Annotated in this window: 56 protein-coding genes and 1 tRNA gene (2 of these 57 cut by a window edge); 20 read left to right on the top strand and 37 right to left on the bottom strand. The window is 55.2% G+C overall.

Translation table 11 applies throughout. The annotated features are described in order from the left end of the window. Positions 1–569, top strand: partial view of a phage tail protein gene (locus LF95_RS13995; protein WP_073955655.1) — the 3' portion only. It extends 148 nt beyond the left edge of the window; the window shows 569 of its 717 coding nt (coding positions 149–717); the start codon falls outside the window, past its left edge; the stop codon is at positions 567–569. Between the two features lie 111 nt (positions 570–680). Here LF95_RS13995 and mntR read toward each other — a convergent pair whose 3' ends face one another. Then, positions 681–1,124: a manganese-binding transcriptional regulator MntR gene (mntR, locus tag LF95_RS13990; protein WP_073955654.1), complete on the bottom strand. Its 444-nt coding sequence runs from the start codon at positions 1,122–1,124 to the stop codon at positions 681–683. 103 nt (positions 1,125–1,227) lie between these two features. Then, a complete protein-coding gene (locus LF95_RS13985) occupies positions 1,228–2,337 on the bottom strand; it encodes a siderophore-interacting protein (RefSeq protein WP_073955653.1) in 1,110 nt (369 codons plus the stop codon). Positions 2,338–2,490: 153 nt separating this feature from the next. On the opposite strand from LF95_RS13985, the gene LF95_RS13980 reads away from it, so the two are divergent. From LF95_RS13980 to LF95_RS13965, 4 genes are all read left to right on the top strand, one after another. Continuing rightward, on the top strand, positions 2,491–3,357 hold the full coding sequence (locus LF95_RS13980) for a GNAT family N-acetyltransferase (protein ID WP_073955652.1): 867 nt from the start codon (positions 2,491–2,493) through the stop codon (positions 3,355–3,357). Between the two features lie 241 nt (positions 3,358–3,598). Then, entirely contained in the window at positions 3,599–4,372 is a 774-nt protein-coding gene (locus LF95_RS13975) for a MotA/TolQ/ExbB proton channel family protein (RefSeq protein ID WP_073955651.1), read from the top strand. Positions 4,373–4,437: 65 nt separating this feature from the next. After that, positions 4,438–5,349: an OmpA family protein gene (locus LF95_RS13970; RefSeq protein ID WP_073955650.1), complete on the top strand. Its 912-nt coding sequence runs from the start codon at positions 4,438–4,440 to the stop codon at positions 5,347–5,349. Between the two features lie 114 nt (positions 5,350–5,463). Further along, complete coding sequence (locus tag LF95_RS13965; RefSeq protein ID WP_083607686.1) at positions 5,464–6,921, top strand: pentapeptide repeat-containing protein; 1,458 nt, start codon at positions 5,464–5,466, stop codon at positions 6,919–6,921. A 10-nt stretch (positions 6,922–6,931) separates the two neighbouring features. On the opposite strand, the gene mutL is transcribed toward LF95_RS13965, so the two are convergent. Next, entirely contained in the window at positions 6,932–8,902 is a 1,971-nt protein-coding gene (mutL, locus tag LF95_RS13960) for a DNA mismatch repair endonuclease MutL (RefSeq protein ID WP_073955648.1), read from the bottom strand. A 153-nt stretch (positions 8,903–9,055) separates the two neighbouring features. After that, entirely contained in the window at positions 9,056–9,958 is a 903-nt protein-coding gene (locus LF95_RS13955; RefSeq protein WP_073955647.1) for a LysR family transcriptional regulator, read from the bottom strand. A gap of 108 nt (positions 9,959–10,066) precedes the next feature. On the opposite strand from LF95_RS13955, the gene LF95_RS13950 reads away from it, so the two are divergent. Beyond that, positions 10,067–10,648: a hypothetical protein gene (locus LF95_RS13950; protein ID WP_073955646.1), complete on the top strand. Its 582-nt coding sequence runs from the start codon at positions 10,067–10,069 to the stop codon at positions 10,646–10,648. Positions 10,649–10,749: 101 nt separating this feature from the next. On the opposite strand, the gene LF95_RS13945 is transcribed toward LF95_RS13950, so the two are convergent. The 7 genes from LF95_RS13945 to LF95_RS13915 all read right to left on the bottom strand — a co-directional run bounded on the left by LF95_RS13945 (position 10,750) and on the right by LF95_RS13915 (position 19,458). After that, positions 10,750–12,099, bottom strand: a complete 1,350-nt coding sequence (locus LF95_RS13945; protein ID WP_073955645.1) for a M16 family metallopeptidase — start codon at positions 12,097–12,099, stop codon at positions 10,750–10,752. Between the two features lies 1 nt (position 12,100). Further along, positions 12,101–13,516 carry a M16 family metallopeptidase gene (locus tag LF95_RS13940; protein ID WP_073955644.1) on the bottom strand — a complete coding sequence of 472 codons (1,416 nt, stop codon included), beginning with the start codon at positions 13,514–13,516 and terminating at the stop codon, positions 12,101–12,103. A gap of 192 nt (positions 13,517–13,708) precedes the next feature. Then, positions 13,709–14,281 carry a DUF3035 domain-containing protein gene (locus LF95_RS13935; protein WP_073955643.1) on the bottom strand — a complete coding sequence of 191 codons (573 nt, stop codon included), beginning with the start codon at positions 14,279–14,281 and terminating at the stop codon, positions 13,709–13,711. Between the two features lie 50 nt (positions 14,282–14,331). After that, on the bottom strand, positions 14,332–14,805 hold the full coding sequence (gene lspA / locus LF95_RS13930) for a signal peptidase II (RefSeq protein ID WP_073955642.1): 474 nt from the start codon (positions 14,803–14,805) through the stop codon (positions 14,332–14,334). 71 nt (positions 14,806–14,876) lie between these two features. Further along, positions 14,877–17,714, bottom strand: a complete 2,838-nt coding sequence (ileS, locus tag LF95_RS13925; RefSeq protein WP_073955641.1) for an isoleucine--tRNA ligase — start codon at positions 17,712–17,714, stop codon at positions 14,877–14,879. 100 nt (positions 17,715–17,814) lie between these two features. Then, positions 17,815–18,792: a bifunctional riboflavin kinase/FAD synthetase gene (locus LF95_RS13920; RefSeq protein ID WP_073955640.1), complete on the bottom strand. Its 978-nt coding sequence runs from the start codon at positions 18,790–18,792 to the stop codon at positions 17,815–17,817. Positions 18,793–19,011: 219 nt separating this feature from the next. Continuing rightward, positions 19,012–19,458 carry a MaoC family dehydratase gene (locus LF95_RS13915; protein WP_073955639.1) on the bottom strand — a complete coding sequence of 149 codons (447 nt, stop codon included), beginning with the start codon at positions 19,456–19,458 and terminating at the stop codon, positions 19,012–19,014. A 348-nt stretch (positions 19,459–19,806) separates the two neighbouring features. Between LF95_RS13915 and LF95_RS13910 the strand changes: the two genes are divergently transcribed. Continuing rightward, complete coding sequence (locus LF95_RS13910) at positions 19,807–20,598, top strand: class I SAM-dependent methyltransferase (RefSeq protein ID WP_073955638.1); 792 nt, start codon at positions 19,807–19,809, stop codon at positions 20,596–20,598. Between the two features lie 16 nt (positions 20,599–20,614). Here the strand turns inward: LF95_RS13910 and LF95_RS13905 are convergent, their stop codons facing one another. Then, complete coding sequence (locus LF95_RS13905; protein WP_073955637.1) at positions 20,615–21,463, bottom strand: sterol desaturase family protein; 849 nt, start codon at positions 21,461–21,463, stop codon at positions 20,615–20,617. 202 nt (positions 21,464–21,665) lie between these two features. On the opposite strand from LF95_RS13905, the gene LF95_RS13900 reads away from it, so the two are divergent. The 4 genes from LF95_RS13900 (at position 21,666) to LF95_RS13890 (ending at position 24,817) form a co-directional block, all read left to right on the top strand. Next, the gene (locus LF95_RS13900) at positions 21,666–22,694 is read left to right on the top strand and encodes a M23 family metallopeptidase (RefSeq protein ID WP_252509767.1); all 1,029 of its coding nucleotides are present in this window, start codon (positions 21,666–21,668) and stop codon (positions 22,692–22,694) included. 420 nt (positions 22,695–23,114) lie between these two features. Next, on the top strand, positions 23,115–23,237 hold the full coding sequence (locus LF95_RS23640; RefSeq protein ID WP_256359957.1) for a hypothetical protein: 123 nt from the start codon (positions 23,115–23,117) through the stop codon (positions 23,235–23,237). 210 nt (positions 23,238–23,447) lie between these two features. Beyond that, the gene (locus tag LF95_RS13895) at positions 23,448–23,774 is read left to right on the top strand and encodes a hypothetical protein (protein ID WP_073955635.1); all 327 of its coding nucleotides are present in this window, start codon (positions 23,448–23,450) and stop codon (positions 23,772–23,774) included. 173 nt (positions 23,775–23,947) lie between these two features. Next, positions 23,948–24,817, top strand: a complete 870-nt coding sequence (locus LF95_RS13890) for an NUDIX hydrolase (RefSeq protein WP_073955634.1) — start codon at positions 23,948–23,950, stop codon at positions 24,815–24,817. A 48-nt stretch (positions 24,818–24,865) separates the two neighbouring features. Here the strand turns inward: LF95_RS13890 and LF95_RS13885 are convergent, their stop codons facing one another. The 3 genes from LF95_RS13885 to LF95_RS13875 form a co-directional block, all read right to left on the bottom strand. Then, positions 24,866–25,447, bottom strand: coding sequence for a hypothetical protein (locus tag LF95_RS13885; protein WP_073955633.1), 582 nt, complete (start codon positions 25,445–25,447; stop codon positions 24,866–24,868). Between the two features lie 157 nt (positions 25,448–25,604). Then, positions 25,605–26,078: a methylmalonyl-CoA mutase gene (locus LF95_RS13880; protein WP_073955632.1), complete on the bottom strand. Its 474-nt coding sequence runs from the start codon at positions 26,076–26,078 to the stop codon at positions 25,605–25,607. A 153-nt stretch (positions 26,079–26,231) separates the two neighbouring features. Further along, positions 26,232–26,885 carry an NnrU family protein gene (locus LF95_RS13875; RefSeq protein WP_073955631.1) on the bottom strand — a complete coding sequence of 218 codons (654 nt, stop codon included), beginning with the start codon at positions 26,883–26,885 and terminating at the stop codon, positions 26,232–26,234. A gap of 192 nt (positions 26,886–27,077) precedes the next feature. On the opposite strand from LF95_RS13875, the gene LF95_RS13870 reads away from it, so the two are divergent. After that, complete coding sequence (locus LF95_RS13870; RefSeq protein ID WP_073955630.1) at positions 27,078–27,500, top strand: GcrA family cell cycle regulator; 423 nt, start codon at positions 27,078–27,080, stop codon at positions 27,498–27,500. A 138-nt stretch (positions 27,501–27,638) separates the two neighbouring features. On the opposite strand, the gene LF95_RS13865 is transcribed toward LF95_RS13870, so the two are convergent. Further along, positions 27,639–29,597 (bottom strand): bifunctional 2',3'-cyclic-nucleotide 2'-phosphodiesterase/3'-nucleotidase, encoded by a 1,959-nt coding sequence (locus tag LF95_RS13865; protein WP_083607685.1) that lies wholly within the window; start codon positions 29,595–29,597, stop codon positions 27,639–27,641. A gap of 187 nt (positions 29,598–29,784) precedes the next feature. Continuing rightward, a complete protein-coding gene (locus LF95_RS13860) occupies positions 29,785–31,128 on the bottom strand; it encodes an MFS transporter (RefSeq protein ID WP_143182044.1) in 1,344 nt (447 codons plus the stop codon). Positions 31,129–31,279: 151 nt separating this feature from the next. On the opposite strand from LF95_RS13860, the gene LF95_RS13855 reads away from it, so the two are divergent. Continuing rightward, positions 31,280–32,071: an AraC family transcriptional regulator gene (locus LF95_RS13855; RefSeq protein ID WP_073955628.1), complete on the top strand. Its 792-nt coding sequence runs from the start codon at positions 31,280–31,282 to the stop codon at positions 32,069–32,071. A 232-nt stretch (positions 32,072–32,303) separates the two neighbouring features. Here the strand turns inward: LF95_RS13855 and LF95_RS13850 are convergent, their stop codons facing one another. The 4 genes from LF95_RS13850 to LF95_RS13830 form a co-directional block, all read right to left on the bottom strand. Then, positions 32,304–32,963, bottom strand: a complete 660-nt coding sequence (locus tag LF95_RS13850; protein WP_073955627.1) for a hypothetical protein — start codon at positions 32,961–32,963, stop codon at positions 32,304–32,306. A gap of 937 nt (positions 32,964–33,900) precedes the next feature. Next, a complete protein-coding gene (locus LF95_RS13840; RefSeq protein WP_073955625.1) occupies positions 33,901–34,527 on the bottom strand; it encodes a DUF4347 domain-containing protein in 627 nt (208 codons plus the stop codon). A gap of 219 nt (positions 34,528–34,746) precedes the next feature. Further along, positions 34,747–35,655 (bottom strand): ketopantoate reductase family protein, encoded by a 909-nt coding sequence (locus tag LF95_RS13835; protein ID WP_073955624.1) that lies wholly within the window; start codon positions 35,653–35,655, stop codon positions 34,747–34,749. A 172-nt stretch (positions 35,656–35,827) separates the two neighbouring features. Then, positions 35,828–36,130 (bottom strand): DUF6506 family protein, encoded by a 303-nt coding sequence (locus LF95_RS13830; RefSeq protein WP_073955623.1) that lies wholly within the window; start codon positions 36,128–36,130, stop codon positions 35,828–35,830. Between the two features lie 201 nt (positions 36,131–36,331). On the opposite strand from LF95_RS13830, the gene LF95_RS13825 reads away from it, so the two are divergent. Both LF95_RS13825 and LF95_RS13820 read left to right on the top strand, forming a co-directional pair. Next, the gene (locus LF95_RS13825) at positions 36,332–36,661 is read left to right on the top strand and encodes a hypothetical protein (protein ID WP_073955622.1); all 330 of its coding nucleotides are present in this window, start codon (positions 36,332–36,334) and stop codon (positions 36,659–36,661) included. 116 nt (positions 36,662–36,777) lie between these two features. Beyond that, complete coding sequence (locus LF95_RS13820; protein ID WP_168173706.1) at positions 36,778–37,683, top strand: DMT family transporter; 906 nt, start codon at positions 36,778–36,780, stop codon at positions 37,681–37,683. Positions 37,684–37,715: 32 nt separating this feature from the next. On the opposite strand, the gene LF95_RS13815 is transcribed toward LF95_RS13820, so the two are convergent. Further along, a complete protein-coding gene (locus tag LF95_RS13815; protein WP_073955621.1) occupies positions 37,716–38,939 on the bottom strand; it encodes a CaiB/BaiF CoA transferase family protein in 1,224 nt (407 codons plus the stop codon). A 112-nt stretch (positions 38,940–39,051) separates the two neighbouring features. Continuing rightward, the gene (locus LF95_RS13810; protein ID WP_073955620.1) at positions 39,052–40,236 is read right to left on the bottom strand and encodes an acyl-CoA dehydrogenase; all 1,185 of its coding nucleotides are present in this window, start codon (positions 40,234–40,236) and stop codon (positions 39,052–39,054) included. A gap of 192 nt (positions 40,237–40,428) precedes the next feature. Here LF95_RS13810 and gcvA point away from each other — a divergent pair, with 192 nt between their 5' ends. Then, positions 40,429–41,334, top strand: a complete 906-nt coding sequence (gcvA, locus tag LF95_RS13805) for a transcriptional regulator GcvA (protein WP_073955619.1) — start codon at positions 40,429–40,431, stop codon at positions 41,332–41,334. Positions 41,335–41,376: 42 nt separating this feature from the next. On the opposite strand, the gene LF95_RS13800 is transcribed toward gcvA, so the two are convergent. From LF95_RS13800 to LF95_RS13780, 5 genes are all read right to left on the bottom strand, one after another. Further along, on the bottom strand, positions 41,377–42,813 hold the full coding sequence (locus LF95_RS13800; protein ID WP_073955618.1) for a hypothetical protein: 1,437 nt from the start codon (positions 42,811–42,813) through the stop codon (positions 41,377–41,379). Further along, on the bottom strand, positions 42,810–43,826 hold the full coding sequence (locus LF95_RS13795) for a hypothetical protein (protein WP_252509766.1): 1,017 nt from the start codon (positions 43,824–43,826) through the stop codon (positions 42,810–42,812). The genes LF95_RS13800 and LF95_RS13795 overlap by 4 nt, the downstream gene beginning before the upstream one ends. 595 nt (positions 43,827–44,421) lie before the next feature. Further along, positions 44,422–44,994, bottom strand: coding sequence for a DUF4865 family protein (locus tag LF95_RS13790; RefSeq protein WP_073955616.1), 573 nt, complete (start codon positions 44,992–44,994; stop codon positions 44,422–44,424). Continuing rightward, positions 44,991–45,455, bottom strand: coding sequence for a cupin domain-containing protein (locus tag LF95_RS13785; RefSeq protein ID WP_073955615.1), 465 nt, complete (start codon positions 45,453–45,455; stop codon positions 44,991–44,993). Before LF95_RS13785 ends, LF95_RS13790 begins: the two co-directional genes overlap by 4 nt. Continuing rightward, entirely contained in the window at positions 45,455–45,850 is a 396-nt protein-coding gene (locus LF95_RS13780) for a tautomerase family protein (RefSeq protein ID WP_073955614.1), read from the bottom strand. The genes LF95_RS13785 and LF95_RS13780 overlap by 1 nt, the downstream gene beginning before the upstream one ends. A gap of 106 nt (positions 45,851–45,956) precedes the next feature. Here LF95_RS13780 and LF95_RS13775 point away from each other — a divergent pair, with 106 nt between their 5' ends. After that, a complete protein-coding gene (locus tag LF95_RS13775) occupies positions 45,957–46,862 on the top strand; it encodes a LysR substrate-binding domain-containing protein (RefSeq protein WP_073955613.1) in 906 nt (301 codons plus the stop codon). Positions 46,863–46,919: 57 nt separating this feature from the next. On the opposite strand, the gene LF95_RS13770 is transcribed toward LF95_RS13775, so the two are convergent. Both LF95_RS13770 and LF95_RS13765 read right to left on the bottom strand, forming a co-directional pair. Next, positions 46,920–47,462: an ATP-binding protein gene (locus tag LF95_RS13770; RefSeq protein WP_073955612.1), complete on the bottom strand. Its 543-nt coding sequence runs from the start codon at positions 47,460–47,462 to the stop codon at positions 46,920–46,922. 189 nt (positions 47,463–47,651) lie between these two features. Continuing rightward, complete coding sequence (locus tag LF95_RS13765; RefSeq protein ID WP_073955611.1) at positions 47,652–49,157, bottom strand: MFS transporter; 1,506 nt, start codon at positions 49,155–49,157, stop codon at positions 47,652–47,654. A 139-nt stretch (positions 49,158–49,296) separates the two neighbouring features. Here LF95_RS13765 and LF95_RS13760 point away from each other — a divergent pair, with 139 nt between their 5' ends. Then, positions 49,297–50,205, top strand: coding sequence for a LysR family transcriptional regulator (locus LF95_RS13760; protein WP_073955610.1), 909 nt, complete (start codon positions 49,297–49,299; stop codon positions 50,203–50,205). 114 nt (positions 50,206–50,319) lie between these two features. On the opposite strand, the gene LF95_RS13755 is transcribed toward LF95_RS13760, so the two are convergent. The 4 genes from LF95_RS13755 to LF95_RS13740 all read right to left on the bottom strand — a co-directional run bounded on the left by LF95_RS13755 (position 50,320) and on the right by LF95_RS13740 (position 53,446). After that, a tRNA-Arg gene (locus LF95_RS13755) sits at positions 50,320–50,396 on the bottom strand. A 178-nt stretch (positions 50,397–50,574) separates the two neighbouring features. Continuing rightward, positions 50,575–51,099 carry an acyloxyacyl hydrolase gene (locus LF95_RS13750; protein WP_073955609.1) on the bottom strand — a complete coding sequence of 175 codons (525 nt, stop codon included), beginning with the start codon at positions 51,097–51,099 and terminating at the stop codon, positions 50,575–50,577. A gap of 87 nt (positions 51,100–51,186) precedes the next feature. After that, on the bottom strand, positions 51,187–52,143 hold the full coding sequence (pip, locus tag LF95_RS13745) for a prolyl aminopeptidase (protein ID WP_073955608.1): 957 nt from the start codon (positions 52,141–52,143) through the stop codon (positions 51,187–51,189). Between the two features lie 73 nt (positions 52,144–52,216). Beyond that, positions 52,217–53,446 carry a hypothetical protein gene (locus tag LF95_RS13740; RefSeq protein ID WP_143182043.1) on the bottom strand — a complete coding sequence of 410 codons (1,230 nt, stop codon included), beginning with the start codon at positions 53,444–53,446 and terminating at the stop codon, positions 52,217–52,219. 243 nt (positions 53,447–53,689) lie between these two features. Here LF95_RS13740 and LF95_RS13735 point away from each other — a divergent pair, with 243 nt between their 5' ends. Continuing rightward, positions 53,690–55,108, top strand: a complete 1,419-nt coding sequence (locus LF95_RS13735) for a M48 family metalloprotease (protein WP_073955606.1) — start codon at positions 53,690–53,692, stop codon at positions 55,106–55,108. Positions 55,109–55,216: 108 nt separating this feature from the next. Here the strand turns inward: LF95_RS13735 and LF95_RS13730 are convergent, their stop codons facing one another. The 3 genes from LF95_RS13730 to fdxA all read right to left on the bottom strand — a co-directional run bounded on the left by LF95_RS13730 (position 55,217) and on the right by fdxA (position 57,236). Further along, positions 55,217–56,026 (bottom strand): hypothetical protein, encoded by an 810-nt coding sequence (locus LF95_RS13730; RefSeq protein ID WP_073955605.1) that lies wholly within the window; start codon positions 56,024–56,026, stop codon positions 55,217–55,219. An 88-nt stretch (positions 56,027–56,114) separates the two neighbouring features. Then, complete coding sequence (locus tag LF95_RS13725; RefSeq protein ID WP_073955604.1) at positions 56,115–56,615, bottom strand: CarD family transcriptional regulator; 501 nt, start codon at positions 56,613–56,615, stop codon at positions 56,115–56,117. A 285-nt stretch (positions 56,616–56,900) separates the two neighbouring features. After that, the gene (gene fdxA / locus LF95_RS13720) at positions 56,901–57,236 is read right to left on the bottom strand and encodes a ferredoxin FdxA (RefSeq protein ID WP_073955603.1); all 336 of its coding nucleotides are present in this window, start codon (positions 57,234–57,236) and stop codon (positions 56,901–56,903) included. 327 nt (positions 57,237–57,563) lie between these two features. Between fdxA and LF95_RS13715 the strand changes: the two genes are divergently transcribed. Further along, positions 57,564–57,671: the beginning of an EAL domain-containing protein gene (locus tag LF95_RS13715; protein ID WP_252509765.1), read on the top strand. It continues 2,388 nt past the right edge of the window; only the first 108 of its 2,496 coding nucleotides appear in the window; its start codon is at positions 57,564–57,566; its stop codon lies beyond the right edge, outside the window.

Here is a 57,671-nt window from a genome sequence, read left to right as displayed (position 1 = left end):
CACTATATTGCCCCCCAGATTATGCCGCTGCAAACGGTCAGCAACTTGAAACTACTGAAAACCCAGCTTTGTACGGTGTATTAGGCTCCCGGTTTGGCGGCGACGGCGCAACAACTTTTGCTCTACCCGATTTGCGGGGACGCACGATTGCCGGCGCGGGGAAAGGGGACGACATACCCCTTGTCACATTGGGCCAATCATACGGCAGAGAAACCGTAACGCTTACGACCGGAAACCTGCCTGCCCATAAGCACGAGTGGAAACTTGGCACAGCAGAAATCACCGGAACATTAAAAGGGACTGCCACAGAGGGCAACTCCACATCGCCGCAAAACGGCTCCCCCGCGACAAGACCATCAAGCGGCCTGATCGGGAAAAAAATGCCGATTTACGGCACTGCGACAGATGCGAGACTTCACAACAATGCGGTCACCCTTTCCACCAATACAGCCACAAATCGAACACTTGCATCCGGTTCATCGACCCCGGCAGCAATACCCTTACGCCCCAGGCAACAACCCCTTCTGGCTTGCATTGTTACAAAAGGGGTGTTTCCGTCCCGTCCCTGATAATCTGTCAGCAAGAAATACCTGCACGAAAAAAACGCATATCCGGCAGGTCCCACTTTTTGGGGGCCTGCCCGGCAGCATCAGGTCATCTGGTTCATACAGAAGCCCGGATCAATCCTTGCGTTTCTGCGCCTCGGTAAACTTTCGAAAAACCTCAAGCGTTTCCGCACTGACATGATGCTCGATCCCCTCGGCATCAAACTCGGCAATTTGGGCATCCAGGCCGAGTGCGATCAGGAAGTCATACACAATCTGATGGCGTTCGCGGCATTTGTCGGCCAGCGCCTGGCCTGCCTCGGTCAGAAAGATGGAGCGGTAAGGACGGCTGGAGACAAAGCCGTCACGTTCCAGCCGTTTAATCGTGTTGTTCACCGTGGCCGGGGTCACGCCAAAACGTTCTGCCAGGGATACGGCGCGGGCCTCGCCTTCCTCGACGATCAGGTCGGCAATCATTTCCACATAATCTTCGGTAACTTCGCGCGCATGGGCATCGCGAAGCCTGGCAAAGGTTTCTGCATGGTTTTCCTTGCTTGGAAGCGCCGCCCCGCCAGCCATTCCCGTCTCCCGCTTTTGAACGACTATTTGTCATATCAAGTTCAAAAGCAAAAATCAATTTAGCACAGGCTAACTTTTTGCAGCATTGCAAAATTATCCGCGATTAAGCACCTTCCGCCCGCCAGAATGTCATGATCAGGCACTGATCGCGGTCAAGCTGGCGGTCTTTGCGGAAATGATGATGCAAATGGCGATAGGCCGCCTGTTCGCTGGCGGTCCAGCAGAATATGCGCCGTCCATCATCCGGCAGCGACACATGGCATACCGCTTCAACAAAGTCGCCTCGCCAGGTTCCGGCGGTCGGGTCAGGCACGGCACAGCCTTCGGCATGACTGCCATCCCGAAAGACCCAACCCGTGTCAAAGCCAGGATGCACCGGAATATCAAACTTTGCCTGGGGGCTGGAAACCTCGAAAATCACCTGGCCGGTTTTGTCCCCTGGCACCTCTTCAAGATAACGGCAAATTGCCGGGATACCGGTTTCATCGGCGGCAAACAAATACCAGTCGGCATCAGGCAGTTCATTGCCAACCGGCCCGCTCACCCCCACAAGCTGTCCAGATGTGGCATTCTCCGCAAAACGTGATGCCGGGCCATTGTCGCCATGCCTGACAAAATCAATATCCATCCAGCCTGCATCCACATTGATTTGGCGGATGGTATAGGTACGCTGCTCCACCCGTTTTTCGCCCGCGGGCCACACCAGCAAGCCATTTTCGCCCAGGCCGGGCCATTGCGGGGCCAAATCACCCTGCGGCGGAACAAGCAGGCGCACATGAATGCCCCCCGCTTGATACGGGGTCAGGTCATCGCCATACAGGCGCAAGCGGCGCATATCCATACTCAGGTCGGTCACACGGCCCACGGTCAATTCACGAAAATTGGGCAGCTTACCATTTTTGGCACGCCCCTGCCCCGCGCCCTGCCAGCGACATGTCACATCAGCCCCCGGCACCAATTGATCAATCATGGTGATAATATTGGTCTGAAGCTGACTGACACCGGTATCCGTTGGGGCCGCAACGACAATGTCGAGTTTTTGATCCCCAAGCCCTAACCGAAACGTCCCTGGCCCGGCCGAAATCACGCAGGTTTCACCGTCCCTTTGCACATCACAATCGTGCTCGCTGTAAAATCCACTTAACAGATTAATCGCCGCTTCAGGGTCGGGCATATTAACGTGTGTTGTTGCATGAAGGACAGAGGAAGCCATAACACGATCCGCTTGTTGGAAACAGAAAGGCTTCTTTTATTACAAATGAAAATCATTCGCAAATTTTTGTGAAAGATAAGATCGATATTCTTTTTTCTGTCCCGCGAAATGCGTTATTCCATGACATCACACACAAGATTTGATGGAAATGTGATGACCAGTCCCGAAAAGATCCGCCGTTTGCGCCCCCATAACCTGACCACCATGCTGCAATGGGCAACAACGGAGGGCTGGAACCCCGGAGATGACGACGGCGCAATCTTTTCTGCCACTGACCCGGAAGGGTTTTGGGGCCTGTTTGACAAAAAGGGCCTTGCCGCGACCCTGTCACTTGTGACCTACAGCGCCGATTTTGCCTTTATCGGTTTTTATATGTGCCGCCCGGACCGGCGTGGTCAGGGCCTGGGGCTGCGCCTGTGGAACAGCGTGCTGGAAGATGCAGTTGCCCAGACGATTGGCCTGGATGGTGTTGTGGACCAGCAGGAAAACTATGCCAAATCCGGCTTTGAGCTGGCACATCGCAATATCCGCATGGCCGGCACCCTGCCCGACCCGGCCAGTTTTACCCCGCCTGCTGATTTATATGAACTGCATATCAACGATATTGCCATTGCGGATGCCTATGAGCAAAGCCTGCGCCTGTTTGGCGAATCGCGGCTGTCTTTTCTGAAAGGCTGGATCGGCACTGAAAAACACACCGCCCTTGCCCTTTATGGCCCAATGGGCATTCGCGGTTATGGCGTGATACGCCCCTGCCAGGACGGGCACAAAATCGGTCCGCTTTTTGCTGAAAACGATGCCGATGCGAATTGCCTGTTTCAGGCCCTGCTGGCCCGGCGCGAAAGTGGCCAGGACCGACCCGTCTACCTGGACATTCCCGAACCCAACACGGCCGCCCTCGGCCTTGCGGCCCGTTACGGGATGAAAGCGGTATTTGAAACGGCACGGATGTATCGCGGGACCGATCCAAAACTGGATCTTGACCGTATTTTTGGCATCACCAGTTTTGAGCTGGGCTAGCACCTGCCCGGGCCCTTAACTTTCAATTGAAAACCGGATCACACAATTTAAAATATGCGCATCCGCGATATCGTATCCTCAAATGAGGATAGCAGGAGATATGCTGACAGGGCACTGTGCATATGGGGAATAAAATTGATTTCACTATGGAAATCGACTGGCACGTCACCAATTACTTGTATATTGGCACCGAACCGCCCCGTTTGATCTGGTAAACCACAACAGATAGCAGTCATATAGAATGGATATTGCAACACTCATTGGAATTATTGCCGGGATGGCCGTCATTGTCGGCGCCATTTTTATGGGTGGCAGCCTTACGGCATTTGTCGATGTCCCGTCCATTATGGTGGTATTTGGGGGTACGGCTGCGGCAACGCTGATCAAGTTCCCGATGCGCGATGTCATGAAATCGATGAAAACCGGCATTGCTATCGCGTTCAAAAACCCCAAGGAAGACCCGCAATCAATTTACGACAAGGCAATGGAGCTTTCGGCCCTGGTGCGTAAAAACGGCCTGTTGGGTCTGGAAAGTGTCGAAATCGAAAACGAGGTGATGAAGCGCGGCATCCGCATGTGTGTGGATGGTCACAATGGTGATGTGGTCAGAAGCTCCGTCTCGGCCGAAGTTGCCAAATCGATCCAGCGCGACGAATTGGGCGAACTGATGTTTCGCGGCATCGGCGATACCGCCCCCGCATTTGGCATGATCGGCACGCTGGTTGGCCTGGTGCAGATGCTGGCAAACCTGTCTGACCCGGCGGCTATTGGCCCGGCAATGGCGATTGCCATGTTAACCACCTTTTACGGTGCCGTGCTGGCAAACCTGATCGCAATTCCCATTGCCGACAAACTGGCGCTGAAGGTTGAACAATTGCGCAATACCAAGGAACTGATTGTCGAGTCAGTTGTACAAATTCAGGCCAGCCAAAGCCCGATGGTAATGAAGGAAATTCTTGGCCCCTATCTTCCGGGGGGCATCCCGGTCGATACCGAAGCAGCCGAAGGCGCGTGATCGCCTGATGGCAATCTGCGCCCAACCATCTTTGATTTTTTCATAACCCCGGATAATTTTGTTTCATGGCCAAAAAACCCGCAGCAGGCGCACCCGCATGGATGGCGACATTTGCCGACCTGATGTCGCTGTTGCTGGTGCTGTTTGTATTGCTGCTGACATTTGCCGAAATGGATGTGGTGAAATACAAGGCCATTGCAGGCTCGGTCAAAGCCGCCTTCGGCTTTGCCAAGGATGACCAGCTTGCCGGGGTGATTGAAATGGATGGGTCCCTGCTGGGCAAGGCGATTAAAAATCCCTCGCCCGATACCCCGCGCGTTATCACCGAATTACCGCCGGTTCAAACACCCAAGGTCGAAATCGAGAAAACCGATACCGGTAAGGAACAGGCGGAAAAGCTTGAAAATACGCTGGGCACTGTTCTCAAGCGCATGGGCATGCACGACCAGATCGGGATTGAGCGCAAGGGCGACGAAGTGGTGATGCGGTTTCCCGACGAGATTGCCTTTCCATCCGGGTCATCACAAATGACCAAAAGCTTCGGCGCCATTCTGGACCGGGTTTTACCGGTCATCGAACAAACCGAAGGCACCGTGATTGTTGCCGGTCATACCGACAATATCCCGCTTTCATCCTCGTCCTATTTCCAGTCCAACTGGGATTTGTCCGCCTCGCGCGCAACATCCGTGCTGCACTGGATAATCGACAAGGAACATATGGATCCCGCACGCCTGATCCTACAGGGATTTGGCGATAGCCGCCCGATTGCCGATAACGACACACCCGAAGGGCGCGCCAAAAACCGCCGTGTTGAATTAACCATCATTCTGGAAGACCCGGCAGCGTCCCAAAAACCGGATAATGCCCCGGCAGAAGACACCCAGTCCGGCGGGCCCACGCAGCCAGGAGACCCTGCAACACTGGACGAACAGAGCAATCGCCCAGGCACCGGTTTTATCCGCCGGGCACGGCCCTGATTTTCCCAGCCTGAAAACCCGGTTGAGGAAATAGATTGTGCTTGCCTCTGCACAAACCGGTATATATCACCATATGCAATGGTATAGATTTCACTCAGGATATGCTGCACCAAAATGTCGTCAATGTCCGATTTGTCCATCCTTTATGCTGATTACAGCCCCAAGGCCGCCAGCCTTGTGCGCGAAGCGTTGCAGCCGCTCAATATCAGTGCCTTTTATACCAGTGAAACCCAGGAAGAGACGCTGGCAATGGCACATCGCTATCGTCCGCGTCTGGTTATGGTCAGCCTGCAGCTTGACGGGTATCAGGGCATTAAAACCATTGGCTATCTGCGCGCCCTGTCGCGCAATAACGACCCCTATTTCAACCAGGTTCCGGTCCTGCTTGGCGCAAAATCGCTGACGCGTGAGGCCATGCGCCATGCTGTTGCCGTGGGTATCGAAGGCGTCTTTCGCCAGCCTGTCAATCCTGACCGGTTAAACCGCATCGTCAATACGGTTGTCTCTACGCCGCGCCGATTCGTGCTGGATGGCGACTATTTTGGCCCCTCGCCACAAAAAACACCCCAAACAACCCAGACCGCTCCTGCCGATGCGGCCAATGCCGGCAAAACAGCTCATGACGAAGCCCGGATCATTGGCAACGAAAACGACGATCCGGCAAACCAGGATTTACCGGTTTTACGCAGCGCCCGGCAGTCCAATGCCGGGGTTATCCTGCGCCCAACCCGCAAAACAGCCCCCGTTTCACGACCGCCGGTGACCAAGGGACGCAGCATAAGTGGCTCTGGCTCTGGCGCTGCCCTGCCGCGGCCTGCTGCCAAGGGGGATAAACAGATATCGCGCCTGGCCCTGTCAGACGAAGATTTGGTTGCACCAGCCCTTGACCAACCCCAGCCCAAAACACTTGATGCCAGCGACCTCGTACGCTCCAATCAGGAAGCGGCCAAATCCGCCCTGCCGGTTGAGACGGCATCCCTCCCCAAAGCAAAAGCCACCCCGGCGGATGAAGCCGGGGAAGAGGACGCTGATGAGGGCGCAATTGTCGATGATCAGAACCTGGTTGAAATTGACATCAAAACCGCCCTTTTGACCCATAAAACCTGGGTTGATACCGGGGGCAAGGAAGGGCAGATGGTGTCGTTTGAACATGCCGATTTGCGCCATGAGGATTTGGAAGGCATTGATTTAACGCGCTGTGTTTTACCAAAGGCATCGCTGCAAAATGCCAATTGCGAAGGCACCGTTTTACGGCGCTGCGATTTAACAATGGCCAATTTCACCGGGGCCAACCTGAAAAACGCCATTCTGGCCGCCAGCCGCCTGAACGGGGCCAATTTCAAGGATGCGCGACTGACTGGCACAGTGTTTTTAGGCGCGGATCTGACCAATGCCAATCTACGCGGGGCCAAGCTGCCGCAATGCGATTTCAGCGGCTGTAACCTGTCAAAAACCGACCTGCGCGATGCAGATCTGTCTTCGGCCAAGGGCCTGTTTTCCGAACAGATCCAGCGCGCACGCATCAATGCCAATACCCGCCTGCCGCGTGACATGAAGCTAAAAACGGTCTAGAAAATTCCGCCTAACGACGGCCAAACATCTTTTCAATGTCGTTCAGCTTCAGCTCAACATAGGTCGGGCGGCCATGATTGCACTGCCCGGAATGCGGGGTCGCTTCCATCTGGCGCAGCAGGGCATTCATTTCATCGGCATTAAGCTTGCGCCCCGAACGGACCGAGCCATGACAGGCCATTGTTGCACAAACATGCATCAAACGGTCCTTAAGCGCCATGCCCTGCCCCAGTTCAGCCAGTTCATCGGCCAAATCACGCACCAGGGCGGCCACATCAACCTTGCCCAGCATGGCAGGCACTTCGCGCACCACTAGCGCGCCTGGGCCAAAGGGCTCAATCACCAAACCCAATTCGGCAAATTCCTCTGCCCGGTCGGCAACACGCTCGGCACCGGATTCATCAAGTTCGACGACTTCGGGCAATAAAAGCCCCTGGCGCTTGACCCCGGTTTCGGCAAGGTCCGCCTTCATGCGTTCATAGACAATGCGTTCGTGGGCGGCGTGCTGATCGACAATCACCAACCCGTCGCGGGTTTGTGCAATGATATAATTGGCATGCACCTGACCGCGTGCCGCCCCCAAGGGGTGATCGACAAACCGGGCATCATCGGTGACATCAATGCGCGCCGATGGCGAGGCACTGGCATAGCCCCCGGCAAGGGCCGCTGCCGCCGCGCCTGCAAAACCGCCATTCGCGTCACTTCCCGTGCCATCTGCCCCCGAAGGATGCCCGCCAAAATCACGCGGGCGGTCAAATAGGCCTCCAATCGCAGGGCCACGCGGGTTATCGAGCGGGGCCTGGGCGGCATAATTGCGTTCAATCGCCTGATGGCCGGGATAGGAAGATGCACTGCCATAGCCGCCATAACCACTGATCCCCGGCCGCGCCGCGCCATAGCCTGCCGCACCGCCGGGCAATTCGCCCTCGCGGCGTACCGCGCCCATTGCCATATCGGCCACCGTGGTGGAGGCCCGGTGCCCGGCCCCGGCCAGGGCGTGTTTAAGCGCCCCCACAATCAGTCCGCGCACCAGCCCCGGGTCACGAAAGCGCACTTCGGTTTTACCGGGATGCACGTTGACATCCACATCACGCGGTTCAAGTTCCAAAAACAGGGCCAGCAACGGGTGGCGGTCACGGGCCAGAAAATCCTGATAGGCCCCGCGCACGGCCCCCTGCAACAGCCGGTCCTTGACCGGGCGGCCATTAACAAACAGGAACTGCATTTGCGCATTGCCCCGGTTCAGGGTCGGCACCCCGGCATAGCCGGTCAGGCGGATACCTTCACGTTCCGCATCAATCTGCAGGGCATTATCCTGAAATTCGCGGCCCATGACAGCGCCCAGCCGTTTTAACCGCGCATCAAACAAATCCCCCGCACAGGCCGGGTAATTCAGGATCGATTTGTTATTATCCCCGCTTAAACTAAAGCTCACATCCGGTCGCGCCATTGCCAGGCGTTCCATGATCTCGCGGGCATACATTTGCTCGGTCCGGGCGGTTTTTAAGAATTTTAACCGCGCCGGCGTGGCATAAAACAGATCCCGCACTTCAACCCGTGTGCCAAACGGATGCGCGGCCGGTTCGGGCTCGCCCTTCAGGCCTCCCTCCACACTCAGGCTCCAGGCGTTTTCCGCCCCCTTGGTCCGGCTGGTCAGACGCATGCGCGAGACAGAGCCGATAGAGGGCAATGCCTCGCCACGAAAGCCCATGAAGGCAATGTTAAACAGGTCATCATCAGGCAATTTTGATGTCGCATGACGTTCGACAGCCAGCGCCAATTCCTCGGGCGACATGCCCCGGCCATCATCGGTCACAGAAAGCAGGGTCCGCCCGCCTTCGCGCAGGGCAACATCCACCTTTTTGGCCCCGGCATCCAGGGCATTTTCCACCAGTTCCTTGAGCGCGGCAGCCGGGCGTTCGACGACCTCACCAGCGGCGATCTGATTGATCAGATTCTGGGGTAGAATGCGCAGCGACATAAACAAAAGCCTGTGTTGTTCGTTCCCCTATATAGAAGGGCAGCACCCCCAAAAGCAACAGGGGCGGCGAAATGGATTTGTCGTCACGCTCCGGTTTCTGTGCGATAAAGGCTGATCATGCTGATCTATCGCCTTTTCATGCCTAAAAGTGGCCTATTCCGGCTGCCATTGTTGCGACAAAGCCCTGGCAAACCATAATCCTGCCGGGCCCAGCACCTTGTCTCGACGATAGGCCACAACAATCCTGAGTTCGGGCAACTGATCCAGGCCGTCCCATTCGACAGGCGAGAGTTCCACCAAGCGGCCTGCCCGAATGTCGGCACACACCATATATTCGGGCAAAGCCCCCCACCCGGCCCCGCGCAGGATCATGCTTTTTTTCATATTCAAATCATCGGTTTTCCAAAAGTCAGGGGTCTGCAGGGCATAATTTCGCTTGTCGCGCCCCTCGATCCGCCCGGAAACCATGATTTGCAAATGTTTCTGCATTTCGGTCGGATATAACGCCGTTTGCTGGGCGGCGAGTGGATGGTCCGGGGCCGCAACGGCCACCATCCGTTCAGCACCACAGGAATAACGGATATAACCGCTACCCATTGGCAAAAATTCCGGCATGATGGCGATATCCGCACGGCCATCATCGAGCACCTCTGCCCGCTGGATCGTCTGCGTCATCAATTCGACCCGAACCGTGGGAAACTGCTCCTGAAAGTCGATCAGGGTATCAATCACCGGATCGGGCGAAACAAACTGGCTAACGGCAATCGTCACCGATGCTTCAAGCCCGCGCGAAATACCCGCCACCTTGCGCCAATATTCCGAAACATCCCCCTGCACCTTTTGCGCATAAGGCAGCAACAAATGCCCGGCCCGGGTCAATGTCGGGCGATACATGTCGCGATCAAACAATATCAGCCCGGTTTGAGATTCCAGCTTCTGCACGGCATAGGTAATCGCCGACTGCGTTCTGTTCAAATGACGCGCCGCTGCCGCAAAACTTCCCAGCTCTGCGATACATACAAAAACCTTAAGCTGATCGAGGGTGATTTCTGCCATATCTTCAAATTATTTGAACAAGATCAGCAGAACAATAGAATTTTTTCCAAACAAGACTGTCAGTAGGTTTTGCCAGGAGCGGACAAAACTTTATCAAGGTTGCATGACATGACAATTGCTACCCCCGGCTTTCTTCAGGCACTAATTTATCAGGCAGTGCTGATTGCCCACCTGTTTTCCTTTGCCTTTGCAATTGTGTTGGTCGCAAAGGCGGACCTGGCAATGTTAAGCGGCGCATATCACGCAGGACGACGAAACCTGACAAGCGATGCCAGAAACACCGCCTTTTGGCTTGCCATGTTATGGATTTCGGGCTTGGCCCTGATTGGTATGGGAATTGGCTTTGCACCCGCTGCAATCATGGCGAATGGCAAGGTGTTTGCCAAAGTCACCGTGGTTGCCATCCTGACACTGAATGGCCTGTTCCTGCATTTTTATGCCTTCCCGTTTTTTGCCGGTTCTCGGGGCACAATCACCAACTTTCAAATACTTGTCTGCAGTGTATCAGGTGCCGTTAGCTCTGTTTCATGGCTGTTTGCCTCGCTTTTTGGTGTGGCGCGCAAGGTTGCCCCCTTTATGACCTATCAAAATTTCATGTCGGTTTATCTGATTTGCCTGGCAGGTGGCCTTGCCATTGCCCTGACATTCGCCCGCCCCTTCATTCGGCGGAATTTTACCGCCGCGGCCTAAGCTCCAAAGAACAAATATCGTCACAAAAGACAGGGCCCGCATCCATCCGGTGCGGGCCCTGTCATAACTGCTCGATGCCTGTGAAGGTTCTTTCCAGCGTATTAAAAGCTCAGTTTACCTTCGGGCTTACCGACCACAATGGCCGTCACGTGATCCGGGTCCAAAAGGTCCTTTGCCACCCGGTTAACATCATCCAACGACACCGCATTGACGTAATCATTGCGCTTGTCGAGGAAATCGATGCCAAGGTCTTCAGTCTGCATGCCCACCAGCATGCCCGAAAGGTTGCCAAGGCTGGTAAAGCGCAGCGGAAAGGCTCCGGTCAAATAGGATTTGGCGTTATTCAGTTCGGTTTGGCTAATGCCTTTATCCTTCATTTTCTGCCATTCATCACGAATGACCGACAGGCTTTTACCAATCGCATCATTACGGGTGGCAACACCGCCCATCATGAAATTGGCTTCGTCCAGATTGGCAAGGTAGCTGTATACACCATAGGCAAGGCCACGTTTTTCACGCACTTCCTCGGTTAGGCGCGAAGAAAAACCACCGCCGCCCAGAATGTAATTCATCACATAGGCCGCGTAAAAATCCTTGTCCTTGCGATCAATGCCCTTTTGGCCCCAAATCGCCTGGCTTTGCGGATTATCCTGCGCAATCACCTGCACGTCACCGCCAAATTTGGGCGTTACAGCCGGAATTTCCGGGACTTTGCTGTGTTCCGGCAGGCCGCCAAAGGCCTCGTCCAGAAGCGGGCCGAGTTCCTTGGCGGTAATATCGCCCGCAACCCCAATCACCAGATTGTCGCGCGCCAGCGACTGTTTGACGAAATCGCGCAAGTCGGCAACCTTCAGGTCATTGACCGTTTCAAAGGTGCCTTCTACCGGGCGGGCATAGGGATGGGTGCCAAACACGCTTTTGAAAAAGGCGCGCTGGGCCATCGAACCGGGGTCGGTTTCCTGCTGCTTCAAACCCGCCACGATCTGGGAGCGAATGCGTTCCACCGCCTCGTCATCAAAACGCGGCGATGTCAGCGACAGTTTCAACAGGTTAATCGCGGTCGGGCGTTCGCGAGTCAGTGTCACCACCGATCCGGTAAAGTCATCGCGCCCGGCATCATAGGACAGGCTGATGGATTTGTTTTCCATCAGGCCCCGAAAGGTCTGGCTATCCATATCGCCCGCCCCTTCATCAAGCAGGCCCGAAACCATATTGGCCCGGCCCAGCTTGCCATCGGGATCAGTTGACGCACCAGCGCCCTTGAAGGCGAAATCGATGGTCAAAAGCGGGTTTAAATGATCCTCGATCAGCCAGGCCTTGATCCCGCCCTTGCTGACCACTTCCTGCACTTCGACTGCCTTGGCCGAGGCCATATCAAACCCGGTCAGTGCCACCAGTGCGACCAGACCAAAGGCAAAATGGCGTGATGTGTTTTTCAATGAAAATGCCATATCAATGCGTCTCCATCTCGCCGGTTACGGGGGCCGTCGGCATACCGGGGCCTTTAGCCCCCTTGGGTCGCAACAGCCAGCCCGTGACAGACCGTTTGTCATCCAGCACGTTACGCGCTGCCGCATTAACCTGGTCCAGCGTGACAGCCTTGATACGGTCCGGCCAGCTTTCCACCTGGTCCACCGTCAGGCCAACGGCCAGAGCCTCGCCCAACGTTCTTGCGCCTGCCGAAAGCGAATCCCGGGCAAAAACCGCACTGTCGAGCAGACGCTGGCGAGCTTCATCCAGTTCCTTTTGGGTGATGCCATCTTTCAGGGTTTTGGCAATTTCAGCATCCAAAGCCGCCTCTAGGTCCGCCATTTCAACACCATCACGCGGCACGGCATAAAACCCGAAGGTCGACAGGTCCATTGCCACCGGGTCATAAAAACTGCCTGCCGATGTTGCCAGTTTCTGATCCACCACCAGCGATTTATAAAGGCGGCTGGTGGTGCCAGAGCCCAGAATTTCGCTAAATATTTCCAACGGGGCGGCTTCGTCAGAATGTTCGGTATTATAAGACGGAGCCAAATAATAGCGCGACATGGAAGGCTGGCCAACACGGGCGTCGGTCAATGTCACCTTGCGCGGGGCGTGCTGGGTTGGTTCCGTCACACGCACCCGTTTGGGAACGTCGCGGGCCGGAATGCTGCCGTAATATTTTTCGGCCATCGGCTTAAGCTCGTCCATCGTGATGTCACCGGCCACCACCAGAATGGCATTATTGGGCGCATACCATTTTTTGTACCAGTTCATGGCATCTTCGGTGGTCAGTTGCTTCATTTCATGCAGCCAGCCAATAATCGGCCGTCCATAGGGATGCTGCATGAAAAGGGCATTGCGCATTTGCTCGCCCAACAGCGCACTGGGGTTATTGTCGATCCGCATGCGGCGTTCTTCAATAATCACGTCGCGTTCGGGCAACACCACCTTGTCGCTTAGTTGCAGGTTCTGCATGCGGTCGGCTTCCATTTCCATCACCATGCCCAGGCGGTCCCGCGCGATGTTCTGGAAATAGGCGGTGTAATCCCAGGCGGTAAAGGCATTATCCTGGCCGCCATTGCGCGCCACGATTTTGGAAAATTCACCCGGGGCAATCTTTTGGGTGCCCTTGAACATCAGATGTTCCAGAAAATGGGCAATGCCCGAGGTACCAGGTACTTCGTCGGCAGCACCGACCTTGTACCACACCATTTGGGTGACAACCGGGGCACGGTGGTTTTCCACCAGCACCACCTGCATGCCGTTCGATAAGGTTGTTGTTTTGGGGTTAAAAACCCCGGCCTGCGCCAGTGGGGCAAACGTAACCAATACCAGCAACAAAACCGGAAGCACGACCGGAAAGCGATGCCAAACACGTTGGGACGAAAATTTCATGCTGTCTTCCTTGGGAATCTGTCCGGGAATTTAGCGGATTATTTTTATGACCTGCCAGTTATCACGGAATGTGGCAGGATACCCTGATTAAGAAGCGATTATGACGGAACAAGGGCGCGGAAGATCCGCGCCCCTGCTTTTTCATCACAATTTTGCGAGCAGCCCTTATGGGCGACGCCGGTATTGATATTCCTAGAAAATATCTTCGAGGATACCTTTTTTACGACGCTCGATAGTCGGCGTTTCGCCTTCCGTCACCGAATTACCCAATGCCTGCTGGTCACGAATGCGCTTGGCTTCTTTTGCCGGGTCCACTTCGCTGCCAAATGCCGGCTTTTCCTGCCAGAAAACCAACCGGTCGATGACGCTGTCGTTTTCCTTGATCAGGATCGAGGTTTCACGATCAACTTCCGAACGGATATTGGGATCAGCATATTGTGCCCCACCCTTTTCCAGCAAAGCCACTTCGCCACTGCTGCGATCTTTGGCATTCAGGTCGCGCGCCACCGGGGTCGGCGACTCACCGATCAACAGGCTACGGGCCTGCTGGGTGACGGTGCCTGTTTGCGGGCGCGGTGCGCCCGGGTCCGGGGCACGCAGGTTAAATTCGGGCGGCATGCTCAGGGGGGCGCGCGAAACAACCTGAAACTCGTCGGGCGACTGTTTGTTCAGCCCGAAGGTTTCCTTGGTTGATTCACAACCGGTCACGGCAAGCGCCAACCCGGTTAGCGCCACAATCCTGATCAGATGAGATTTCCGGGTCATTCACGCCTCTTGCAAGTCTGTCATCGGGACCACATTTGGCCCGACCAAAATTATCGCGAAGTTTTTTTACCGCCAAATAGGGAATCGATCAACAGTAACGCGGCACCAATCGTGATTCCCGTATCGGCGATATTAAATACCGGCCAGTGATAGCCTGCAACATGCAAATCAATAAAGTCTGTCACAGCACCGTGGCGCAGCCGGTCCACCAGGTTGCCCACGGCCCCGCCAACCACCATTGCCAGGGCGATTCCCAGCATGCGGTCGCGGGTCCGCCACATCCAGATTAAAAAGCCAATCGTGATGACAGCCGTACCAATAATCATCACCCACGGTGCCTGCCCCTGAAACAGACCAAAGGAAACACCGGGATTCCACGCCAGAACAAAATTCATAAACGACGTGACCTTGATGTAACGCGCCGGATCCGACAGCGCATCAATCGCGATCTGTTTGGTCCACTGGTCCAGGATAAAGACCAACGCCAACACCGGAAGGCCCAAGGCAAAGGCGCGATGTTTCATCAATTTTCTTTCCGTCTGCCCATATGTCAGGGCCGGACATTCCTGCCCGGCCCGATTTTCGTATTTACCGCTTATTGTGCGTCAACGCCCATTTCATCCACAGCATCGGCACAACGGTTACAAACGGTTTTGTGTTCCGGGTGCGAACCGACTTCGGGCAGGATCTGCCAGCAACGCTCGCATTTTTCGCCTTCGGCCAGGGCTGGCACCACCGCCACACCGGCAACATCCTCCAGACGATAGGCCGTATCCGGCCCTTCGCCTGCAATCAGTTCGATATCCGACGTAATGGCAATTTCCGCCAGGTTCAGGCCGTCAAGCGCGGTGATATAGGCTTCATCGGCATAAACCTTCGGTGCCGCGTCAAGGCTGCCACCAATGCGTTTTTCCGCCCGTTCGACTTCCAGCGCACCGGTAACAACACGGCGAAGTTTACGGATTTTTTCCCACTTCGTCGCCAGTTCGTCGTTTTTCCAGCCATCGGAAACGCTGTTATAGGTTTGCGCATGGACCGAGCTTTCATTGCCGTAGCGTGCCCGCCAGGCTTCATCGGCGGTAAAGCACAGAACCGGGGCCAGCCAGCGCACCAGGCAATCAAATACACGATCCATCACCGTGCGGGCCGCACGACGACGCAGGCTTGAAGGCGCATCGCAATAAAGCGCATCCTTGCGAATATCAAGGAAGAAGGCCGACAGGTCCTGGGCACAGAAATTGTGCAGTTCGATAAACAGCTGGTGGAAGTCAAACGCCGCAGTGGTTTCCTTCACCGTGTCATCAAGCATGCTCAGACGGTGCAGCACCCAGCGTTCGAGTTCCGGCAATTCGCTATCGGCGACTTTTTCTTCGTCGCTAAAGCCCGCGAGGTTGCCCAAAAGGAAGCGCAGTGTATTGCGCAGGCGACGATAAATGTCGGAATGGCGCTGGATGATTTCATCGGAAATACGCAGGTCATCATGGTAATCCGAGCTGACAACCCACAAACGCAGAATATCGGCACCGAATTTCTTGATCACATCCTGCGGCGCGACCACGTTATTGAGCGACTTGGACATTTTATAGCCCTTGCCATCCAGAACGAAGCCGTGTGTCAAAACCGCATCATAGGGTGCACGGCCGCGCGTCCCGCATGATTCCAGCAAGGATGAATGGAACCAGCCACGATGCTGGTCCGAGCCTTCCAGATACAGGTCGGCGGGCCATTTCAGATCCGGGCGTTCTTCGAGAACATAGCTGTGCGATGATCCAGAATCGAACCACACATCGAGCACATCCATGACCTGTTCGTAATCATCGGCATTATAATCATTGCCCAGAAAACGCTGCGCATCCCAGGTGAACCAGGCATCGGCCCCTTCTTCACAGAAGGCGGTATAGACGCGGTCCAGAACGGCCTGATCACGCAGGGGTTCGCGGGTTTTCTTGTTGACAAAAACCGTGATCGGAACACCCCAGGCGCGCTGGCGCGATACGCACCAGTCCGGGCGGTTGGCAATCATGGAATGCAGGCGCGCGCGCCCGGCTTCCGGCACGAAACGGGTATCGTCAATCGCCTTAAGTGCTGTTTCACGCAGGCCGGTTTCCGACATGGAAATAAACCATTGCGGCGTGGTGCGATAAATGATCGGTGCCTTGGAACGCCAGGAATGCGGGTAGCTATGCTTCAAACGACCCCGCGAAAGCAGCGCGCCATCTTCCACCAGCTTGGCAATCACGGTTTCGTTGGCATCGCCTTCCTTGCCATTGGCATCATAGATACAGCGACCGGCAAATAACGGCACATGGTCGTAATATTTGCCTTCGGCATCGATCATTTCGGGCACTTCCAGCCCGTATTTCAGGCCGGTGATATAGTCTTCCGGGCCGTGCGTCGGGGCGGTATGGACAAAGCCGGTACCGGTATCAGTCGTGACATAATCAGCGGGCAGCAGCGGCACATCATAATCATACCCCTGACCACGGAACGGATGGGCGCTCATCGTGCCCTCCAGGTCGCTTCCCTTGAAGGTGCCAACAACCTTATGGCCGAGAATACGGCCATTTTTGCACATGTCCTCAACCAGATCGGCACAAACGGCCAGCTTCTCGCCAACCTTGGCCCAGCATTCCTCGGCCGTTTCGGTGACTTCGATCACGACATAATCGATATCTTCGCCATAGGAAATTGCACGGTTGCCCGGGATGGTCCAGGGGGTCGTCGTCCAAATTACGATGCTGGCGTCATTCAGGGCTTCGACCGATGATTTCACCACCGGGAAGCGGACATGAATGGTCTTGCTGGTATGGTCGTGATATTCAATTTCGGCTTCGGCGAGGGCGGTTTTTTCAACAACCGACCACATCACCGGCTTCGAGCCACGATAAAGCGCCCCGTTCATCAGGAATTTGCCCAATTCGCGGGCAATCGCGGCCTCGGCCCGGTAATCCATCGTGACATAGGGGTTATCCCAGTCACCCATCACGCCCAGACGCTTGAATTCCTCGCGCTGGATATCGAGCCATTTCTGGGCAAATTCACGGCATTCTTTGCGAAACTCGGCAACGGGAACTTCGTCCTTGTTTTTGCCCTTGGCTCGGTACTGTTCTTCGATCTTCCATTCGATCGGCAAACCGTGGCAATCCCAGCCCGGCACATACACCGCATCCTTGCCCATCATCTGCTGGGAACGGGTGATCACGTCTTTCAAAATCTTGTTTAGTGCATGGCCAATATGCAAATGGCCATTGGCATAGGGCGGGCCATCATGCAGCACAAACTGCTCGCGCCCTTTGGAAATGCCCCGAATGGTGCCGTAAAGATCGTCCTTCTGCCATTGCTCCAGCAATGTCGGTTCCATTTTCGGCAAACCCGCCCGCATCGGGAAATCAGTCTGGGGCAGGATAACGGTCTTTTTATATTCGACGCTCATCGTGACAGTCCTGTCGTCTTGCACTTTAATTCACAGGCAAACCCCGGTCCGGGCTGCACCCTTTTGGGGCGCGCGGATCATAGCGGGTTCACAACCAATTTCAAATCCCGGGATTGACCGGCGGGTTCGCCGCCAGAATTTCACGGGCCGTTTGTACATCACGGCCGATCTGGGCCTTCAGGGCATCAAGCCCGTCGAACTTTTGTTCGCCACGTATAAAGCCAATCAGGCGGACCCGAACGGCGCGATCATATATGTCGCGATCAAAATCAAATAGGTGGGCTTCAAGCCCGGCTTCTTCGTCACCGCCAAAGCTGGGCCGCACCCCAATATTGGCGACTCCGTCTCGCCAGCATTCAACGCTGTGCGGGTCATCATGCTTCACCAGCCCCAAACGAATGGCATAAACGCCAAATTTGGGGCGCAAATGCAGGCCCAGGGCAACATTGGCAGTGGGAAAACCAATGGTCCGGCCCCGTGCATCGCCATGAATGACAATCCCGCCAATTTCCCACGGCCGCCCCAAAAGGTTACGCGCATCTTCGGGGCGTCCTTCGCGTAATGCCTGCCGGATCGCGGTTGAGGAGTAAATGACACCGTTATCATGGGTAACCGGCTCCACCGCCGTCACACCAAACCCGGCAACATCCCCTATCGTTTTAAGGGTATCGACATTTCCGGCCCGGCCCTTGCCAAAACAGAAATCCCAGCCCACCACAATGTGCCGCACGCCCAGGCCTTCAACCAGCACCTTGTAAATGAAGTCTTCCGCGCTCAGGGTCGCAAAATCGGGCGTGAAGGCAACCTCGTAAAACAGGTCAATGCCCAGTTCCGATGCAGCGGCAAGCCGATCCTCGGCCGATGTCAGGCGAAAGGGGGGCTCGCCTGCGCGAAAAATGGTGCGGGGATGGGGCTCGAAACTCAGGATGGCAAGGGGAACGCCAAGGCGCCCCGCAATGCGCCTGGCCTCGGCCAAAATGGTCTGGTGCCCCAGATGCAGGCCGTCGAAATTGCCAATTGCAACAACAGCGCCACGCGCATCGATGGGCAAATTTTCAAAGGATCGAAAAACGCGCATCAATGCCGTTCTCTCTGTTTTGCTCGCACAATGATTCCGAATACCGGGCTTTTTTAAAATCAAGCCCGGCAGGCAGCTATAAATCGGCCAAGGCCGCACCGTAAAGCCTTTTCCTGCTTATAACAGTGCAAAACAGCCCTGCTGGCACTTTATTTTACCAGCCTTGTCCACGGCCAGCCGGGCAGGACGGGCCCGATATCAGCGCAAATCAGCTTTAAATCAACTGGCCGTACCGCGTGCGGGCACCATAACGGTTGCTTCACCCGAAATCACCACACGGTCGCCGACAAAACAGGTGGTATCAAGCACAATGCGTTTTTTCGCGGCGATAATTTCACGCACCGTTACCTTTGCCGTCACGGTATCGCCAATGCGTACTGGCGCACGAAATTGCAGGTTCTGCGACAGATAAATCGTGCCCGGGCCAGGCAGACGGGTGCCAAGGGCTGTTGAAATAAACCCGGCCGACAGCATGCCATGCGCAATGCGGCCTTCAAACATGGTGGTTTTGGCAAATTCATCGTTCAAATGCACCGGGTTGCTATCCCCCGACACACCGGCAAACAGGATAATGTCCGTCTCGGTTACGGTTTTGGCATAGCTACCTTCCATGCCAACTTCCAGATCCTCGAGATAATATCCTTCCAGACCGTCACGCTTTGTCATCTTGTCGATCCTCATATCGTTATCTTTGTGCAACGCAATATAAACCGAGTATCATCGCCAAACAGGTGTTTCGCAATGGCCTTTTGTAAAAACAAATGAACTGTCACATTGTTTTGCCTGCTTTCGCGTGCAATGCACCATGCCGTACCGGCCAAATGGCTGCACAGGACATGGCATCTATGACATTGGGTTTATTGCATTAATCTTCATTGCTTTGTTCTCCTGTGCAATCAATATTAAGCGCAGCGACCCGACCAATGCTGCCCCGCCCGATTTTTGATGCAGCGGCATGGCCTGTGTGCTGCTTTGCTGTATTGCCGATATGCCAGCCAGTTACGGAACCAAGATATGAGATCCTCTGCCGCCGATATCTATGAAATCGCAATGGGCCGCTGGAGCCGCCGCCTCGCCCGCGCCTTTCTGGCTTTTGTTGATGCACCGGCCTGCGGCACGCTGCTGGATGTCGGGTGCGGTACCGGCAGCCTGACCCTGGCGGCAGCAACCCGTTATCCTTCGGCAGATATTACCGGCATCGATTTGATGCCCGATTATCTGGGCGAAGCCCTGTTAAATGCTGCGCCAAATGTAAAATTTGAAACCGGCGATGCGGGCAACCTGCCCTATGAAGCCGCCAGTTTTGATGCCGCCTTTTCACAACTGCTTCTGAATGACCTGGCCGACCCACAACAGGCCCTGCATGAAATGCAACGTGTGACACGCCCCGGCGGCATTATTGCGGCCACCGTTTGGGATCGCGCCGGTGGGCTGGCCTTTTTGCGGCTGTTTCTGGATGCGGCCGCAATCTTGTTTGATGGTGAAGGGGAGGCCCTGCGCGCCCGCATTTTCAAGGTGCCCTATCATGACGAAGACGCCCTGCTGGATTTATGGGCCGATGCCGGACTAACCGAAATTGGCACCGCCACCCTGTCGATCCGCATGGATTTTCTCGATTTCAACGATTACTGGCAGTCGCTTTTGGGCAGTCACAGCCTGATCCGTGAATTTTTTACATCCCTTGATGGCGAACAGGCCCACAACCTGCAATCCGCCGTGCGTCGCGCCTATATTGCGGGCAACATGGATGGCAAACGATCCCTTGTGGCATCCGCCCTTGCCGTGCGGGGCATTCACGCAGCCTGACAACTTTTGCCTTTCGTCAGGCATCCGTATCGGCGTGGCGAGGCTGCGGAGATTGCCGGGGCTGCTGAACTGACGGGGTACGACGAAACGGCAGCAACAGGCTCCCAACCAGCGACTGGCTTTCCCGGTCGCGAAATTCGTCAAGGCCGATCATCATCCTGCGGTCATCCTCACGCGACTTTTCCCGGTAGCTGGCAAAGAGACGGTCCCACACCGAAAGAATATTGCCGTAATTGCTGTTGGTTTCGTCCATCACCGCCGAATGATGAATACGGTGCATATCCGGGGTGACAAAAAGCCCGCGCAAGGCCAGGTCAAGCAAACGCGGCAAATGCACATTGCCATGATTAAACAAGGCAAAACTGCTCAGCAGGGTTTCATAAATCACCACCGCCCAGGCATCGGCCCCCAAAATAACAACAAAGCAGGATTTATACGCCGCCGAAACCGCAATTTCGAGCGGATGAAACCGCACCGCCGTTGAGATATCAAACCCGGGATCAACATGATGTACCCGGTGAAACCGCCACAGCACGGCAAACATATGGGTAAAACGATGCTGCCAGTAAACCGCGCAATCGAGCCCGACAATCGCCAGCAAAACTGCCACCGGGGCCGGTAAATCCAGCCAGGGCAACAGCCCCCAGCCCTGCCCCTGCGCATAGGATGCGGCAATGATCATGGCCGCCCCGATGGTAAAGCGGCTAAGTGCGGCCCCGCAAATCATCAGGGCGAAATTCGTTGCCCAGCGCCCGGCCCGTTTTTGCTCTTTGCCCTGGCGGTAGGGGACAACAGCTTCCCACAGGCCCATCACAACCAGCAGGGTGGCAAAAACCGCCAAACGAAAAAGCACCGTATGATCCATGACTGTGATGAAATTCCTGTGTAAAATGGATTTGAACTGTTTTGACCGCCCGTATACATATGACGGTTAACAATGTCAGGTGCGTGACGCTGTTTTTGGGGTATCGGGCGCATTTTTAAATACGATACCCTTGGGCTGTCTATGGGGCATGACACCCACAATATGGGTTCCCCGCGACAAGGCAATCAGCAAGGAGACCTTGATGGGTCACAAAATAGTGTTTTCCGCAATGTGTGCCGTGGGCATTCTGGCGGGGGCGCTGATCACGGCACCGGCGCGCGCCGATGGCCCGCCTTTTGACCTGCCTGTCGATTGCTCTTATGGCGAATGCAATGTCGTGCATTATGTCGATCATGATGCCGGGCCCGGTATTCGCGATTTTGCCTGCGGCACCAGCACCTATGACGGCCATCGCGGCACCGACTTTGCCATTCCCGACGAAGAAGCCATGATCAGTGGTGTTGCTGTACAAGCCGTGGCTGACGGCACTGTCAGCGCCACCCGTGACGGGGTCGAGGATATTGATGCAGGACGCCTGAACAAGGATGCCCTGACCGGCATTGAATGCGGCAATGGCATTTTGATTGACCATGAAGATGGCTGGCAAAGCCAGTATTGTCATATGCGACGCGGGTCGATTGCCGTGCGCAAGGGCGACCATGTCAGCCGGGGGCAAACCATTGGCCTGGTTGGCATGTCCGGTCAGGCCACGTTCCCGCATCTGCATTTCAACCTGCGCCAGAATGATAAATTGATCGACCCGTTTAGCGGCACCGACATGGCCGACCCGGGCACAGATAATTGCAGCACGGGCCAGGCCGTTCTCTGGACGCCCGAAGCCTCCGCCCAGATGACCTATCGCGCCGTACATCTTTATGCGCTGGGTTTTTCATCGGGCCGCCCCAATGCCACCGACATCAAACGCGGCTATGACCGGGGCGATACTTTGCCCGCCACCAGCCCGTCGCTTTATTTTTGGGGTTATCTGATTGGCGTGAATGATGGCGATGTGATCACCCTTAATGTTGCTGGCCCGCGTGGTTTTAACGGCAGCCGCGATTTCACCATCAAACTGCCCAACGATAACGGCCCGCGTGCCAAATGGTTTTACGTCAATGCCGACCGCCCCGGCGACCAGTGGCGCAGCGGAACCTATCAGGGCCGTGTGCTGTTTTCGCGCGATGGTAAAGCCCCGGTCGAAATTGGCACGACGGAACTGCATATACCCTGATACCCCCGTTTGATTAAATTCACGGCAATTCGCGGCGAATTCACACGACATTCCCGGTGCCTGCCTTTTGGCACGCCACCCCAAATAACGCCCCCTGCCCTATCGGCAGGGGTGGTGCGCAAAACGGTCCTGCCGGGTTAAATATTGCCCCTGAATCGGCAGGCCGCATGCGCCCAAGGGTTGCGCAAAGAAATCCGAATCCCACCTCAGGATGGAACCAAACCATCAGCGGGCCGTTTTACAAAGGTTGGAACTGTTAATTTTCAGCCCGCAAACCCGCAGAAAACCTTATCTATTCCATCAGGTTGAAGGTTTTTTGACGTTTTTGACTGCGCAGCACTTGTAACCGGTGCCAATGCCTGCCTATATTTCAGTGGTGCACAGAGAAGTGCATGAGCCTGTCACTTAGACGGAGATAAGATGATGAACAAACGCAAAGCTGTTGCTATCGCCATTGCCCGCGAACAGCAAATCGCCCGCTCGATGGAAATTCTGTTTGCCGGAACCATCGTTGCCATGATCGTTTCGCTTCTCGTTCTCTAAGAAACGAACGGTTCATCATCTCGGGGAGGGATCCCCGGTTTTTTGTGATAGGCGGCACTGCAAGGTGCCGCAAGTTTCCAGATTTTCCAGACAAGCATGACCCGACACCACGTCACAGCCATTCAGATTACGCGAATTATTCGCCCGGTGGTCTAAGGACCCCGGGATATTTCTCGTTTTATCTGAATCAGAATAGATGTGTGTATCGTCATGACCAATCATGCCCTTTTGGCGCAGGATGTCCCTGCCCGCTCCCTTAATTCCGTTTACTGTTTTGCTGTTCACGCGGTTGCCGAACCCGATGTGATGCCGCGCGTGCTGGAACTGTTTGCCAAACGCAACCTGATCCCAACCAGTTGGCATTCCATTGTGGCCCATGACCGCAATGGCAATGAAGAACTGCAAATCGACATTCAGATCCAGCAATTGGAAGGCCGCATCGCCGACCATATTGCGCGCTGCCTGCGCCAGATCGCCAATGTGCAAACCGTGCTGACATCGGAAAAGGGCTATTCCAGTTCCGTCATCGGTGCCTGAGCGGCCCTGGCATAACGCGTTCTGTGGCTGGTGGTTACAAAACGGGCAAGCCATACCCGATATTGCCCCCGCGATATTGCACAGGACAAAGCATATGCGCTAACTATGAGCTGACAATGTGACAGGATAAATGCCTGTCACATGCCGGTTTGTTCCTGTTGCGGAGTCGCCCGATGACTTTTATCGACCATATCCATGCCTGCAATACGGCCAAACCAGAGGATTACACGCCGTTCTGCATGGATGGACGTGTCATTGGCGGCACCCGCCCGGCCTTTGCCGATGCCCTGCTGGCCCATCCCTCGGGCATGATCACCCGGCACCCCGAGACCGGTGCCCTTCATCTTGCGCCCGAAATTGCCAGCCACGGCGATCGTTCGAGCACTTTTGCCAAGCTGGTGAAAGATTTGCACAATGATGGCGTGATCAAAAGCCTGCATGGCGAAAAATTTGATGTGCGCCCCACGCTGGCCGATGCACCGTTGTGTGTGATGGACCGGTCGGCCATGTCCTATTTCGGCTTTCGGTCCTGGGGGGTGCATTTAAACGGCTATGTGCGCAAAGCCGATGGCATCCATATGTGGGTGGCCCATCGTTCCAAAACCAAACCGACCTATCCCGGCCAGCTTGACAATATGGTCGCCGGCGGCCAGCCCACCGGCTATGGCTTTCGCGAAAACATGATCAAGGAATGCGCCGAAGAGGCCAACATCCCCGAAAGCCTGACAGCCGCAATGAAGGCGGTGGGCACGGTGTCCTATGTGCACCAAACCGAAAAGGGCATAAAACCCGACGTGATGGTCAATTATGACCTGGAACTGCCGCAGGATTTTGTCCCCCGCCCTGTCGATGGCGAAGTCAGCCATTTTGAACTTCTGCCCATCGCCGAAGTTGCCGACATCGTGCGTAACGGGTTTGACTTCAAATTTAATTGTGCGCTGGTGATTATCGATTTTCTGATCCGCCACGGCATGATCACACCCGATAACGAACCCGATTATGCCGAACTGAGCATCGGCCTGCATCGCGACATTATCCGCTAAGGCCTTTTGACTTTTTTCTACGCGCCAACATCGACACAGTTGCCAAACTTAATGCCCGGCCTTGTCCTTGCCATCCATGCCAAAGGCGCTTAACGCCATCAGGGTCAGTTTCATGCGGGCATCGGGGTCCAGGGCATCCAGGTCGGCCTGTTTTTGGCGCATGGTGCTTAACGCCTCCAAAATCAGCTTTTCACGCCCCGGGGCAGATCCGGCCTTGGCCTGGCGGCCTTTTTCCTGCCCCAACTTATCATCAGCCTGTTTTAACGCCCCCAGAACTTCGGAAGAGGGGTTTTGCGCCTCGGTCAGGGTTTCGGCCAGCGCCAGGGCGCGGGCTTCTTCGGTGCTCATGCCGGTGGCTTCATGGGCAATGGCGCGGTCGGCAATACGGCGCGTCTGGCGGGCCTGCTCTGCCTGCTGGGCCGGGGTTTGCACCCGCGGCATCGTCCCGGCCCCGCCACCATAGGCGGCACTGGCTGCGGCCCGGTTGGCCGTATTTTGCGGGCCATTTGCAGGCGGGCGCGCATCCAGCGGGTCCACCGGCAAGGCCTGCGCATCCTGATAGGCGCGTAACGCCTCGCGCCCGCTTTTGCCAACAAAAACGCGCAACAGCGTTTCTTTAAGCATACCCATTAAACTTCCCTTCGCACATCTACCTGACGACAACCGGGATTCATGCCCCGACAAAACAGGGCGGATTGCGCGCTCTCTTGCGCCTCCCGGATCAATATCATGCCGCAAAGGCGGCAAAAAATCACGGACCTTTATGGCCGTGCCGATATAAAACGATCTAACGCGGCGTCAGCGATGCTGGCGACATTCGGCTTTCTTCCACCAGCAATAAAAACTGCATCAGCGCCCCGATGTCGCCGGTGGCAAAATGGTCAATGTCAAAAACAAAATCCACATTGTCCCGCGCGGGGTCGTCCGGGTGGCCCACAATACCAAACTGCACATATTGCGCCCCTTGCGCATCGAGCGAGGAAATAAGGTCCGCCACACGGACGCGGTCGTCTCCTTCCGCCTTCAGGCGGATCAGGGCCAGAATATCGGCATCACAATCCACCACCTGTCGGGCAATCGACACCTCGGTGGACTGGGCCGGGGCAATATCAACATCAAAACCGCCATCGGCAAACAGGGTTGCCACGGCTTTAAGCTGTTTTTCTTCATCGCGGGAGGCCGCTGCGACCAGAATGCGGGGATGTCGGCCTTCTATTTCAGCAAAGCGCGACAACATGGAGGCAAGTTCACTAGAGGTCATGGCACCTCGCAAAATAACCCGGCAGAGAAGCCGCCGGTAAACTCGGAACCAGTAAATAACAGCCTGGTTGCGATTGGAACGTCACATCTTATCACAACCTGCCCACCCCGGAGCAAGCATCGCAAAACCCCGGCATCTTAAAAATTGAAAGATTCAAAATGCCAGCGGGTCGCGCCCCAGCACCAGCGGATGCAACGCCAGGATCACGCCATATAATATGATCCCGCCCAATACGTCGCGCCAGTCCAGCGCCCCTTTTAACAATCCAGGCACGTAAAACCGCCGAGTCCCTGCTGACAGGCGGTCAAATTCCGCCGCACCAAGCTGGCGAAGGCGCATTTTTTCCATACGCCCCATGCCCAACAGGGCAAAAAGCGCACTGCCACCAAAAAATATTGCGGCGGCCAAATGCCCATTGGGAAACAAATGCGCTGTTCCCCAAATGAACACACCCAGTAACAGGGGATGACGGGTAAAGCGGTTAATGCCGGGATGGGCAGGATCATAGCCCTTTGCCCGGCCAATCGACAACGGGCAGGGCTGTCGCAGGGCAGCCACCCAAAGCCAGCAGACCGGCAACATCGCCACCAGCGGAACCCAATGGCTGCGCGGGTCATAGGGCCAAAGGGCGATATAATCGGCATTTAATTCTGCCGCGATCACCCAAACCAGCAGGCCTATTGAAATTGCCGAAAAAGCGAACAGATAAAGAGAGGTTCCCAAAGCAGCAACAAGCTGACGACGGAACAGGCCCGGCAATATATGGCCTGCCAAAAATGCAACAATGGAAATGAAAAACCACGTCAAAATGCGATCACCTCTTTACTTTGACGGCGCAACATGCAAATTGCCCTCCACGTTTCGCGCACCCTGAACGGGCAGCCCGTTGGCTTCGCCCCTTGCGCCGCGCGACTTTAGCGGATACCTCTTTATCCCTAATTGATTTTACGCAATAAAGCTGGGTTTATCCCAAACATCGGAACACGGAATATACTCGACATGAGCTGGACACCGGAAAAGATTGAATTGCTGACTTCGCTCTGGAATCAGGGTTGGACCACGGCACGCATCGGTGAAGAGCTGGGTGTGGGCAAAAACGCCGTTGTCGGCAAGGCGCACCGCCTGGGCCTGCCCAAACGTCCGTCGCCGATCCAGCGTCGTGCTGAAGAATCAGAAACCAAAAAGGCCCCAGCGCCCAAGGTTCTGTCGAAAGGCATCAGCATTTACGACCTTGGACCGGGCATGTGCCGCTGGCCGTTTGGCGACCCCGGTGACGATGATTTCCATTTCTGCGGCAAAAAAATCATCCCCGGCAAACCCTATTGCGATGAACATTGCGCTGCGGCCTACCTGAATGGCAAAAGCCCGCGTGAAGATAACCCGCGCAACCCCAATCATGGTGGCCCGAACAACAAACGTTGATCATGCGCCCCTGTTGAAAAAATCGAAAAGGCCGTCCTTCGGGGCGGCTTTTTTCGTGCTATCAACCTTGCCGAAACGACAAAACCCCGCCATAGCGGGGTTTGCCAGAAAACGACGACGATCAGGAAACAATCGCGTTTATTTCAAAGTTGTCAGCACATATTGGGCAAAACCTTCGGGGGTTTCACCGACATAGCTGATATTGGTCGGCGCATTGACCGCATTTGATGCCTTGGGGCTGGTGACAAACGTTACCTTGCTGGCATTGCCCATCGGGGCCAGGCGCCAGTTGTCATCGGCTTTGGGGTCGATGGTTTTTTCTTCCATGATGTAATTTGCCAGTACGGTGCGGTTTTCATCGGGCGCATCAACAATGATGGTCGAACCATCCAGCCCCGGGAAATGGCCGCCGCCACTGGCCCGGTAATTATTGGTCGCAACAACAAATTTCTGGTCGCCCTCAATCGGTTTACCGTCAAACTGCAAATTGACGATACGATGGGCATTCGGGTTCACAACCGCGCCATCCTTGTTATAGCGGGCGGGTTGCGTCACATCGATTTCATAGGTTACGCCATCGATGACATCGAAATTATAGGTCGGGAAATCCTGATTGATCAGCATCTGTTCCTGATCACTGTTCGGATCGATCTGGTTAAATTGCCCGGCCGACATTTCCAGCCATTCACGCACCTGATCACCGGTCAACAGCACGGCGCGCACGGTATTGGGGTAAATATACAGGTCCGCCACGTTTTTCAGGGCGATTTTGCCTGCCGGAATATCGGTATAATAATCCGGCCCGCCGCGCCCGCCAGCCTTGAACGGCGCCCCGGCCGAGAGGATCGGCAAGCCGTCATATTCGGTCCCGGCCAAGATCTTTTTCAAATACCATTTCTGGGCATTGGTCACGATCTGGATCGAGGGATCATCCGCCACCAGGGCAAAGAAGCTGTTAATGGCAGACTCACTCGTCCCTACCCCTTCGCGCATATAATCAATCGTTGCCTTATGCTCGGTTTCCACCGCCTTTAGAATTTCCGGGTCGGCATCGACCAGCGGCACAATATCGCGCCCTTCGCGATGATAAATCGGCTCGGCCTCCGACAGGGAATTTGTCACCTGCCAGGTACCGTCATCCTTTACATTCAGGCTTAAATCAATCACGCCAACATGGCTGCCCCAAAAGCCGGGCATCACGGCAGGAACCCCGTTAATGGTGCCTTTGGTCAGGTCAACACCTTCAATATCGGCAAATTTTTCTGACGGGAAAACTTCGTGGGCATGACCAAACAGAATGGCATCAATGCCCTTAACCTTGGACAGGTAATAGGTGGCATTTTCTTCCATGCCGTGGCGGGTCTGGGTGCTCATGCCCGAATGAGGCACGGCAATCACCAGGTCCGCGCCCTTTTGGCGCATTTCCGGGACATATTTTTCGGCCATATCGACAATGTCTTTGGTAATAACATGACCTTCTAGGTTGGCCTTGTCCCACTGCATGATCTGGGGCGGGGCAAAGCCGATAACGCCAATGGTGATGGGATGTTTTTTGCCATCCTTATCCACCAGCTCGCGTTTCAAAAGCTGATAGGGCGTAAAATAGGGTTTGTCGTTATCCGGGTTATTATCGCCATCATCGACAAAAATATTGGCATTCACATAGGGGAATTTCGCCCCGGCAATGGCGTTACCCAAAAATTCCAGCCCGTAATTGAATTCATGATTGCCAACATTGCCCACATCGTAATCCATCAGGTTCATGGCTTTATAAACCGGATGAACCTCGCCTTTCTTCAGGCCATGACGCTTGGCCATATAATCGCCCAGCGGGTTGCCCTGAATAAGATCGCCATTATCAATCAGGATGCTGTTATCAGCTTCTTCCCGCGCCTTTTTAATCAGGGTGGCGTCCTTGGCAAGCCCCACCGTTTGCGACGCGGCATCCCGATAATAATCGTAATTGACAAGGTGCGAGTGAATGTCGGTGGTTTCAAGAATACGCAGCGACACGGCGCTGTCGGCAAGGGCGGTGCCCGCCATCAGACTTACGGACAGGCCCATGATCGCGCAGGCCAACGGACGGTAGAAAGTCATAAAGTGCATCCCTGAAAAATGGTGATCTGTGTGACCAATGTATTTCTGATTGTCTGGTCAGGATTTGAAGATTTTGCGAAAATCGCAGCGATCACGCAAACAAAAACGCCCATCCAGCAGAACAGGCGTTTTTTAGGTTTGAATGTTCACGCCATAAAATCCAACAGCGTGAGGAACTTAGGTAAAATTACCGGGCTGCCTGCCCGACGGATACTGCAGAATCCGTACCGCCAACAACCACCTCGTTACCCGGTCGCGGATCATGGGGCACGTTTAACGACAGAATCAACGACCCCAGCGCCAGCACCGCCCCGGTTAAAAAGACCGCACTGGGCGAGACCAGCCACAACAACCCAAAGGCTGCGGGCAAAAACACCGCCGCAATATGGTTGATGGTAAAGCTGACCCCGGCGGTTGAGGAAATATCACCCGGATCGGCGATTTTCTGGAAATAGGTTTTCATCGCAATCGCCATCGCAAAGAACATATGGTCAATCACATAAAGCCCGGCGGCAATGTGGGCATTTTGCACAAAGGCATAAGAAGTGAAAACGATGAACAGCCCGCAATATTCCACTACCAGCGCGCGTCGTTCGCCCCATTTGCCAATCAGACGGCCAATTTTGGGGGCCAGCACCATATTAATGGCATGGTTTAGCAGGTAAAGAATGGTGATGGTTCCGACATCATAACCAAACTTTTCCACCATCAGAAAACCGGCAAACACGGTAAAAATCTGGCGCCGTGCTCCGGCCATAAAGGTTAGCGCGTAATACAGCCAGTAACGGCGGCGTAAAACCAGCTTGCGGGTTTGCGGATGGGCATCCTTGAATTTGGGAAACACCATCCAGGCAATAACCGCACCGATAATGGTCAGCGCCCCGCCCGCCACATACACCCCACGATAGGGCATGGCGAAAATTTCCATCATCACCCAAACGCCGCCAAACATCAGCAATGACGCAATGGACTTTGCCGACAGCTGACGGCCCATCACCATTGCCGCCCGGTCCTTTGCCACCCATTGCAGGGACAGCGCCTGTTGCATGGTTTCAAAATAATGAAAGCCAATCGACATCAGGACCGTGGTGCAATAAAGGCCGATCACGGTGGGGAAATAGCCGCTAATGGCAACGCCCAGCCCCAACACCATCAGCGACAGGATGGCAAAGGTTTGCTCGCGGAAAATCAGCAGCGCAAAAATGGCGGTAAAGGCCAAAAAGCCGGGAATTTCCCGCAAAGACTGCAAAATGCCAATTTCCCGGCCAGTAAAATCGGCCATTTCGACGGAAAAATTATTCAAAAGCGCCATCCAGGTCGAAAAGGACAGCGGCATGGCCGCCGCCATCAGGATCAGCAGCACTTCAGGGTTATTGCGCCAACCGGTTGGTCCGGCGGCCCCTTCTTTGGCAAAAGCCGTCTGGTCCGGGGCGGTACTTGCCAAATAATCGGGTGCATGGGCATCCGGCTCTGTCGGGTTATGCGCCTCGGCGTTATGCGTCGGGCGCGGGGCAGGATAAGGGGTGGGCATAAGACCGTTTCCTGAATGTTCATGAACCCGCATCAATACGAATTCATCCGGGGAACCCGGGAGTTGTCTGGATTGCTTCCAAATTAAACTTGTCCCGTCCGTCTGTCTCACGGTAATCTGCCATTGAATACGGCAAACAGGACATATTTCCATGTTAAAACCCGAAAATTCACCCCCACCCCGCCCGCGCCCGGATAAATTGCCGCGCCCGGTTTATGTGCGAATTTGTGATTTTCCGGCCGGGCGCTGTGTAGGCATGCACCATCACGACTGGTACCAGCTTATCTATTCCAGCGAAGGCACCATGACGGTCACGACCGAAGCCGGCATATGGGTTGTACCGCCGCAACGCGCAGTTTGGGTGCCACCGGGCGTCGATCACGCGGTGGCCCATGCCACCTTTTGCCGGGCACGCCATGTTTATATCGACCGCGATGTCCCGGCCAAATTAAGCAATCAGTGCATGGTGATTGAAGTCAGCCCGCTTTTGCGCGAACTGATCCGCGCTGCGGCACAAATTCCCGTTGAATATGACGAACAGGGCGTCGAAGGCCGCCTGATCCAGGTGCTGCTTGATCAGCTTGCTGCGCAGGTCCATAGCAGCAACCTGCACCTACCCGCCCCCAAGGATGCAAGGCTTGCCCGCATTTGCCACCATCTGCAATCCGACCCGGCCGATAATCGCACCCTTGAAGCATGGTCGCGCGATTGCGGGGCATCCTCGCGCACATTGGCGCGGCTGTTCTTGCGCGAAACCGGCATGCCCTTTCGCGAATGGCGACAAAAACTACGGCTGCTCTATGCGCTCGAAAAACTCGCCCATCACCGCCCGGTCACGGAAATTGCTCTGGATCTGGGCTACGAAAACACATCGGCCTTCATTGCCATGTTTCGCAAGGCAACCGGCAAAACGCCGGGCACCTATTTTAATACCGCCCAATAATCGCAAGGCCCACAAATTGCCGGGTTTTGTAAAACCATCAGACGCAAAATCACTTGCCCCACACACAACCAAAACATGCCAGACCACCGCCCCAAATACAAAAACGACCCCGGAAGGGCCGTTCAAACAGGCTTATGCCGCTTGTGAGCCGCATAAAGCGCGCTTTATCATTTTGACAGGATGATCGGGCAAATCGGCCAAGGAACAGCCTGACATTTAAAGCGCACAAAGGTTAGTCAAAATCCCGTCCAAACCGATCACCTGGCAGCAGAATATCGTCCTCTTCGGCGCGAAGACGGTTCAGATATCGCGATGTTGCCTGCGACAGGCTCCGCCCGGTCCGCCGGGTTTCCGAACACAGATTATGAATGTGGACTGCATCATCAATCGACCATTCCCGATCTTCCCGGGGCACCTTTTCACGGTCGCTAGCACGTCGATTATAAGGATGCTTTTTGCCCTTCGCAGCAGAATCAGACATCTCCCGCTCTGCTAAAAGGCGCAACAGCTTCACCAGATCGGGCAATGCCTCCATCACATTTTGAAGGGATGACAGGCCTTCGCTCAGGGCCTGTATCATGGCCGCAGCCTGTTCGCTCGACAACACGGCAGACTGATTTTCCCCGGAAAGAGAGGTCAAATCAGCAACAGACGCCCGCGCGGGCAAGCGTCCAGTCACTTCGGACAAATGCGCAGTCATCTGCGACAGGGCATCAGACGGTGGAGAATCTGCCCCGGAAACCAAATTTAACACCTGGAATTTTTTCCATGCGCGATGGTTCGGCTCACCGCTTCTGCGGCCCGGACTGATATCCAGTTGTGGCTGATAAGGCCCCCGATAATTCACCTCACCCTGTCTGCGGGCGGGGTGCATATCATTGACCGTACGCATTTCCTCCTCCTGAGAATCCGCAATACTGACGCTTCGGGACCATGCCCGAAAATGTGCTCTTATTACCTATAAGAACGTTCACAATAACAAGTTTCACAGCATAGCGATACTATACGTTCTCTCGCCCTGCCAAATTCGTACAATTATTTCAATATTCCTGTTCTTTAGATTAGGCCCCTACCCACACCCTAGACGACAACATAATTGCCCTTGTGCATCCGGAATTTATTATAAGTTGTATAATATCGGGTGTAAATTCCCGACTCGGCACAATACAAACCGACAAACGGTTGATTGGGACATGACACAGCAAGCATTAAACGGCAGCACCAAAGCCCGTGCTAATCAATTGGGTTTATATACGTCAAATACACCTGATTGGTCATTTTCACATGCCCCCCGAAAAAGCCTTCCAAAAAAATTTCAAAAAAGAAAAAGATGGGAATATAAATTACACGCCTAGCGACCAGGGATCTGAGAAAGTTCTGAAGATAGATCACCCCAAAGCCATCAATACAATTGACCGAGTTGGAATTACCGGCTGCGGAATATGCGCATTGACTGGACCTTTCTTGTTTACGAAAAATTTTTATATCTCGATAACTTGTCGCCAAGATACCTAATAGCAGGCCTGATCATGTTTTGTGTTGGAGCGGGGTTAAGACCTTTTCGAACAAAAATTTCGCTTAGTATGCGTGCATTAAAGCTCAAGGAAGCCGGAAAATTTTAATTCGGAAACTATAATCCATATCCTATTTCAACAAAAAACCGGAGGCCACCGCACGGGCCTCCGGTTTTGTGACTGGCAGGATATGGCTCAACCTCCCCCGAGCGGCCATATCCCTGCCAGTCTGGCGCGGACAGCTTGCCGACAAAGGCAGAGGCGTCGCGCCGCGAAACATCATTTATATGAAGAAGGGCATGAATCTATCCGATATCAGCCTCGCCGCCGTTCTGTGACCCGGCGGTCCATACCGGTGCGCCGCTCGCTCCGGGATAGGGGATCAGAATAATCCGCTGTTTCCCTCGTCTCATTGATCTCGGCCAAAGACGAAGCACGCATCATACGTGGGCGGTCCTTGCCCACATTTACCAAAGCGCCGGTAAACGCCTCAAGCGTTGCTGCCAACACCTGATCAAAGGCCAAATCTGTGACGGCACAGCCATGAAAGAAGAAAAAGGCGTCGTTCGCCAAGCCATCGCGCCACCGGCGAAACTGTTCAGACTGCCGGCGCAGACATGCAACATCGAGCATCGACGCACCCAGGACCATGCCATCATGACAGGCACGCGCAAACACATGCACCGTCTGGATATTTTCGCGTTGCGTCAAAACCTTGCCCATCAAGGCAATGCCATCTTGCGCAGTCCCAATCATGAAAATTTCGGCAATACCAGCATACCGCCAGATAATGGCGTCAATATTTGCCAAAGACTGGTCGATAAAAACAATACAGGCCGCACGTCCGTGACGTGCCCCAAAGCCCGCCTTGCGCACCGTTTCCGACAACCTCCCTACCGGAGCGTTTTGCCAGAAATTAACGGCATAATTTCCGTTTGTCATAGATGCCCCCTACCTGTGGTCATCCTGCGTTATGATAAATGCCCCAATATTGCGCCTTCATGTGCACAATTTTATTTAATTTCTAAATTATCTGTACCGAAAACACTGCGACTCGTCCAGTTACAATCCCCTACACCCAAGGATCAGGAACTATCCCCCACCCCGCACAAGCCCCTCCTTGCGAAGGGGAAAACCAGCCCCCAAACGGCAAATAAAACCTCAGGCCCTGGCCTCGTGCTGCGCGCGCTGCTCCAGAAGCTTCACAAGAGTATAAAGCACCTGATTGGCCGGTGTCGGCACGCCAAACGCGCCCCCCTTGCGCACGATATAGCCATTCAGGTAATCGATTTCGCTGGGTTTTCCCCGCATCAGATCCTGCGCGGTTGAGGAATATTGCGCGGGCATGGTTTTGATAATACCGGCAACCGCAGCCTGAATATCGCCAGGTACCGATACGCCAATGCGCCCGGCAACCGCCAGGCATTCTGCGACCACATTTTCAATCACCGTCATCACACCCTCGCCTTTGGCCAGTTCGCCATAAGGCAACCGCGAAATGGCGGAAAGCGCATTATAAGCACAATTTAAAATCATCTTGGCCCACAGCGCCCCGGCGGCATTTTCGGAAATCTCCACCGGAATGCCCGCCGGACCAAAGGTATCGGCAATCCGCTCACTTTGTGCGCCCGGCCCAATCACCAGTTCACCCCGGCCAAAATGGGCAACATGCCCGTCACCAGCCATCCCCACCGCGACATACACGACAGCAGGAAGCACTCCGCGCCCGATCACACCCGAAAGACGTTCTGCATTATCCACCCCGTTCTGAAGGCTCAACACAATGGCATCGGATGCCAAATGTGGCGCGATTGCCGCCCCGGCACTTTCGGTATCGGTCGATTTTACGCAAAACAGAACAATATCCGCCCCAGCCACGGCGGCCGGATCAATACTGGCGGCAAGCGGAACTTTTGCAACAGCACCCGCACTTTCAAAAACAAGCCCGTTTTTATTAATCGCCTGCACATGGTTCGGGCGGCCGATTAAAACGACGTCATGTCCGTGCTGCGCCAGTTTTGCCCCGTAATAACAGCCAACGGCACCGGCCCCCATAACCGCGATTTTCATCCTGCTTTCCTCGCCTGATCAGATAGTTTCATTCACCGTTGGCAACAATGCCCGCCATCGCACCCGTGCCCGTGCCCGTGTCCGTAGCCTGTATCACAGTACTGGCACCGTCCGCCTCCAACCGTGGCAGGGGCGCAAATCTGCCTGACCAACTGCATTGAGAAGACGATCGCTATTTGCGCCATCCCGGTTTTAACCTTGCGGCATTTTCGTCATCAAAAATCACCCGGCCAACAGGGACAGTTTCGCCAATGGCTTCTTGCAGGCGAGCATAATCTTCATCGCTAAAGCCACCAGCCAACTCGATCAGCTGTATGCCCTCGGCCACCATCGCCATTGCCTCGGCCACCAGGGCATCGATGTCGCCACTGGCAAATATTGTCGACGTGAAGCCGTCTCCGGGAAGAGTTGTTCGTAAACCGGCGGGCGGATATCCACTTGCCTTGATCAGAAAAGCGTATTTTCGCAATACCATACGGGTTCCTCTCAATCCGGCGTCCTCGCTAGGGTCACATTGACAGGGGACGTTGCAACGCACAACCCCGAACCGCTTTTCCTAATCTTACGGTTTATAAGATATTTAAAATAAAAAGAGAGATACGCGCCGGTCACGACCAATCGCGACGCAAAAATTTTCCCCGCCACTGCTCGGAATTTCTCGCAACACAACTTATAGATGCAAAAATCAACTCCATGCAACACCGATAAAAATCGTGCCTACAATGACAGCGCATCTTGGCATGAAAACGGGTTGGGACAGATCGATGACAATAATCAAAAGACTTTGATCATGGCGTCCGGCTTTCGTAACCCCCACAAAACGGGTACCAAACACACTGACATCAAAACAAAAGCCACACCACAAAAGCATCCGCCGGTCATTGAGGGGTATGGCCATGTCGGGAGCGACCTGAACCAAAGCGCTGGCGGCAACTGTATCCGGGCCTATTATTCCGACATCATAGGTACTACTCCAGAAAAGAAAGAACTGTTTGAGCGCACCTAAAACAAAAGGATAAGGCATTGCCTTACGCGGGCCCCGAGCGTTACTCCGTCCCTGCTGACAGAGTGCTGTCAGCAGGGCTGTGCTACGACATGGCATATCCAAACAAGGGAAATGCCATGTCGATGCCAGTGCCCAAATCAACTTCGCCGTCCGGCCCCGGTTTTCAACTGGTTTGCCTGTCGGCTGTCATGTTCAGCACAATGGGGGTTTTTACCAAGGGTGTCGATGCCGATGCCTGGAGCATCATTTTATGGCGCGGGCTGGTTGCGGCGGTTGTGGCGATTATTTTGCTGGCCCTGCGCGGCGAACTCACCCGTGAAATACGCCGTTTTCATACTCCGGCCATTTTGGCAACCCTGCTGATGGCAAGCGGTACGGCTGCATTTATTCAGGCCTTTAAACTGACCACCATTGCCAATGTCGCGATGATTTACGCCGCTGCCCCCTTTGTAGCCGCCCTGTTTGGCTGGCTGTTTTTACGCGAACGTCCCACAGCAACGATCCTGCTGGGCAGCTTTGCCGCCCTTGTCGGGGTGGCGGTGATTTTCGGCGGTTTGCCCAGCAAGGGGGATTTGTGGGGTAAGCTTCTTGCTGGCTGGATGACATTGGTGATGGCGGGCATAACCGTCATTTACCGGCGCTGGCCCGATACGCCCAGCACCCTGCCCGGTGCCGTCTCCGCCCTGCTGCTGAGCCCGATTGCCGCTGGCCTAGGAACCACGACCAGCATCGCCCCAAACGAGATGGTCATTCTGGCAGGTTTCGGGCTGTGTTTTGCCGTTGCTTTTATTCTTCTTTCAACCGGGGCCAGACATCTCCCCCCGGCGGAAACCGCCTTGCTGAGTGCGCTGGAAACACCGCTGGCGCCGATTTGGGGCGTCCTGTTTTTCCATGAAATCCCGACAGGACACACCGTTTTGGGTGGCAGCCTTATTATCGTCGCGGTTTTTGGCACGTATGGGCAGCAATGGCGCCACAAACGCAAACAGGCCCGCCTTGCATCTGCAACCGGGCCTGCCTGACATGCGGCAATTGGGTTAAACAACACGGCGGATTATATCACGCCAGCAGCACGCAACCTTTCGATCTGGACATCATCCAGCCCACCGATTTCGCGCAAAATGGCTTCGCTATGCTGCCCCAACATGGGCGGGGCGGTTTCATCACAAATCGGTGTTTGCGACAGCTTAAGCGGGTTGGCAACCGTCGGCACCTTGCCCGCCAGCGGATGATCCAGATATTTCACCGTGCCACGATGTTTGACCTGCGGGTTTTCAAAAACCCGGTCCAGCGTATTGATCGGCCCACAAGGCACATTGGCCTTTTCCAGAATGGCAATCCAGTCATCGGTGGTTTTTTGCACCATCGCCTGGCGCACCATGGGGACCAGATCGGTCCGATTGGCAACACGCGCACGGTTGGTGGCAAAGCGGGCATCTGAACTGGCATCTTCCATCCCCGCGACCTTGCAAAAACTTGCAAACTGGCTGTCATTGCCCACAGCCAGGATGATGTAACCATCCGCCGTCGGAAAAGCTTCGTAAGGCACAATATTGGGATGTGCATTGCCAAGGCGGCCCGGAGCCTTGCCCGTGGTCAGGTAATTCATCGCCTGATTGGCAAGAATGGCGGTTTGCACATCGAGCAGGGCAAGGTCGATATATTGCCCCACGCCGGTTTCATCACGATGGCGAAGGGCAGCCAAAATACCGATGGTCGCATAAAGACCAGTGAAAATATCGGCCACCGCCACGCCCACCTTCATGGGCTGACCACCCGGTTCATGGTCGGGCGCACCGGTCAGGCTCATCAACCCGCCCATCGCCTGGATCATGAAATCATAGCCCGCCCGTTTGGCATAAGGGCCATCCTGACCAAAGCCGGTGATGGAACAATAAACCAGCCGGTCATTCACCGCCTTAAGCGAGGCGTAATCCAGCCCGTATTTTGCCAGCCCGCCAACCTTGAAATTTTCAATCACCACATCGGATTTCGCCGCAAGGTCGCGAATAACCTGCTGGCCTTCGGTCGTGGTCATATCAATTGTCAGCGATTTTTTGCCGCGATTGGCCGACAGATAATAGGCCGCTTCGGAGGTATCATTTCCGGCTTCATCGCGCGCATAAGGCGGGCCCCAGCCGCGTGTATCATCGCCATTGCCCGGTCGTTCGATCTTGATCACTTCGGCCCCAAGGTCCGCCAGCGTTTGGCTGGCCCACGGCCCGGCCAAAACACGCGACAGATCGAGAACACGAATACCGCTCAAGGCACCGGTCATGCTAATTTATCCTTTAAAAGGGGATTTCAGGCGGAAAATAAACGGCATATATGCCGTAAAAGCAAAAACGGGTTGCCCACCAAACCAGCAAGCAACCCGTTTAGCATTATGGTCAGGCAGTGAAGGCCTGAATGCCGGTTTGAGCACGGCCCAAAATCAGGGCATGCACATCATGCGTGCCTTCATAGGTATTGACCGCTTCCAGGTTCATCACATGGCGAATAACGTGATATTCATCGGCAATACCGTTACCGCCGTGCATGTCACGCGACACACGGGCGATATCCAGCGACTTGCCACAGTTATTACGCTTCATCAGCGAAATGGATTCCGGGGCGGCCATGCCGGCATCCAGCATCCGGCCCAGTTGCAACGCCCCTTGCAGGCCCAGGGCAATTTCAGTTTGCATATTGGCGAGTTTCAACTGGATCAACTGGTTTGCCGCCAGCGGACGACCAAACTGGATACGATCCAGGGTATATTGACGCGCCGCATGCCAGCAGAATTCCGCCGCCCCGATCGAGCCCCAGGCAATGCCGTAACGGGCCTTGTTCAGGCAGCCAAACGGACCGCCAAGGCCCTTGGCATTGGGCAACATATTTTCGGCAGGCACAAACACATTATCCATCACGATCTCACCGGTGATGGAGGCACGCAGCGAAAACTTGCCTTCAATCTTGGGCGCGCTTAAGCCTTCCATGCCTTTTTCAAGGATGAAACCGCGAATAACCCCCTCGTCATCCTTGCCCCAGACAATGAACACATCGGCAATCGGGCTGTTGGTGATCCACATTTTGGAACCGCTCAGGACAAAGCCGCCATCGGCCTTGCGGGCTCGGGTTTTCATGCTGCCGGGGTCAGAGCCATGATCCGGTTCCGTCAGGCCAAAGCAGCCCACCCATTCGCCCGTTGCCAGTTTTGGCAGATATTTTTTGCGCTGTTCTTCGCTGCCATAGGCATAAATCGGGTGCATCACCAGCGAGCTTTGCACCGACATGGCCGAGCGATAGCCACTATCCACCCGTTCCACTTCGCGCGCCACCAGGCCATAGGCGACATGGTTCACACCCGGTCCGCCATATTCCTCGGGGATGGTCGGACCCAGCAGGCCCAGTTCACCCATTTCACTCATGATTTCGCGATGGAATATTTCATGGCGGTTGGCTTCCAGCACACGGGGCATCAGCCGTTCCTGGCAATAATCATGCGCTGCATCGCGGATCATGCGTTCTTCTTCGCTTAACTGGGCATCAATCCCCAGCGGATCTTCCCAGTGAAAATGTGCGCGGCCTGCCATGTGCTTTTCCTTATAATATGCGAAATCGGAAATGCCGCTACGGGCGGTTGGCCCCGTGGGCGAGACGGCGGCATTTCCGAAACTCTTTGAATGATGACTTCAGGCTAGGCATTGGCAGCCGCTTTCGCAAATGATAAATCTGTTCTGCTTGATGCAAAAAAATCATGAACTTCCATAGGCAGAGTATTCACAATGGCGCGGCGCATTCCTGAAACCAAGGCTCTGGCCTGCTTTGAGCAGGTCGCCCGATATGGCAGTGTTTCGCGCGCCGCCGAGGAACTTTACCTGACCCAAAGTGCCGTCAGTCGGCAGCTTCAGGGGCTCGAAAGCTGGCTTGACTGCAAGTTGTTTATGCGAAAAAAGCAAAGACTGAGCTTAACGCCAGAAGGTGAAGACTACCTGCAGGCCATTCGCCCCGCCCTGGACCAGTTGGAAACCGCCACGCTGAAACTGCTTTCGGGCGGCAGTGATGGCGGTGTGTTGACCATTGCCGCCCCACCCACCTTTGGCAGTCGTCGGCTGATTCCATACTTGCCCGATTTTCGCGCCCGCCACCCCGATATCGTCATCAATTTCATTTCGCGCATTGGCATGCCCGATTTTGACCGCGAACAGATCGATATTGCTGTTCTGTTTGGCAGTGGCGACTGGAACGGCCTGGAAGCCCGCCGCCTGGAAGGCGAAAACATGGTACCCATTTGCAGTCCGCGCCTGATTGCCGATATGGACCACGATCCAAAACCCGATGATTTGCGCCAGTTTTCCCTGCTGCATATTGCAACCCGCCCCAATGGCTGGCGCGACTGGCTAAAGGCGGCCCATCTGGACGGTATTGACGGCGAAAACGGCCCGAAATTTGAACATTTCACAATGGCCATGCAGGCGGCCATTGCCGGGCTGGGGGTGGCCCTGTTGCCAACCTTTGCCATTGGCGATGAAATCGCCAGCGGGCGCATCATTGCGCCGTTTGGCCCCCCGCGCGCCAGCCCCTATCATTATTTTGCCACCTGCCCGCAAAACCGGGTGCGTACCCCGAAAATTCGCGCCTTCATGAAATGGCTGGCCGACCACAGCCGCACCGAAAACCCCGGAACCTGACACGCGGCCTTAAACAGCGTTCCTGCGTGCCTACGTGCCTGCCTACCCGCGCTCTTCAATCGCGCGCAAGGCCGACATGCCCCGGCGTCGCAACAGGTCGGCATCTTCGGGGCCATCAATAATCTCCAGCAAACGCACAATCGCCATCAAGTGGCTTTGGGCGTTCTCATAATCAGGCATCCCCAGCTTTGCCATGCTGTCCACCCCGGCACGTCCCACCTGGTTGAGCTTTTTCTTGATCTCGACCACCGCCTTGGTGGCGGAGCTTTGGGCGGCCAGAATATGGGCAATACTTGCCATCTCGGCGATGGCTTCGGCCGCCTTTTCAGCCGCCAGCACCTTATCGCCATCAAAGGGCAAGGCAAATAACGGTGCCGCTGCTGACGCACCCCGCCCGGCAGGCCCCTGGGGTGGCTGGGGCAGGGCCTCGGTCACACGTTCGGGGCTGGCCCCAAACATGGTATTGGCAATCGCCTGACTCACACGGCGGCGCGTTCCCAATAACCGTTCGCCCCACGGGCCATCCTTGCGAATGTGCAATTCGCGGGTAATGCGCACAAATTCCGACGCATACCAGCGTGCCAATTGCAAAATCTGCTGTTCGTCGTTGCCCTGGCGAATACCGTCCTCGATCTTGGTGACAATTTCGGCCAGCATATCAATCACCATATCACCGGCACTGGCAAGGTTCGTGCTCCCCAGCGACCGGTCATCGGCCTTGCTTGACAGCACACGGATCACCTTGAAAAGCTCGCTTGGGCGCAGCAGCCGGGCCAGCACGGCGGACATGAAATCTGTCTCGTAACCCGGTTTTTCGTGCGAAACCTCCAGGAACTTTTCACGCAACCATACCAGGTCGGAATTGCTTAAACTACGGATCGGGGCCGAGGGGAAACGCAACCGCATTTCCGTCACCGGCTCTGCCACCCGCAAAATGCGTGCGATGGCGGCCAGCGGCTTAAGATGCACGCGCGAGCCCAACCGCGTTGCCAGGGCACGCTCCTGTTTTACGCCCTGCTCGGAAATGGCGATTTGCTGTTCAATGCACGCGGCGGCCTCAGCCCACAATATGCGTTCAGCGCGGTAAATATTTTCGCGATGGTTAATCTCGGCAGCCGCCTCAAGGTCTTTGCAGGCCTTGTGAAACGCATCAGACGCACTGTCGCAGACCACCTTCCAAATCGGTGCGAGCGATATCCGACTGATACGAATGCTGGTTTCCGACGGCATATCAGATTGCAGCAAATCCTCGAACGGGGTGCAAAACTGCCGCATCGGTGTCGGATACCGTTCCGGTTTAAGCGATGCCAGCCGGGGGCGCAAAATTTGCAAAATCTGATCATGGGGCAAAGGCAGGCGCGGCGCGTTACGGTCGCTTTCAATGGCCCGGGTAAATTTGGTAATTTCGGCGGTGCTTAATGAATCAAAAAGCTGTTCTAGCTGATGGATCGATGGCCCTGTTTCCGCAGCGACGGTCATTGCCTCCCCTCCCGGAAACGCTCCAGCCGCGTCACCATTTCGGAATCCATATCCCCCGATCCCAGTTTACGCACTTCAGCCGCCCACATCACCTGATTAACCCGAATGTCCGTCCAGAACTGATATTCCTCTGGCTCCAATTCATTGATCGGAATAATCGGCGAGAAACTCGCCAATTCTTCAAGCGCATCGCGCTGCTCTGTCCGGTTAACGTGGCGGGCGGCCTGCCAACGGGCTATCAGTTCTTCCCAACCATCAAGCAACCACCACAAACGGTCTATGCTGTTCTCAATCTCTTTTTGCGCCTTCGGCCAATTGAGCAAAACAGCCCCCATGTCATTGCTCCAGCGGTCAATGATCCGCAGCCAGCGCACGGCATGATCATAGGTCGCCCCGGCCCCATTCACCACATGGGCAGCCATAAAGCGCATGTTCGACATTTCGGAGGTCGACCATTCTTCCAGTTCGTTTGACAACTTGCGCAAGCCACTTACCAGGTCCCGCAGGGGACCGGCACATCCATCGGCAGCCAGGCCCACCGGCGCAGTCAGAATGCTCCATTCTTCCAGGCTATCAATTACCGACTGGTTTGCCGCCCCGGCATCGCGGGCAAAGGCGTTCAGCGCGGCACGCGCACGTTTCTGCCCCTCAAGTGTTGCGAGATCGGCCATTTGCATGTCCTGCACATCATCGCCCCCCAGCTTGCGCAGGGCCTGATACACCAGTGTTAACTGTCCGGTATCGCGGCTGGCTTTTTCCAGGGCATCAAGACGGGCCGCCTCGCGTGACAGCTTGACACCCCCCACACCGGTACGGGCGATGTTGCGCGAAATACGGCGCAGTATTGCCGGGTTGGGTTTGGAAACCGGTGCCAGTTCCTCAAACAACATCCGGTCATGCACCGACAGGTGAAAAATCTGGCGCATGGTTTCAAGCGGCATTTCATAGGTGCCAAGCCCGCCTGACAGGCCCGGCAAATTGATAACCAGCTTGTTGTAAGGATCACGCACCACGCGCGCAAATCTTAACGGGCGCGTTGTAAAAGGTGTTCTAACCCCACGCGCTTCAAATGTCTTTGGCAAAGATGATAACGGGTCCGGCTTCCCCGAAAGACTACCGGACGCCCCGCTCTGGCCTTGTTGCAGATTTTGCTGTCTCTTCATTCTGCCTGTCGATCAGTCCGCTTCAAACGAAGCGCCCCCTCATAAGTATAATCGATCCTGTAAAGAAGATTACACCCATTCACTTTAAAAACATATTTCACAAAAGCGCGCGTCGCGACAACCCTAATGCTGCGGAAAAACAGCCAAGTATTAAATCTTTTGCAAAAGTGACATGATCCACGGCACTTTTGCCACAGACTCCGCAGAAAAACCCCGGAAAATCGGGATTTTTTAGGGAAATCTCAGGTCATTCATCGCGCTAAAATAGCACCACTTTCCTCCGTTACTGCCGAGCTGTCGGCATAGATTCCACGCAATCATGTTTTTTATCTGGGCATCCCACCACCGATAAAAAAGACCCGCGCTACCGTACCGGGTCTTTTTCGTATCTGATGATCATTTACAGCACAGGAAGAAGCTTCCGCCGCTGCGTCGTTCTTATTCCTTAAGACGATGCTGGCAATGAAACGTGACCCACAGTGTAAGTCTGACCTGCATCAACACCGGCGGTAAATTCTGGTAATCTCGGCCACAGGCAAAATTTAACTTGCCGCCATCCGGTAGGATCAAAGCCAGTAAAGGCAACCAGCGCACCCGCCTTTGAGGCGGACTTTGCCTTCGCAATCGATGCTGCCCGCAGGGCGGCAAGGTCACTATGCGGGGGAACGGCGCGAATAGTGCGGGTGGCAAATTTTGCCGTCCCAATATTGGCTGCAATATCGCTATGCCAAACCATCCAGGTCTGTACCGATGGCCAGCCAAAATCGCCACTCACAGCCGCAAAACCAGGGCCAGAAAGGAAGTCATCAATGCCTTCGGGCGCATCCCACAGATAAAACGGTGCATAAAGGTTTTCGCTGCTGGCAAAACCTTCATCCTGCTTGCGTGCTGCCAGATAAGCCTTGAAGCGCAAGCGCGGAAAACCATCCAGCAACGGGCCTTTATCGCGAATACGCCGGTCAATGATGTCCATGTCATAGTCAGAGGGCAGCGTGAAGCTGTATTGCATCGCGATCATTTTACCAAACTTTCCTGCTTAACGGGTTCAAACCACGCAACGGCCGAGCCGTCCTTGACCGGCTGAACACTCAGATATTCAAAGGAACTGTCGGCTGCAGCCCCGTGCCAGTGGCGTTCATTCGGGGCGAACCACACAGCATCACCCGCATGCAGCTCAACGACGTCATCCCCTTCGGCTCCATCATCATCCGCGTTATCCCGTGCCCGCTGCACTCGCCCGACACCGTCAAGCACAAACAAAAGCTGCCCTCGCGGATGGCTGTGCCAATGGGTCACAATGCCAGGCGGGACAAAGGCACGCATCGCCGTCATCTCGCCTTCCGTGCGGCTTGACAACAGCATTTGCACCGTGAATGCGCCGCTGGAAATACCTTCGGGTACCGGCGACGTCCCCGCGCCATCCCTTAAAACACGCATGGTTTGCGGGCAGCTTTGCTGCATATCGAAAATACTGCCCATTAACCGCGCCCGCCAAATGTCGAGGCCATAACACCCGCTGAAAAGAACCAGTCATCAAAGGTCGCATTCACAATCGCAACCATCACGTCCTCGGGCCGGACACCGGGGGACACCGCCAGATTATCTGCCAGCCTTTGATAAAAGGCGGCCTTGGTTCCCGCTGAGCGGGCCATACCCGTCGTGATGTGAAAGAAAATATAATCATCGGACCGTGGCCCACCGCAATAGCTGCGATCAAAAATCAACTCGCCGGGCTGGTGCTGATGGATCGCGACAAAGCGGTCATTCTCCGGGACCTCGAAACACGCAACCAGGGCGCGGTCAAGGCTATCGCTTACGGCGGCAAGATATTCCGGGGACTTGCCGGCAAGCAGGGAAATGCGGGTAAAGGGCATTTATGGCTCCATCAAATGTGATTGACAGAGGCAGTATGAAGCCGCACAATCATCCTGAAAATCGGATAATTCAGGATCTATATTCCTGTTTTTCAGGATCAATACGATGCGCCTGACCAACCTTGATATGGCTGCCCTGCGCAGTTTTGTGACCGGCATTGATGCCGGGTCGTTCATGCTGGCCGCCGACCGGTTGGGGCGGTCCACATCTGCCATCAGTGCCCATCTTAAAAAACTCGAAGAACAAACCGGCAGCGAACTGGTGCGCCGTGCCGGGCGCGGGTTGGCCCTGACCGACAATGGCGAATTGCTTTTGTCCTATGCCCGGCGTTTATTAAACCTGAATGACGAAGCCGTCAGCGCCCTTAAAAGCCCCGAACTTGAAGGCTGGGTGCGCCTGGGTATTCAGGAGGATTTCGGCGAAACCGTGTTGCCTCAGGTGCTGGGCCGCTTTGCCCGCGCCCATCCGCGCGTGCGCATCGAAGGCCGCATTGCCCGCAACACCGAACTCCGGGAAAAAATCGCCTCCGGCCAGCTTGACCTGGCCCTGGCCTGGGATGACGGCACGGCAACACAGCAGGATAAAATCGCATCCCTGCCCCTATGCTGGCTTGGCCCGACAACTGAAGAACAATCCCCCCTGTGGCATCCCGGCCAAACCGCCCCCTTGCCGCTGGCAACGCTGGAAGCCCCATGCCTGCTGCGCACCCTTGCCTGCCAACAGCTTGACCAGCATGGCATCCCCTGGCGGATCGCCTTTGTCAGCCCCAGCCTGGGCGGCCTGTGGGCGGCAACCGCAGCAGGCCTTGGCATCGCGCTGCGTACCCCTTTTGGTCATCCCGCCAGCATACAGGCGCTAGAGCCCGCCGATCATGGCCTGCCTGCCGTGCCCACACTTGGCCTTGCGCTTTTACAAGGCGACAAAGCGAAAAACCCGATTTGCACACACCTCGCCACCATCATCCGCCACGCGTTGCGCGATATGCTGCCTGCCGCCTGGACACAGCAATGACGTTCCAATACCCTTGGCTCCTGCTACAGGAAGGATGCAGGCAAGATTAACCTGGGGCTAAAGCGCGGCGACAACCGCGCCTATCAGCTCTGTTGTTGGTTTTTCACCTTGCAGTCGCAGGACCGGCGCGGTTTGCGCCCTTAGCCAGCGTTCATGCTGGGCCAGGTTTCGTCCGGTAAATAGCGGATCATCATAACGGGATGCCCAATCCCGAAAGGCCAGATGTGCTTCGTGCATGTCTCCGCCCGGCAGAATACGATTGCCGTGACGGGCCGCCTCGCGCTGATCAAGGCGCTGAAGCCGCACAGCCCCCGGCGTATAAAGGAAAACAATAAGATCAACATCACGGATCAGGGCGTCTCCCCATCCGATAAACGAACCGGTCAAGACCCACCCCTCCGCCCTGCTTTGCTGGTCGGCAATCAAGCGCACGCGGTCCTCGGGTGGACGCTTGACACTGAACGGAGGGTCCGTTGGCATCCAGTAGAAATCATCAACATCGATTTGTGGAATGCCAAAATAATGCGACAAAGCCAGCCCGAGCGTAGAAACACCAGAGCAGGAAGCCCCCATTACATAAATCTTCTGCCTACCGGTCATTGGGCATCCTGTCGTCATCGTCTTTATTATCCAATTTACCTCGTTCGCCATCCACTACCATAGGCGGGTAAACAGTTTTTAAATGGATAGCCGCCGGGGCAAACGTTATCACCCGCCCCGGTCAAATCGCCCCCAAAAGCACAGTAAATGGCATAAAGCCCAAACAACACCGCCCGCAATGAAAATGACCTAGCTCACTTCGGGCTCATGTTGCCGTGCAAGCAGCAAGAAAACAGCAACGGCGCACACGATCGTAATACCCGCCAGCACCCAGGACAGCGTGGCAAAGGCACTATCGTAAGCGTGAAGCAGGGTCACACTATCAAACCGGGATGACAACGCCATCGCACCGGCGGCATCACCAACGGCCAGTTTTTGGCCTGCCTCTGCCAAAACCACCTTTGACAAACCGGGGAAGCCCGCAAGAGCGGCTGTCGTTAACACGGCAAGGGCTGCACTGACGATGGCCAGCGCCACACCCTCCCCGGCGACACGCACCGTCCCAAAAATACCGGTTGCCATTCCTGCCCGTTCCTTGGGCACCACGCTTACAGACAGGCCATCCATCAGCCCCCAGGGAAGGCCAGTACCAATTCCAATCAGCAACATCGGCAGAATGGTAGACTGACTGTCCCTCACCGCTACACGACCCAGCCAGATAATCCCCCCTGCTGCTACCAACAGGCCGATGGCAGACAAGATGCCAGGTGAAACACGATGTGCGAGTTTTGCCGCCATCATCGGCACAACAAGCATCGGGGCACAAAGTGCCAGCATCAAAAAACCGGTTTCGATCTCGCTTCGCCCCTCGATCCCGATAAAACGCAGCGGCAATATAACAAGAAAGACAACAAAACAGGCACAGGTCGCAATAGGTAGAAGCTGAACGCCAACAAAACGGCGATAGCGAAACAGTGATAAATCCAGCATGGGCCGGGCAGAGCGCAATTCGATAAAAGAAAACACCACCAGCAACAGAAGAAACACCGCGCCAAGTGCCAGCATCGCCGGACTTTGCCAGCCAATGACAGAGGATTGAATCATCGCAACGGTAAAAACGGTCAACATTGCCGTAAAACTAACCGCCCCAGGCCAATCAAGACGGTTTGCTGCCGGATCGCGTGTTTCGCGCATGCGTGGCGGGCCAAGCAGCAGGGCTGCCATGCCAATCACGGCGCTGGTCAGAAAGATGGCACGCCAGCCAACCCCCTCAATCAGCAGACCGGTCACGACCGGACCAAAGGCAAGACCAACCCCAAAGGTGGTGCCCAGCAAACTGAAAGCGCGGGTGCGGGCGGGGCCATCAAACTCCTGGGCCAACGCGGCACCACCCCCGGCCAGGGCCGCCGCCGCGCCAACCCCCTGCCCGGCGCGAAGCAAATCAATCAACCATACCGACGGTGCCAAACCCAGTGCCAGCGAGAAACCGGTAAAAGTCGCCACGCCAATCGTAAAAACCCGCTTGCGTCCATACCGGTCCGCCAGGGTTCCCGCTGCCATTAACAGGCTGCCAAATGTCAGCATAAAGGCATTGGTTATCCAGGTCAGTGCAGCGGCGCTACCGCCCATATCACGCCCGATTGCTGGCGTTGCGACGGCTCCGGCCGAAAAACTCAGCGGCAGAGTCAGCGCAGCAAGGCACACGGCCCCAAGAACCAACAGGCTCCCTTTTTGAACATGTTCCGTGTCGGTCATTAAACGATTTCTCCTGGTTGGGTGGCTGGCGTAAGGGCGCCCTGTTCACATCGGCGCGCATCATTACTCATTGCCCACCAGGCGATAATAATGCTTATATTCCGATCATTGCGGACCAATTGGATGTAATAGACAGGTTATGGATCGCCTTGCCGATATTTCCGCCTTTGTGCGGACAGCAGAACGACTAAGCTTTGCCGAAGCCGGGCGAAACCTTGGTCTCTCATCTTCGGCAGTTGGCAAAAGCGTTGCCCGGCTGGAGGCTTCACTGGGCGTAAGGCTGCTCCATCGCACGACCCGGCGTGTCTCCCTGACCGAGGAAGGGGCGCTGTTTTACGAACGATGCCGCACTATCCTGGATGACCTTCGCGATGCCCGGGAACTGGTGGTGCGCAATGTTGGCACGCCGCGCGGTATCCTGCGCATCAGCCTGCCAACCATCAGCTATCGCTTTCTTTTACCAATATTGCCTGAGTTTCGGTCGCTTTACCCCGACATCGAACTGGATCTCGACTTCAACGATCATCTTGTGGATCTGGTGGAAGGCGGTTTTGACGCCGCCATTCGCAGCGGCCAATTGGCTGATTCCAGCCTGATGTCACGCCGTCTGGGGCCGTTTCGCTTTGTTCTGTGCGCAGCACCGCATTATCTGGCGCAAAAAGGAACGCCGGCAAAACCAGATGATCTTGACGGACATGATGCCGTGCGATTCCGCTATCCGACGTCTGGCAAACTGCACGATTGGGCCATTACCGACGCCCCGTCTCTGCCGCCTCTGCATACCGTATTAACCTGCAACAATATGGAGGCCGTGCGTGCCGCTGCCATACATGGTCTCGGCATCGCCTACATGCCCAGCTTCCTTGCCCAGGAAGCCATACGCACCGGCGCACTTGTCAGCATTCTCGACAGCTTCCTGGTTAATCCCGGCCAGTTCTCGATCATATGGTCGTCGGGACGGCAAATGTCGTCGCGCCTGCGGGTTTTTATTGACTTCATCAGCACCCGGCTTTTTCGCGACCCACCCCAACCCTCAATGCCACAATAAACAGCTCAACAGCATCATTATAATGTCTGCCGTATCCCAACAACCATCACGGACCGCGCAAAAACGGCAACCGGCGGCATCGGCATCTGTTGTTTGGAGACTAAAAAGGGGAAATGGTGCGCCCGACAGGATTCGAACCTGTGGCCCCCAGATTAGGAATCTGGTGCTCTATCCTGCTGAGCTACGGGCGCACAACCTTGCAAAGGGTGATCTGACTTAGCAGGTTCACGCAACGGGATCAATTATTCGATAACCGTTCCCTGCATTTTCCAGCAAAACACCATTTCAGTATATCAAGCAGCATACCAACTGCACGCGAGCCCATTTCCCCGACAGCAGGCTGAGGGAAGCAGGGCCAAGGCGCAAAAATCAGTTTAAAATCGATCCAACCGGAACCGTGTAAGTCAGCGACAGAATCTGGGCGCCAGGGTTCCGGTCGCCCAGATCGGCGTTGGAAATATGGGCAAAGCCCAGTCCGACACGCGACTGGTTATCGAAACGATAGGAAAGCTCGACACCGGAACGAAACTCGATCCAGTGCCCCAGATCTTCGCCGTCCCCGTCATGATAGGCCCCGACCGAGGTATAAAGCGAGGTTACAAAATGATCGCCCCACAAAATATCGGTCATCAAACCGCCATAACCATGCACGGCCTTATCCGATGTCACCATCACGCCGCCAATCGGGCGCAAAAAGTCGAACAGGGCATAATTGTCACGATAATCAAGGCGCAATTCGGTTGCGTCCTTATCCTCACCAATATTGAAAATACCGGTCGAAAAACCCAGCTGTGCTGCATCATTGCGGCTGTTCAAAACTTCCTGCGCCTGACAGGTATACGCCGCCGCAAAAATAACGACACCAACCAAAACGCCCCAAATCTTGCTGGCCATATGCGCGCCCTTTACCATTTGTCACTGCTGATTTTTATCTTAGCAAATAATGCAACCTGGGCAATCTTCCAGTGCCAAAACAGGGTGTTAGAAGGCTTCGTTTGCCCAAAAAACATCGGTTGCCCGCACCAGTTCGCGTACAATGCCCGGCTCGCTTGCGGCATGCCCGGCATCATCGACCATAACCATTTGCGCCTCCGGCCAGGCACGGGCCAGGTCAAATGCACTAATGGGCGGGCACACCAAATCATACCGCCCCTGAATGATGGTGGCGGGCAAATGGCGGATTTTATCAATATTGACCAAAAGCTGGTTGTCGCTAAAAAAGCCGAGATTGACAAAATAGTGATGCTCCAGCCGTGCCAACGCCAACGCCACCGTGTCGCTTTCAAAACTGTCCACCAGGTTTTCGTCGGGCAATAGGGTACAGCATCGCGCCTCATAACCGCTCCAGGCCCGCGCAGCCCGGGTTGCTGCCTCTTGCCCATATTTTCCGGCAAAATAATCGCCATATCTTGCCAAAAGCGCCTGCGCACCCGGGTTATGTTCAAGCCCCACAGCCGCCAGGAACTGCTGTTGTGCATCGGGCAGGAAATTTCCCATCCCCGTCATGAACCAGTCAATTTCCGAAGGGCGGCACAAAAATATCCCGCGCAAAACAAAGCCCAGGGCACGCGCCGGGCAGGCCTGTCCATAAGCCAGCGCAAGCGTTGATCCCCATGATCCGCCAAAGACCAGCCATTTTTCGACATTCCGGTCTATCCGCAGGGCTTCGATATCGCCAATCAGGGCCTGGGTGGTATTGTTTTCCAGCGCCCCAAAGGGCCGGGAGCGCCCTGCACCGCGCTGGTCAAACAGAATGACGCGATATTTTTCCGGGTTGAAATACCGCCGATGCGACGGTGAAATTCCAGCCCCTGGGCCGCCATGCAGGAAAATAACGGCAATACCCTCCGGGTTTCCCACTTCCTCCCAGTAAATCTGGTGTCCGTCCGGCCGATCCAGCCAGCCCGATATGCGTGGTTCAATTTCCGGATACAACATAAAAATCCTTTAAAATATTCGCTGTTTCAACGCAGATCATTCCCTGACCTTATCGCGTGCGGGTGCTAACCGTCTATTGCTTTGCCACACACAAGGACGCCAGATTAAGCGGCGCGATATAAGGGCCCCCGCGATTTTCAATCATGCCACGCACCAAAACCCGTCGCCCGACCCACCCGGCCAAACCAAAACCGGAGGCGGAAATTTCGGCCATCTGGTCCTGATCAAGGGCAATGGTGAAATCTTTGCGCCAATCCTTTCCAAAATTCAGATAGGCACGGTATTTCTGAATCTCGACAGAGCGTAATACCCCGGAAACGACAGCAAAGGAACCTATACCATCCGCCGCGAAAGGGGTTTCTTCACCCGGCCTGTCCGCCGTAACATAGGCGGCAAAATAATAACGCGCCGTCGTTCTGGCAGCATTCTGCCCGCCCCCGTTCTGCTTGTTCCCATCTTGCCCGGTCTGCCCCCACATGCCACGTTGTGCGGTGCGGGCATTTTCCTCGGCTACCATCAGGGCCATGATCACCGCCTGCCGCGACACCGTTTTTTGCATTCCTTCGGGCATCGGGTCAGACTGCGCCGCCGCCATTGCCGGTCCATTATATGACGCGTCCACCACGTCAAAGGCCACCGGCTTGTCCGCATCCATGCCTGGTGCAACCATCGCCATACCACGACCAACCAACTGCTGTTGCAGCCAACTGCCATCCTGCAAGACAAAATAGGCTGGCTGGCGCGGATCACGTCCGAAATCATTCGCCTCTATCCCTGCATTGCTGTTTCGCGGGTCATCCATCTGCGCCTTTGCAAGAGGAATCACATGGGCAATATCGCGATAATGCTGCTGCAAATAGGCCAAAACTGCTGCTTCCTGCCCCGGCACAATGGCGACATCAGCCAACCGGAATGTCGAAGGCGGCAAATGATCGGAAGACATTGCCAATTCAGGACGGGCACGAAGGGTCATTCGCAGGGCATCAATATCAACTGGCGGCGCCATGCCCTCAACAGCATAGGCCGGCAGAAAAACCGACTGCTCCGCCGGACCGATGCCGCATCGCCAGCCACCAGACAGCACGTTAAGCAATTTTTCCGCCGCCAAAGCAGAACTTTCCGGCCCGGGGGGCGTTTTGCCACCATCATGGGGAGGAAGTTGTGCGGGAACAGTAGTCTCCGTTGCAAAAACCGGGGCAAACCAACACCCGCCAATGGCGGCAACCATCAACCACACCAGCAACACGGGACCAGCCCACCGGCAGGACAGATAATTTAGGGCTGCGGACCACAAGGATGGCATTTGGCGACCGGCTTTCCTTTTGTAATATTGATCCTGACAGCAAGTCGGGATACGAAATTGACAATCGGTACTGCAATACCCGACAACGCAGTACCAACAACAATAAAACCGGCATCGGGGGCCTGATTGGCAAACACGGCCCCAAGCCATAACCGGCCCAATAAAGTGGAGGTCAGGATAGTGACAGGTTGGTACCATACGCGCAAAGCACGAATTGCATCCCTGGGAGTCGCCATCGGATTGATGAGCGGGCTTGCCGCCTGCTCCACCAATCCGGCAACCGGCGAAGATACCTTTACCGCCTTTATGCCCCCCGCACAGGAAGCAGAGGTAGGGGCAGACGAACACCCGAAAATCCTTAAGCAGTTTGGCGGCAGCTATGATGCCAAGGACCTGCCAAGTTACGTTACCGCTGTTGGGCAAAAACTGGCTGCCGTGACGGAAACCCCAAACCAGAAATTCACCTTCACGGTGCTGGATTCACCCATCGTCAATGCCTTTGCCCTGCCCGGTGGTTATGTTTACGTCACCCGCGGCCTGCTGGCACTGGCCTCGAACGAGGCAGAACTGGCCGGTGTGCTGGCCCATGAAATCGGCCATGTCGTTGCCCGCCATTCCGCCCAGCGCTACAGCCGGGGGGTGTTAACGCAAATTCTGGCAGGTGGGCTTTCGGCCGCCATTGGCAATGGCGCAGGCGATGTGATTGGCATGGGGGCCAATGCCTATATGCAGTCCTTCTCGCGCGAGCATGAATTTGAAGCCGACAAACTGGGTGTGCGGTACCTGTCGCGCGCGGGATATGACCCGGCGGCGATGGCTAGTTTCCTGAAAAAACTGCGCGCCCATGCGCGCCTGCAGGCCGAACTGGCGGGTCGGTCGCCAGACGATGTGGACCAATTCGACATTATGGCAACCCACCCGCGCACGGTAGAGCGCATCCAACAGGCCCGTGCCGCCGCCAACATCCCGGTTACGGGCACACCGCGCCTGGAAACGGTAAAATACATGACCGAAATTGACGGCATCATGTATGGCGATGGCCCGGAAAACGGTTTTATTCGCGGGCGCAAATTTGTCCATGTGCCGCTGGATTTCTATTTTGAAGTCCCCGATGGTTTTTCCATGATCAACCAGCCCGATGCCGTTGTCGCCAAAGATAACAAAGGTGCTACCATCATTTTTGAAGGGGCCCCGGAGGCGGCACAAATGGGCCCGGCTGCCTATTTGCAGCGCGGATTCTCCAAATCAATCCAGTTGCGCGATATTCAGAAAATTGATGTCAATGGCCAGCAGGCTGCAACCGGGTCTGCCGATGTCTCTCTGAAATCAGGCACGCGGGCGCGATTGCGCGTGGTTGCCATTTTGCATGGCAAATCAGCATTCCAATTCCTGTTCCTTGCGCCACTTAACCAGGCAGATGCCTATAACCTGCCGCTGCGCCGCACCACCTATAGCTTCCGGTCGCTCTCCGCGTCAGAAAAGAAGCAGTATCACGCCCTGTCGATCAAGGTACGCGCCGTCAATCCAGGCTATACGGTCAATACTTTTGTGAAATCAATGGCTGTTGATCGCCGCCCTGAAGAAACCTTTGACGTGATCAATGGTCTGGAAGCAGGCCAGCTTCCGCCTGAAGGTTCGCTGGTTAAAGTGATCACGAATTAACGTCTTCCGGGCCAAAGCAGAAACAAAAATCCCCTGTCGGTATTTCGCGCCGGCAGGGGATTTTTAAATGACAACAGATAAAATACCGGTCTTGTAAGACTGGATAAATCAGCTTTCGATCCGGTCGACAATCTGTCCGTTCGGGCCAATAGCCGCCGCCACCAGCGTACCACCGCGCCCCGCCCCGGCATCCAGCGAAAGGGTATATTCACGTTCCGAAATACCGGAATGACTGTTCGATGACCCGCGAATGATACGTGCACAATCATAATACCGTTCGGTAATGGCCTCAAACATCGACCCGCCCCACCAGAATGTGTCGGTCTGGGCCGTCAGGGCACGCGAGGAATCAAGGCCTGCATGCACAAAAATCAGGGAGCCATCACTGACATAGGCCGCATGTTTAAGATCGGCCATCAGTGCGCCATGCCCCGGATGGCGACGCAAGGCATCGCTTAATTGGCCGGTCCATTGCGAAATCAAATGTGCGCCCTGGCGCATGGTGGCCTGCACCATCGCCGGATCAAACCCGTAGGCCCGCACAATGCCCGCCGCACCGCGCGTCAGCATCCATTCAAAAACTTCGCCAGGATTGGGAGCAAACTGCAATTGCTGCATTTTCGTCAGCATTTCTTCGGAAGCACCGCGCAAAAACGCAATGTCCGCCATGTCAACGCCGTCCTGGGCGATGAAAAAGCGACGAAACAGCAAAATTTCATTGATCGCGGCAATGACATTATCGCCAGAACCATCGCCCCAATAATTGCCGGTATAAACCAGCCTGTCACCGGGGCGTATTTTACGCGCAAGCCGGGTGTGAACCGACTGCAAAGCCGCGATATCGCCATTTACGGCCCCGACAACCCATATACGGTCCGCAGGTTTTAAAGATGCAAGAACCGCCGCTGCTTGCGCCATGATATGCTCCTGATGAAAAACCGGCCCAAGAATAATACCCGGACCGGTTTTTAGAAAGTATATGCTTTAGGGCGTTCGCAAAAGCGAATTAGGCTGCTTTCTGCAACAGCTTTTCCAACTTGCCCGATGCCTTGTCCTTGTCGATCTTTTCGATCGCGGCCAATTCGTCTACCAGACGCTCAAACGCAGCTTCGTAAATCTGGCGTTCGGAGAAGGACTGCTCAGGCTGGGTGGCCGAACGATGCAAGTCACGCACCACCTCGGCAATGGAAACCGGATCGCCGGAATTGATTTTGGCTTCGTATTCCTGTGCGCGACGCGACCACATGGTGCGTTTAACACGCGCACGACCCTTCAGGGTCACAAGAGCGGAATCCATTTGTTTTTTCGAGGAAAGCTTGCGCAGTCCGGAGTTGCCCACCTTGTTCACCGGCACGCGCAGCGTCATGCGGCTGGAATCAAAACTGATCACATAAAGGCGCAGTTCCTGCCCTGCGATAGACTGGGTTTCGAGGCCGTCAACACAGCCGACACCATGCGCGGGGTAAACTACAAAATCGCCAACAGCAAAGGGCAACTTATCCGACATCAAAGCTTCCTTCCGGCCCAAACGGCCTGGTCATATAAAACACCTTGGTCCAATCGACGCGAAGGCACCACACGACCATGCTTTTGGCTTAGTCGCGGTAACAGACAGGTAATAAAACGGAAATCCGACAGTGCGGAATGGAGCCTGCCGAGCCCTCAACGCGAGGAAGTACCATAACACAACTGACCGGCCGATCACAGAACTTTTCCGTGCGGCCGGTTCAATGCTGCCATGCGCAGAATATGATTCCGCGCGATTTCAAAGGTCTTGCAGGCTGTTAACCGATCAGTCCCCGGTGCCGGGAGCCTCGGACAGAAGTTCGGTTTTGCCTGTCTTGCCGTTCCATTCGTCGGCATCTGACGGTGCATCCCCTTTACGGGTAATGTTTGGCCAGATTTCGGCAAATTTGCGGTTAATTTCGAGCCAGTTATCCAGGTTCGGTTCGGTATCGGGGATAATGGCTTCTGCAGGACATTCGGGTTCGCAGACACCACAGTCAATGCACTCGTCAGGGTGAATAACCAGGAAGTTTTCACCTTCATAGAAGCAATCGACGGGGCAAACCTCGACGCAGTCCTGATACTTACACTTGATGCAGTTTTCCGTCACCACATAGGTCATGGTGTAACTCCGTACAGGTTGCGGGGCCTGTGGCGGCTGCGCCCACCGTCGGCCTACTATTCTCTCTCTCGGCGCATTGGTTATCACGCAGGGAAGCAGTGTGCAACTCCAATAAAACACTACTTTTTTTAGTACTATTAAAGAGAAACGCCCGCCTTCCTGCAATATCGGCGCAAGGACAAAAGGCTGTAATTATTCTAAAAACACCGCCACCCATACGAAATTAATTTGCCGTTTTGCCCTGATATAAGCCTTGCAACAATTGCAATTCTGCTGCCCTTATCCTACTGTTTCCATCATCAAATGGTCGGAGAGCCATCTTTTGGGGTGTGGATAGCGGAGGCCAGTCTGAAAAATGCTGGGCTGAAGTGGCAAAATCGCCTGTCATTCAAACAGGCGCGCGCTGCTGTTATAATTACATTGCTGATTGGTGTT

This window comes from Thalassospira sp. TSL5-1 (genome assembly GCF_001907695.1).
In the GTDB taxonomy this organism is placed as follows: domain Bacteria; phylum Pseudomonadota; class Alphaproteobacteria; order Rhodospirillales; family Thalassospiraceae; genus Thalassospira.
This window is presented reverse-complemented; position numbering and strand designations above follow the sequence as displayed.

Coding starts and splice junctions, on each gene's coding strand:
- LF95_RS13770 (WP_073955612.1), bottom strand. CDS start 47,462: ATGACCGGTAGGCAGAAGATTTATGTAATGGGGGCTTCCTGCTCTGGT.
- LF95_RS13850 (WP_073955627.1), bottom strand. CDS start 32,963: ATGCGTACGGTCAATGATATGCACCCCGCCCGCAGACAGGGTGAGGTG.
- LF95_RS23640 (WP_256359957.1), top strand. CDS start 23,115: ATGATGAACAAACGCAAAGCTGTTGCTATCGCCATTGCCCGCGAACAG.
- LF95_RS13810 (WP_073955620.1), bottom strand. CDS start 40,236: ATGGCAGGCCGCGCACATTTTCACTGGGAAGATCCGCTGGGGATTGAT.
- LF95_RS13900 (WP_252509767.1), top strand. CDS start 21,666: ATGGGTCACAAAATAGTGTTTTCCGCAATGTGTGCCGTGGGCATTCTG.
- LF95_RS13940 (WP_073955644.1), bottom strand. CDS start 13,516: ATGAAATTTTCGTCCCAACGTGTTTGGCATCGCTTTCCGGTCGTGCTT.
- LF95_RS13945 (WP_073955645.1), bottom strand. CDS start 12,099: ATGGCATTTTCATTGAAAAACACATCACGCCATTTTGCCTTTGGTCTG.
- LF95_RS13885 (WP_073955633.1), bottom strand. CDS start 25,447: ATGGGTATGCTTAAAGAAACGCTGTTGCGCGTTTTTGTTGGCAAAAGC.
- LF95_RS13890 (WP_073955634.1), top strand. CDS start 23,948: ATGACTTTTATCGACCATATCCATGCCTGCAATACGGCCAAACCAGAG.
- gcvA (WP_073955619.1), top strand. CDS start 40,429: ATGGCGCGGCGCATTCCTGAAACCAAGGCTCTGGCCTGCTTTGAGCAG.
- LF95_RS13985 (WP_073955653.1), bottom strand. CDS start 2,337: ATGGCTTCCTCTGTCCTTCATGCAACAACACACGTTAATATGCCCGAC.
- LF95_RS13825 (WP_073955622.1), top strand. CDS start 36,332: ATGCAAAAATCAACTCCATGCAACACCGATAAAAATCGTGCCTACAAT.
- LF95_RS13955 (WP_073955647.1), bottom strand. CDS start 9,958: ATGGCAGAAATCACCCTCGATCAGCTTAAGGTTTTTGTATGTATCGCA.
- LF95_RS13965 (WP_083607686.1), top strand. CDS start 5,464: ATGTCGTCAATGTCCGATTTGTCCATCCTTTATGCTGATTACAGCCCC.
- LF95_RS13740 (WP_143182043.1), bottom strand. CDS start 53,446: ATGCCATCCTTGTGGTCCGCAGCCCTAAATTATCTGTCCTGCCGGTGG.
- LF95_RS13880 (WP_073955632.1), bottom strand. CDS start 26,078: ATGACCTCTAGTGAACTTGCCTCCATGTTGTCGCGCTTTGCTGAAATA.
- mutL (WP_073955648.1), bottom strand. CDS start 8,902: ATGTCGCTGCGCATTCTACCCCAGAATCTGATCAATCAGATCGCCGCT.
- ileS (WP_073955641.1), bottom strand. CDS start 17,714: ATGAGCGTCGAATATAAAAAGACCGTTATCCTGCCCCAGACTGATTTC.
- LF95_RS13855 (WP_073955628.1), top strand. CDS start 31,280: ATGTTAAAACCCGAAAATTCACCCCCACCCCGCCCGCGCCCGGATAAA.
- LF95_RS13750 (WP_073955609.1), bottom strand. CDS start 51,099: ATGGCCAGCAAGATTTGGGGCGTTTTGGTTGGTGTCGTTATTTTTGCG.
- LF95_RS13950 (WP_073955646.1), top strand. CDS start 10,067: ATGACAATTGCTACCCCCGGCTTTCTTCAGGCACTAATTTATCAGGCA.
- LF95_RS13860 (WP_143182044.1), bottom strand. CDS start 31,128: ATGCCCACCCCTTATCCTGCCCCGCGCCCGACGCATAACGCCGAGGCG.
- LF95_RS13780 (WP_073955614.1), bottom strand. CDS start 45,850: ATGCCCTTTACCCGCATTTCCCTGCTTGCCGGCAAGTCCCCGGAATAT.
- LF95_RS13775 (WP_073955613.1), top strand. CDS start 45,957: ATGCGCCTGACCAACCTTGATATGGCTGCCCTGCGCAGTTTTGTGACC.
- LF95_RS13765 (WP_073955611.1), bottom strand. CDS start 49,157: ATGACCGACACGGAACATGTTCAAAAAGGGAGCCTGTTGGTTCTTGGG.
- LF95_RS13800 (WP_073955618.1), bottom strand. CDS start 42,813: ATGACCGTCGCTGCGGAAACAGGGCCATCGATCCATCAGCTAGAACAG.
- LF95_RS13895 (WP_073955635.1), top strand. CDS start 23,448: ATGACCAATCATGCCCTTTTGGCGCAGGATGTCCCTGCCCGCTCCCTT.
- LF95_RS13835 (WP_073955624.1), bottom strand. CDS start 35,655: ATGAAAATCGCGGTTATGGGGGCCGGTGCCGTTGGCTGTTATTACGGG.
- LF95_RS13910 (WP_073955638.1), top strand. CDS start 19,807: ATGAGATCCTCTGCCGCCGATATCTATGAAATCGCAATGGGCCGCTGG.
- LF95_RS13815 (WP_073955621.1), bottom strand. CDS start 38,939: ATGACCGGTGCCTTGAGCGGTATTCGTGTTCTCGATCTGTCGCGTGTT.
- lspA (WP_073955642.1), bottom strand. CDS start 14,805: ATGAAACATCGCGCCTTTGCCTTGGGCCTTCCGGTGTTGGCGTTGGTC.
- LF95_RS13790 (WP_073955616.1), bottom strand. CDS start 44,994: ATGATCGCGATGCAATACAGCTTCACGCTGCCCTCTGACTATGACATG.
- LF95_RS13760 (WP_073955610.1), top strand. CDS start 49,297: ATGGATCGCCTTGCCGATATTTCCGCCTTTGTGCGGACAGCAGAACGA.
- LF95_RS13975 (WP_073955651.1), top strand. CDS start 3,599: ATGGATATTGCAACACTCATTGGAATTATTGCCGGGATGGCCGTCATT.
- LF95_RS13840 (WP_073955625.1), bottom strand. CDS start 34,527: ATGACAAACGGAAATTATGCCGTTAATTTCTGGCAAAACGCTCCGGTA.
- LF95_RS13970 (WP_073955650.1), top strand. CDS start 4,438: ATGGCCAAAAAACCCGCAGCAGGCGCACCCGCATGGATGGCGACATTT.
- pip (WP_073955608.1), bottom strand. CDS start 52,143: ATGTTGTATCCGGAAATTGAACCACGCATATCGGGCTGGCTGGATCGG.
- LF95_RS13830 (WP_073955623.1), bottom strand. CDS start 36,130: ATGGTATTGCGAAAATACGCTTTTCTGATCAAGGCAAGTGGATATCCG.
- LF95_RS13730 (WP_073955605.1), bottom strand. CDS start 56,026: ATGGCGCAAGCAGCGGCGGTTCTTGCATCTTTAAAACCTGCGGACCGT.
- LF95_RS13785 (WP_073955615.1), bottom strand. CDS start 45,455: ATGGGCAGTATTTTCGATATGCAGCAAAGCTGCCCGCAAACCATGCGT.
- LF95_RS13725 (WP_073955604.1), bottom strand. CDS start 56,615: ATGTCGGATAAGTTGCCCTTTGCTGTTGGCGATTTTGTAGTTTACCCC.
- LF95_RS13915 (WP_073955639.1), bottom strand. CDS start 19,458: ATGACAAAGCGTGACGGTCTGGAAGGATATTATCTCGAGGATCTGGAA.
- LF95_RS13920 (WP_073955640.1), bottom strand. CDS start 18,792: ATGCGCGTTTTTCGATCCTTTGAAAATTTGCCCATCGATGCGCGTGGC.
- LF95_RS13980 (WP_073955652.1), top strand. CDS start 2,491: ATGACCAGTCCCGAAAAGATCCGCCGTTTGCGCCCCCATAACCTGACC.
- LF95_RS13865 (WP_083607685.1), bottom strand. CDS start 29,597: ATGACTTTCTACCGTCCGTTGGCCTGCGCGATCATGGGCCTGTCCGTA.
- fdxA (WP_073955603.1), bottom strand. CDS start 57,236: ATGACCTATGTGGTGACGGAAAACTGCATCAAGTGTAAGTATCAGGAC.
- LF95_RS13935 (WP_073955643.1), bottom strand. CDS start 14,281: ATGACCCGGAAATCTCATCTGATCAGGATTGTGGCGCTAACCGGGTTG.
- LF95_RS13870 (WP_073955630.1), top strand. CDS start 27,078: ATGAGCTGGACACCGGAAAAGATTGAATTGCTGACTTCGCTCTGGAAT.
- LF95_RS13905 (WP_073955637.1), bottom strand. CDS start 21,463: ATGGATCATACGGTGCTTTTTCGTTTGGCGGTTTTTGCCACCCTGCTG.
- LF95_RS13820 (WP_168173706.1), top strand. CDS start 36,778: ATGTCGATGCCAGTGCCCAAATCAACTTCGCCGTCCGGCCCCGGTTTT.
- LF95_RS13735 (WP_073955606.1), top strand. CDS start 53,690: ATGAGCGGGCTTGCCGCCTGCTCCACCAATCCGGCAACCGGCGAAGAT.
- mntR (WP_073955654.1), bottom strand. CDS start 1,124: ATGGCTGGCGGGGCGGCGCTTCCAAGCAAGGAAAACCATGCAGAAACC.